This window comes from Streptomyces sp. NPDC054842 (assembly GCF_053611025.1).
Genome location: NZ_JBSGZN010000004.1, coordinates 170914 through 227075, shown reverse-complemented (window position 1 = coordinate 227075; position 56162 = coordinate 170914). Strand labels below are relative to the sequence as shown.

Annotated in this window: 53 protein-coding genes (2 of these 53 only partly in view); 22 read left to right on the top strand and 31 right to left on the bottom strand. The window is 72.4% G+C overall.

The window, feature by feature from the left end:
• Nucleotides 1-527: the 5' portion of a hypothetical protein gene (locus tag ACWGIS_RS05385; RefSeq protein ID WP_453361074.1), read on the bottom strand. The gene continues 277 nt to the left of window position 1, outside the view; only the first 527 of its 804 coding nucleotides appear in the window; its start codon is at nucleotides 525-527; its stop codon lies off the left edge, out of view.
• Between the two features lie 485 nt (nucleotides 528-1012).
• Between ACWGIS_RS05385 and ACWGIS_RS05380 the strand changes: the two genes are divergently transcribed.
• From ACWGIS_RS05380 to cseC, 5 genes are all read left to right on the top strand, one after another.
• On the top strand, nucleotides 1013-1945 hold the full coding sequence (locus tag ACWGIS_RS05380) for an A/G-specific adenine glycosylase (RefSeq protein WP_453361073.1): 933 nt from the start codon (nucleotides 1013-1015) through the stop codon (nucleotides 1943-1945).
• 260 nt (nucleotides 1946-2205) lie between these two features.
• On the top strand, nucleotides 2206-2754 hold the full coding sequence (locus tag ACWGIS_RS05375) for a SigE family RNA polymerase sigma factor (protein WP_355784780.1): 549 nt from the start codon (nucleotides 2206-2208) through the stop codon (nucleotides 2752-2754).
• Entirely contained in the window at nucleotides 2742-3392 is a 651-nt protein-coding gene (locus tag ACWGIS_RS05370) for a hypothetical protein (protein WP_453361072.1), read from the top strand. Before ACWGIS_RS05375 ends, ACWGIS_RS05370 begins: the two co-directional genes overlap by 13 nt.
• 10 nt (nucleotides 3393-3402) lie before the next feature.
• The gene (cseB, locus tag ACWGIS_RS05365; protein ID WP_453361071.1) at nucleotides 3403-4110 is read left to right on the top strand and encodes a two-component system response regulator CseB; all 708 of its coding nucleotides are present in this window, start codon (nucleotides 3403-3405) and stop codon (nucleotides 4108-4110) included.
• 8 nt (nucleotides 4111-4118) lie between these two features.
• On the top strand, nucleotides 4119-5489 hold the full coding sequence (gene cseC, locus ACWGIS_RS05360) for a two-component system sensor histidine kinase CseC (RefSeq protein ID WP_453361070.1): 1371 nt from the start codon (nucleotides 4119-4121) through the stop codon (nucleotides 5487-5489).
• Nucleotides 5490-5645: 156 nt separating this feature from the next.
• On the opposite strand, the gene ACWGIS_RS05355 is transcribed toward cseC, so the two are convergent.
• On the bottom strand, nucleotides 5646-7262 hold the full coding sequence (locus ACWGIS_RS05355; protein WP_453361069.1) for an MDR family MFS transporter: 1617 nt from the start codon (nucleotides 7260-7262) through the stop codon (nucleotides 5646-5648).
• Nucleotides 7263-7452: 190 nt separating this feature from the next.
• Here ACWGIS_RS05355 and ACWGIS_RS05350 point away from each other — a divergent pair, with 190 nt between their 5' ends.
• Complete coding sequence (locus ACWGIS_RS05350) at nucleotides 7453-8046, top strand: TetR/AcrR family transcriptional regulator (RefSeq protein WP_453361068.1); 594 nt, start codon at nucleotides 7453-7455, stop codon at nucleotides 8044-8046.
• Between the two features lie 51 nt (nucleotides 8047-8097).
• On the opposite strand, the gene ACWGIS_RS05345 is transcribed toward ACWGIS_RS05350, so the two are convergent.
• Together ACWGIS_RS05345 and ACWGIS_RS05340 are read right to left on the bottom strand one after the other, a co-directional pair.
• Nucleotides 8098-8811 carry a M23 family metallopeptidase gene (locus ACWGIS_RS05345; protein ID WP_453361067.1) on the bottom strand — a complete coding sequence of 238 codons (714 nt, stop codon included), beginning with the start codon at nucleotides 8809-8811 and terminating at the stop codon, nucleotides 8098-8100.
• A 976-nt stretch (nucleotides 8812-9787) separates the two neighbouring features.
• Complete coding sequence (locus tag ACWGIS_RS05340; protein ID WP_453361066.1) at nucleotides 9788-12313, bottom strand: ATP-dependent Clp protease ATP-binding subunit; 2526 nt, start codon at nucleotides 12311-12313, stop codon at nucleotides 9788-9790.
• A 431-nt stretch (nucleotides 12314-12744) separates the two neighbouring features.
• On the opposite strand from ACWGIS_RS05340, the gene ACWGIS_RS05335 reads away from it, so the two are divergent.
• Nucleotides 12745-13344 carry an SCO3374 family protein gene (locus ACWGIS_RS05335; RefSeq protein ID WP_453361065.1) on the top strand — a complete coding sequence of 200 codons (600 nt, stop codon included), beginning with the start codon at nucleotides 12745-12747 and terminating at the stop codon, nucleotides 13342-13344.
• Here the strand turns inward: ACWGIS_RS05335 and ACWGIS_RS05330 are convergent.
• The 10 genes from ACWGIS_RS05330 to ACWGIS_RS05285 all read right to left on the bottom strand — a co-directional run bounded on the left by ACWGIS_RS05330 (nucleotide 13323) and on the right by ACWGIS_RS05285 (nucleotide 21689).
• Nucleotides 13323-13658, bottom strand: a complete 336-nt coding sequence (locus ACWGIS_RS05330; protein WP_453361064.1) for a histone-like nucleoid-structuring protein Lsr2 — start codon at nucleotides 13656-13658, stop codon at nucleotides 13323-13325. The two genes, ACWGIS_RS05335 and ACWGIS_RS05330, sit on opposite strands and share 22 nt — an antisense overlap.
• 227 nt (nucleotides 13659-13885) lie before the next feature.
• Nucleotides 13886-14419, bottom strand: a complete 534-nt coding sequence (locus tag ACWGIS_RS05325; protein WP_453361063.1) for an amino-acid N-acetyltransferase — start codon at nucleotides 14417-14419, stop codon at nucleotides 13886-13888.
• Nucleotides 14420-14428: 9 nt separating this feature from the next.
• A complete protein-coding gene (locus tag ACWGIS_RS05320) occupies nucleotides 14429-14857 on the bottom strand; it encodes a BlaI/MecI/CopY family transcriptional regulator (RefSeq protein ID WP_453361062.1) in 429 nt (142 codons plus the stop codon).
• Nucleotides 14858-15044: 187 nt separating this feature from the next.
• On the bottom strand, nucleotides 15045-15224 hold the full coding sequence (locus tag ACWGIS_RS05315; protein ID WP_453361061.1) for a hypothetical protein: 180 nt from the start codon (nucleotides 15222-15224) through the stop codon (nucleotides 15045-15047).
• A gap of 13 nt (nucleotides 15225-15237) precedes the next feature.
• Nucleotides 15238-15873, bottom strand: a complete 636-nt coding sequence (locus ACWGIS_RS05310) for a hypothetical protein (protein ID WP_453361098.1) — start codon at nucleotides 15871-15873, stop codon at nucleotides 15238-15240.
• Between the two features lie 271 nt (nucleotides 15874-16144).
• Nucleotides 16145-16942 (bottom strand): type III pantothenate kinase, encoded by a 798-nt coding sequence (locus tag ACWGIS_RS05305; RefSeq protein ID WP_355784509.1) that lies wholly within the window; start codon nucleotides 16940-16942, stop codon nucleotides 16145-16147.
• A 5-nt stretch (nucleotides 16943-16947) separates the two neighbouring features.
• A complete protein-coding gene (gene nadC, locus ACWGIS_RS05300) occupies nucleotides 16948-17940 on the bottom strand; it encodes a carboxylating nicotinate-nucleotide diphosphorylase (protein WP_453361060.1) in 993 nt (330 codons plus the stop codon).
• A gap of 5 nt (nucleotides 17941-17945) precedes the next feature.
• Nucleotides 17946-19721 carry an L-aspartate oxidase gene (locus tag ACWGIS_RS05295; protein ID WP_453361059.1) on the bottom strand — a complete coding sequence of 592 codons (1776 nt, stop codon included), beginning with the start codon at nucleotides 19719-19721 and terminating at the stop codon, nucleotides 17946-17948.
• The gene (gene panC, locus ACWGIS_RS05290) at nucleotides 19718-20719 is read right to left on the bottom strand and encodes a pantoate--beta-alanine ligase (RefSeq protein WP_453361058.1); all 1002 of its coding nucleotides are present in this window, start codon (nucleotides 20717-20719) and stop codon (nucleotides 19718-19720) included. Before panC ends, ACWGIS_RS05295 begins: the two co-directional genes overlap by 4 nt.
• A 37-nt stretch (nucleotides 20720-20756) precedes the next feature.
• Nucleotides 20757-21689, bottom strand: a complete 933-nt coding sequence (locus tag ACWGIS_RS05285) for a Rossmann-like and DUF2520 domain-containing protein (RefSeq protein ID WP_356163850.1) — start codon at nucleotides 21687-21689, stop codon at nucleotides 20757-20759.
• Between the two features lie 172 nt (nucleotides 21690-21861).
• On the opposite strand from ACWGIS_RS05285, the gene ACWGIS_RS05280 reads away from it, so the two are divergent.
• Together ACWGIS_RS05280 and ACWGIS_RS05275 are read left to right on the top strand one after the other, a co-directional pair.
• Nucleotides 21862-23097: a threonine aldolase family protein gene (locus ACWGIS_RS05280; RefSeq protein ID WP_453361057.1), complete on the top strand. Its 1236-nt coding sequence runs from the start codon at nucleotides 21862-21864 to the stop codon at nucleotides 23095-23097.
• A gap of 487 nt (nucleotides 23098-23584) precedes the next feature.
• Nucleotides 23585-24691, top strand: a complete 1107-nt coding sequence (locus ACWGIS_RS05275; protein ID WP_453361056.1) for a DUF5937 family protein — start codon at nucleotides 23585-23587, stop codon at nucleotides 24689-24691.
• 257 nt (nucleotides 24692-24948) lie between these two features.
• Here the strand turns inward: ACWGIS_RS05275 and ACWGIS_RS05270 are convergent, their stop codons facing one another.
• The 3 genes from ACWGIS_RS05270 to ACWGIS_RS05260 form a co-directional block, all read right to left on the bottom strand.
• Nucleotides 24949-25581, bottom strand: coding sequence for an AAA family ATPase (locus tag ACWGIS_RS05270; protein ID WP_453361055.1), 633 nt, complete (start codon nucleotides 25579-25581; stop codon nucleotides 24949-24951).
• A gap of 46 nt (nucleotides 25582-25627) precedes the next feature.
• The gene (locus ACWGIS_RS05265) at nucleotides 25628-26299 is read right to left on the bottom strand and encodes a response regulator transcription factor (RefSeq protein ID WP_453361054.1); all 672 of its coding nucleotides are present in this window, start codon (nucleotides 26297-26299) and stop codon (nucleotides 25628-25630) included.
• A gap of 110 nt (nucleotides 26300-26409) precedes the next feature.
• On the bottom strand, nucleotides 26410-27615 hold the full coding sequence (locus tag ACWGIS_RS05260; protein WP_453361053.1) for a sensor histidine kinase: 1206 nt from the start codon (nucleotides 27613-27615) through the stop codon (nucleotides 26410-26412).
• A 164-nt stretch (nucleotides 27616-27779) separates the two neighbouring features.
• Here ACWGIS_RS05260 and ACWGIS_RS05255 point away from each other — a divergent pair, with 164 nt between their 5' ends.
• Nucleotides 27780-28817 (top strand): SAM-dependent methyltransferase, encoded by a 1038-nt coding sequence (locus ACWGIS_RS05255; protein ID WP_453361052.1) that lies wholly within the window; start codon nucleotides 27780-27782, stop codon nucleotides 28815-28817.
• Here ACWGIS_RS05255 and ACWGIS_RS05250 read toward each other — a convergent pair.
• A complete protein-coding gene (locus tag ACWGIS_RS05250) occupies nucleotides 28782-29933 on the bottom strand; it encodes an NADH-quinone oxidoreductase subunit D (protein WP_453361051.1) in 1152 nt (383 codons plus the stop codon). The two genes, ACWGIS_RS05255 and ACWGIS_RS05250, sit on opposite strands and share 36 nt — an antisense overlap.
• Before the next feature lie 31 nt (nucleotides 29934-29964).
• Here ACWGIS_RS05250 and ACWGIS_RS05245 point away from each other — a divergent pair, with 31 nt between their 5' ends.
• Nucleotides 29965-30459 (top strand): PH domain-containing protein, encoded by a 495-nt coding sequence (locus ACWGIS_RS05245; protein ID WP_453361050.1) that lies wholly within the window; start codon nucleotides 29965-29967, stop codon nucleotides 30457-30459.
• A gap of 203 nt (nucleotides 30460-30662) precedes the next feature.
• Complete coding sequence (locus tag ACWGIS_RS05240) at nucleotides 30663-31964, top strand: PH domain-containing protein (RefSeq protein ID WP_453361049.1); 1302 nt, start codon at nucleotides 30663-30665, stop codon at nucleotides 31962-31964.
• 183 nt (nucleotides 31965-32147) lie between these two features.
• On the opposite strand, the gene ACWGIS_RS05235 is transcribed toward ACWGIS_RS05240, so the two are convergent.
• The 4 genes from ACWGIS_RS05235 to ACWGIS_RS05220 all read right to left on the bottom strand — a co-directional run bounded on the left by ACWGIS_RS05235 (nucleotide 32148) and on the right by ACWGIS_RS05220 (nucleotide 36475).
• On the bottom strand, nucleotides 32148-33785 hold the full coding sequence (locus ACWGIS_RS05235; RefSeq protein WP_453361048.1) for a hypothetical protein: 1638 nt from the start codon (nucleotides 33783-33785) through the stop codon (nucleotides 32148-32150).
• 249 nt (nucleotides 33786-34034) lie between these two features.
• Nucleotides 34035-34997 (bottom strand): ABC transporter substrate-binding protein, encoded by a 963-nt coding sequence (locus tag ACWGIS_RS05230; RefSeq protein WP_453361047.1) that lies wholly within the window; start codon nucleotides 34995-34997, stop codon nucleotides 34035-34037.
• Nucleotides 34998-35075: 78 nt separating this feature from the next.
• Nucleotides 35076-35756 carry an ABC transporter permease gene (locus ACWGIS_RS05225; protein ID WP_453361046.1) on the bottom strand — a complete coding sequence of 227 codons (681 nt, stop codon included), beginning with the start codon at nucleotides 35754-35756 and terminating at the stop codon, nucleotides 35076-35078.
• Nucleotides 35753-36475, bottom strand: coding sequence for an ABC transporter permease (locus ACWGIS_RS05220; RefSeq protein ID WP_453361045.1), 723 nt, complete (start codon nucleotides 36473-36475; stop codon nucleotides 35753-35755). The genes ACWGIS_RS05225 and ACWGIS_RS05220 overlap by 4 nt, the downstream gene beginning before the upstream one ends.
• A gap of 174 nt (nucleotides 36476-36649) precedes the next feature.
• Between ACWGIS_RS05220 and ACWGIS_RS05215 the strand changes: the two genes are divergently transcribed.
• Nucleotides 36650-37798, top strand: coding sequence for an ABC transporter ATP-binding protein (locus tag ACWGIS_RS05215; protein ID WP_453361044.1), 1149 nt, complete (start codon nucleotides 36650-36652; stop codon nucleotides 37796-37798).
• A 46-nt stretch (nucleotides 37799-37844) separates the two neighbouring features.
• On the opposite strand, the gene ACWGIS_RS05210 is transcribed toward ACWGIS_RS05215, so the two are convergent.
• Nucleotides 37845-38972, bottom strand: coding sequence for an alpha/beta hydrolase (locus ACWGIS_RS05210; RefSeq protein WP_453361043.1), 1128 nt, complete (start codon nucleotides 38970-38972; stop codon nucleotides 37845-37847).
• A 228-nt stretch (nucleotides 38973-39200) separates the two neighbouring features.
• Between ACWGIS_RS05210 and ACWGIS_RS05205 the strand changes: the two genes are divergently transcribed.
• The 6 genes from ACWGIS_RS05205 (at nucleotide 39201) to ACWGIS_RS05180 (ending at nucleotide 44403) form a co-directional block, all read left to right on the top strand.
• Nucleotides 39201-41006, top strand: a complete 1806-nt coding sequence (locus tag ACWGIS_RS05205; RefSeq protein ID WP_453361042.1) for a phosphatidylglycerol lysyltransferase domain-containing protein — start codon at nucleotides 39201-39203, stop codon at nucleotides 41004-41006.
• 237 nt (nucleotides 41007-41243) lie between these two features.
• On the top strand, nucleotides 41244-42164 hold the full coding sequence (folP, locus tag ACWGIS_RS05200) for a dihydropteroate synthase (RefSeq protein ID WP_453361041.1): 921 nt from the start codon (nucleotides 41244-41246) through the stop codon (nucleotides 42162-42164).
• Nucleotides 42161-42664, top strand: coding sequence for a nuclear transport factor 2 family protein (locus ACWGIS_RS05195; protein WP_453361040.1), 504 nt, complete (start codon nucleotides 42161-42163; stop codon nucleotides 42662-42664). Before folP ends, ACWGIS_RS05195 begins: the two co-directional genes overlap by 4 nt.
• A 236-nt stretch (nucleotides 42665-42900) precedes the next feature.
• On the top strand, nucleotides 42901-43260 hold the full coding sequence (gene folB / locus ACWGIS_RS05190) for a dihydroneopterin aldolase (RefSeq protein WP_453361039.1): 360 nt from the start codon (nucleotides 42901-42903) through the stop codon (nucleotides 43258-43260).
• The gene (gene folK, locus ACWGIS_RS05185) at nucleotides 43257-43868 is read left to right on the top strand and encodes a 2-amino-4-hydroxy-6-hydroxymethyldihydropteridine diphosphokinase (RefSeq protein WP_453361038.1); all 612 of its coding nucleotides are present in this window, start codon (nucleotides 43257-43259) and stop codon (nucleotides 43866-43868) included. The genes folB and folK overlap by 4 nt, the downstream gene beginning before the upstream one ends.
• Nucleotides 43869-43917: 49 nt before the next feature.
• Nucleotides 43918-44403 carry a DUF3180 domain-containing protein gene (locus ACWGIS_RS05180; RefSeq protein ID WP_453361037.1) on the top strand — a complete coding sequence of 162 codons (486 nt, stop codon included), beginning with the start codon at nucleotides 43918-43920 and terminating at the stop codon, nucleotides 44401-44403.
• Between the two features lie 127 nt (nucleotides 44404-44530).
• Here the strand turns inward: ACWGIS_RS05180 and folE are convergent, their stop codons facing one another.
• From folE to dacB, 6 genes are all read right to left on the bottom strand, one after another.
• Nucleotides 44531-45136, bottom strand: coding sequence for a GTP cyclohydrolase I FolE (gene folE, locus ACWGIS_RS05175; RefSeq protein ID WP_453361036.1), 606 nt, complete (start codon nucleotides 45134-45136; stop codon nucleotides 44531-44533).
• Between the two features lie 143 nt (nucleotides 45137-45279).
• The gene (gene ftsH / locus ACWGIS_RS05170) at nucleotides 45280-47307 is read right to left on the bottom strand and encodes an ATP-dependent zinc metalloprotease FtsH (RefSeq protein WP_453361035.1); all 2028 of its coding nucleotides are present in this window, start codon (nucleotides 47305-47307) and stop codon (nucleotides 45280-45282) included.
• Between the two features lie 198 nt (nucleotides 47308-47505).
• A complete protein-coding gene (gene hpt / locus ACWGIS_RS05165; RefSeq protein ID WP_010986089.1) occupies nucleotides 47506-48066 on the bottom strand; it encodes a hypoxanthine phosphoribosyltransferase in 561 nt (186 codons plus the stop codon).
• Between the two features lie 99 nt (nucleotides 48067-48165).
• Complete coding sequence (gene tilS / locus ACWGIS_RS05160) at nucleotides 48166-49335, bottom strand: tRNA lysidine(34) synthetase TilS (protein WP_453361034.1); 1170 nt, start codon at nucleotides 49333-49335, stop codon at nucleotides 48166-48168.
• Nucleotides 49336-49527: 192 nt separating this feature from the next.
• Complete coding sequence (locus ACWGIS_RS05155) at nucleotides 49528-50652, bottom strand: zinc-dependent metalloprotease (RefSeq protein WP_453361033.1); 1125 nt, start codon at nucleotides 50650-50652, stop codon at nucleotides 49528-49530.
• Between the two features lie 184 nt (nucleotides 50653-50836).
• Nucleotides 50837-52402, bottom strand: coding sequence for a D-alanyl-D-alanine carboxypeptidase/D-alanyl-D-alanine endopeptidase (dacB, locus tag ACWGIS_RS05150; RefSeq protein ID WP_453361032.1), 1566 nt, complete (start codon nucleotides 52400-52402; stop codon nucleotides 50837-50839).
• Nucleotides 52403-52481: 79 nt separating this feature from the next.
• Between dacB and ACWGIS_RS05145 the strand changes: the two genes are divergently transcribed.
• Nucleotides 52482-52973 (top strand): inorganic diphosphatase, encoded by a 492-nt coding sequence (locus ACWGIS_RS05145; protein ID WP_385094531.1) that lies wholly within the window; start codon nucleotides 52482-52484, stop codon nucleotides 52971-52973.
• Nucleotides 52974-53134: 161 nt separating this feature from the next.
• Nucleotides 53135-54793 carry a threonine/serine ThrE exporter family protein gene (locus tag ACWGIS_RS05140; protein ID WP_453361031.1) on the top strand — a complete coding sequence of 553 codons (1659 nt, stop codon included), beginning with the start codon at nucleotides 53135-53137 and terminating at the stop codon, nucleotides 54791-54793.
• A gap of 46 nt (nucleotides 54794-54839) precedes the next feature.
• Here the strand turns inward: ACWGIS_RS05140 and ACWGIS_RS05135 are convergent, their stop codons facing one another.
• Complete coding sequence (locus ACWGIS_RS05135; protein WP_453361030.1) at nucleotides 54840-55532, bottom strand: DedA family protein; 693 nt, start codon at nucleotides 55530-55532, stop codon at nucleotides 54840-54842.
• A gap of 139 nt (nucleotides 55533-55671) precedes the next feature.
• Here ACWGIS_RS05135 and ACWGIS_RS05130 point away from each other — a divergent pair, with 139 nt between their 5' ends.
• Entirely contained in the window at nucleotides 55672-56040 is a 369-nt protein-coding gene (locus tag ACWGIS_RS05130; RefSeq protein WP_453361029.1) for a YbjQ family protein, read from the top strand.
• A gap of 15 nt (nucleotides 56041-56055) precedes the next feature.
• Here the strand turns inward: ACWGIS_RS05130 and ACWGIS_RS05125 are convergent, their stop codons facing one another.
• Nucleotides 56056-56162 carry the 3' end of a MerR family transcriptional regulator gene (locus tag ACWGIS_RS05125; RefSeq protein WP_453361028.1) on the bottom strand. 661 nt of this gene lie beyond the right edge of the window, so the window shows 107 of its 768 coding nt (coding positions 662-768); the start codon falls outside the window, past its right edge; the stop codon is at nucleotides 56056-56058.

Here is a 56162-nt window from a genome sequence, read left to right as displayed (position 1 = left end):
TCGACCTTGCAGTCACCGGTGGAGGTGTTCTTGGCGATCAGCTCGACGACGGGCTTGCGGCCGGGCGCGTAGGTGTTGTGGACGCTGCGCAGCGTCAACTTGACCGCCCCCGGGGTGCAGTTGGGGAGTCCGGAGCCGGCCGGGAGCTGTCCGCCCGAGCCGCCGCCGCCCTTGGACCCGTCGTCGGAGCCGCCGGCGGATCCCGCGGAACCCGTGCCGCCACCGGAGCCCGAGCCGCCGCCGTCCGCTCCGGAACCGTCGCCGCCGTCACCCGTGCCGCTCGACTCGTCGCGGCCGCCGGGGTGTTGGCTGATGGCGGGTCCGCCACTGGAGGGCCCCGGGGTGATCGAGGGCGCCGGGTTCTTGCCGTTGGAGCCGTCCCCGCTGCCGCCCCCGCCTCCGCCGCCGTTGGTCACCACCCACAGGACGAGCAGCGCCAACAGGCCGACCACGGACAGCAGAACGGCCCTCCGTCGCCAGTAGATGGAGGAGGGAAGCGGCCCGACCGGATTGCGCAGAGATCCCACGGCGCAAACTGTACGAGAGATCGCCGCCTTCCCCGGCCCCACATGCCGCCCGGCGCCGCAACTTTTACGGATCATCATTCCGGTGGGACGCCGTCCGCGCCGCGTCGCACCGGATCGGGGCGCCGATGATCGCGGGGAGTGACGAAGACGGGCCCGCGGACACGTTCCGTGATCTCGAACCCGGCGCGGTGACACGGGTGTCGGGGTGCCCTCGGATTCCGCGCGCGGTCCCCCGCCGACCGTGCCGAGCGGCCCGTCGCCGCCGGCCCGGCCGCGCCTCGGACGACGAAGGCCGGGGCACGTGGGGACCCCGTGCCGACGGACGCCCCGGGGCCGCCCCCGCCGACCCGCCCGCGTCGTCCCGGACCGGCCGCCGGCAGCACGGACGGGCCGGACGCGGACGCCTCTGCCGATCGTCAGGTCTTCCGACCCGCCCCGTGGCTGGCCGCGACCGGGCGCCCGCCCGTGGCAGGATCGGAGACGTCATGACTGCACCCACCTTGCCCACGCCCAGCACCCCGCCCGCCGCAGCGCCCGGCGCTCCCGGTGCATCCCTGCACGAGCCGGTCATCGACTGGTTCGACGAGCACGCCCGTGACCTGCCGTGGCGGCGCCCCGACGCCGGCCCCTGGGGCGTGATGGTCAGTGAGTTCATGTTGCAGCAGACGCCGGTGAACCGGGTGCTGCCCGTCTACGAGCAGTGGCTGGCCCGCTGGCCGCGCCCCGCCGACCTCGCCAAGGAGGCGCCCGGCGAGGCCGTCCGCGCCTGGGGCCGGCTCGGGTACCCCCGGCGCGCGCTGCGCCTGCACGGCGCCGCGGTCGCCATAACGGAACGGCACGGCGGCGACGTACCGGCGGAGCACGCCCAACTGCTGGCGCTGCCCGGCATCGGCGAGTACACGGCGGCGGCCGTGGCCTCGTTCGCGTACGGGCAGCGGCACGCCGTCCTGGACACGAACGTGCGGCGGGTCTTCGCCCGCGCGGTCACCGGCACCCAGTACCCGCCGAACGCCACGACCGCCGCCGAGCGCAAGCTCGCCCGCGCCCTGCTCCCCGAGGACGAGCGCACGGCCTCGCGCTGGGCCGCCGCCTCCATGGAGCTGGGCGCACTGGTGTGCACGGCGCGGAACGAGTCGTGCCACCGCTGCCCGATCGCCGCGCTGTGCGCCTGGCGGCTGGCCGGGAAGCCGGAGCACGAGGGACCGCCGCGCCGCGGTCAGACGTACGCGGGAACCGACCGTCAGGTCCGCGGGCGGCTGCTGGCCGTGCTGCGGGAGGCCCTGACCCCGGTGCCGCAGGCGGCGCTCGACCGGGTGTGGGAGGAGCCGGTGCAGCGCGCCCGCGCCCTGGACGGCCTCGTCGCCGACGGACTGGTCGAACCCCTGCCCGGCGGTCTCTACCGGCTGCCCCTCAGCTGACCGACAGCTCCCCCGCGGCCCCGTGACAGGCACCCGGCCGCCGAAATCACCCGCAACCCCGACAACTCGGCACCTCCGCTTACCCCTCTCCTACTTCCGTTACACAACCGACGTACAGCCGAGCGCTCGCCGCAGGCTGCCTCGGACAACCCCGTGACAACGCCTCCGTAGCTTCATTCCCGTACCGCGGGGACAGCGGCACACAGGCAACGGACAACCGGCAGCGGTTCGGGTCGGCAACGGGGATGGAGGCGGTCGGCATGGCGCAGGGAGAGGTGCTCGAGTTCGAGGAGTACGTCCGCACCCGGCAGGACGCGCTGCTGCGCAGTGCCCGCCGCCTGGTCCCCGACCCGGTCGACGCCCAGGACCTGCTCCAGACCGCGCTCGTGCGGACGTACGGCCGCTGGGACGGCATAGCGGACAAGCGGCTCGCCGACGCCTACCTGCGCCGCGTCATGATCAACACGCGTACCGAGTGGTGGCGGGCCCGCAAGCTCGAAGAGGTGCCGACCGAACAGCTTCCCGACGCGAGCGTGGACGACGCGACCGAGCAGCACGCGGACCGCGCCCTGCTGATGGACATCATGAAGGTGCTGGCTCCCAAGCAGCGCAGTGTCGTCGTGCTGCGACACTGGGAGCAGATGTCCACGGAGGAGACGGCCGCCGCGCTCGGCATGTCGGCCGGAACGGTCAAGAGCACGCTGCACCGGGCGCTGGCCCGGCTCCGTGAGGAGTTGGAGAGCCGGGACCGCGAGGAGCGCGGCGCCCGCGCGCTCGAACGTGAGGAGCGGGAGCGTTGCGCGGCCTAGGTTCAGGGGCCACCGGGCCCGGTGGGGCCCCCAAGGCGGTGATCACGGCGTCGGCCGTGTTCGCCGCCCTCGCCCTTTTCGCCTCGGCGTGCGCCACCGGAGGCACCGGCGCCCGGGACGAGGGTCCGGCGGGCTCCGACTCGGTGGCGAGCACCACCACCCCCGTCTCCACGCCGAGCAGGCGCAGCGGGCGCGTCGACGCGGTGCGGCTGGTGCGCGACGACCCGAAGGTCGCCGCCGCCGTCAAACGCGACCTGAAGCCGTGCGTCGCCGACGAGTACCCGGTCGACGTCTCCTACGGGAACCTGACCGGCGGATCCGCGGACGACATCGTGGTGAACGTGATGACCTGCGGCGACGCGGTCGGCATCGGCTCCTACGTGTACCGCGCGGAGGGCGGCGGCTACCGCAACGTCTTCCGCTCCGAGGAACCGCCGGTGTACGCCGAGATCGACCGGGGCGACCTGGTGGTCACCCAGCAGCTGTACGGGAAGGACGACCCGGTGTCGTACCCCTCCAGCGAAGAGGTGATCACCTACGGCTGGTCCGCAGGCCGTTTCGCCGTGGAGTCCCGGATCCACAACGACTACAGCAACGCGGTGGGCGGCGCCGACTCGCCCGCCCCCGACGCGAACTGAGAGCAGAGGGATGGCAGAGCAGACCCACGTCCTGTTCGTCGAGGACGACGACGTCATCCGCGAGGCCACGCAGCTCGCCCTGGAGCGCGACGGCTTCGCGGTCACCGCCATGCCCGACGGGCTCTCCGGACTGGAGGCCTTCCGCGCCGACCGGCCCGACATCGCGCTGCTCGACGTCATGGTGCCGGGTCTCGACGGGGTCAGCCTGTGCCGCCGTATCCGCGACGAGTCCACCGTGCCGGTGATCATGCTGTCGGCGCGGGCCGACTCGATCGACGTGGTGCTGGGCCTGGAGGCGGGCGCCGACGACTACGTCACCAAGCCCTTCGACGGTGCCGTCCTGGTGGCCCGGATCCGCGCGGTGCTGCGGCGCTTCGGGCACGCGAGCGGTCCCGCGGGGCCGGCCTCGGCCGAGCCGGGCCGGATCGACGGCGGGGTGCTGTCCTTCGGGGAGCTGGAGATCGACACCGAGGGCATGGAGGTGCGGCGGGACGGGCGGCCGGTGTCGCTCACCCCCACCGAGATGCGGCTGCTGCTGGAGTTCTCGGCGGCGCCCGGCACGGTCCTGTCCCGCGACAAGCTCCTGGAACGCGTGTGGGACTACGGATGGGGCGGTGACACGCGGGTGGTGGACGTCCACGTGCAGCGGCTGCGCGCGAAGATCGGCCAGGACCGGATCGAGACGGTCCGCGGCTTCGGCTACAAGTTGAAGGCCTGAGCAGCGGTATGCGGGGGACATGGCGACGCCTGGTCCGGGCCGGCACGGGGGCCGTCGGGAACAGGGACATCCGCACCGGCATCCGGTGGAAACTGAGCGCGGCGATCGCGCTGGTCGGCGCGCTGGTGGCGGTCGCGCTGAGCCTGGTCGTGCACAACGCGGCCCGCGTCTCGATGCTCGACAACTCGCGCGACCTCGCGGACGAGCGCATCCAGGTCGCGCAGCGCATGTACGAGTCGGGCCGCACCCAGTCCTTCGGCGTCGAGGTCGACGACCCGACCATCCCGCGGGATCTGCTGCTGAAGGTCGCCCAGGGGCGCCGCGCCACCTACGTGGCCGAGGGGCACAACGGCGTGCCGGACATCTGGGCGGCCGTACCGCTCAAGGACGGCCGGGTGCTGTCGCTGCACACGCGGTTCACCGACCGCAGCGCGACCGTGATGAAGGACCTCGACCAGGCGCTGCTCATCGGCTCCATCGCGGTGGTCTTCGGCGGCTGCGCCCTCGGTGTCCTCATCGGGGGCCAGCTCTCGCGCCGGCTGCGCAAGGCGGCGGCGGCCGCGAACCAGGTCGCCAGGGGGGACACGGACGTCCGGGTGCGGGACGCCATCGGCGGTGTCGTACGCGACGAGACCGACGATCTGGCGCGGGCGGTCGACGCCATGGCGGACGCGCTCCAGCAGCGCATCGAGGCCGAGCGCCGGGTGACCGCGGACATCGCGCACGAGCTGCGCACCCCGGTGACCGGGCTGCTGACGGCCGCCGAGCTGCTGCCCCCGGGCCGTCCCACGGAGCTGGTGCGGGACCGGGCGCAGGCCATGCGCACCCTGGTCGAGGACGTCCTGGAAGTCGCGCGGCTCGACGGGGCGTCGGAGCGGGCGGAGCTGCAGGACATCATGCTGGGCGAGTTCGTGTCCCGGCGGGTGGCCGCGAAGGACCCGGACATCGCGGTGCTCGTGGTGCACGAGTCGGTGGTGACCACCGATCCGCGGCGCCTGGAACGCGTGCTGTTCAACCTGCTGGCCAACGCGGCCCGGCACGGCAAGCCGCCGATCGAGGTGTCCGTCGAGGGGCGGGTCGTCCGCGTCCGCGACCACGGGCCCGGGTTCCCGGAGAAGCTCCTGCACGAGGGGCCGAGCCGCTTCCGCACCGGCAGCACCGACCGCGCGGGCCGCGGCCACGGTCTCGGCCTGACCATCGCCACCGGCCAGGCCCGGGTGCTCGGCGCCCGCCTGACCTTCCGCAACGTCCGCCCGGCCGGCGCCCCGCCCGAGGTGCCGGCCGAGGGCGCGGTGGCGGTCCTGTGGCTGCCGGAGCACGCGCCCACCAACACGGGCAGCTTCCCGATGCTGCCCATGCCGGGCGCCCGGGAGGGGTGACGGCCGGTCCGCCGACCATGCCGGGCGCCCCGGACGGGGGCCCGGTGTACGGACCTGCCGGGCGCCCGCGACGGTCGGGGGCCCGGTCCGCGGACAGGGAGAGGCCCCCGGGGCGGACAACGCCGGGGGCCTTCCCTGACCGGGGTGGACGTCGGCTCAGACGGCCTCTGCCACCGTCGGGGCCGCGCCGGCGGCATCCCCGTCCGCGTCCCCGGCCGGCTTCTGCGGCCCCGCCCCCTTGAGCGGGACCTCCTTCACGAACACCGCGGCGGCCAGCGCGACGATCGCCACGACCGAGCCGAGCAGGAACGCGGAATGCGTACCGGACGCCACCGCGTGCTGGTAGGCCTCGCGGGCGACGGCCGGCAGCTTGGCGAGGCTGGCCGCGTCCAGCTGGGCGGACTGCTCGGTCACCTTGGAGCCGATGGCACCGGCCCGCTCGCTCATCACGTCCTGCACCCGGTGGTTGAACAGCGCGCCCATGATCGCGACGCCGAACGACGAGCCGAGCGTACGGAACAGGGTGGTCGAGGAGGACGCGACGCCCATGTCCTTCATCTCGACGCTGTTCTGCGCGACCAGCATCGTGATCTGCATCAGGCAGCCCATGCCGGCGCCGAGGACCGCCATGTACAGACCGGAGGTCAGCCGGCTCGTGCCGGTGTCCATCTGCGCGAGCAGGAACAGCCCCACGGTCATCAGCACGCTGCCGACGATCGGGAAGACCTTGTACTTGCCGCTGTTGGTGGTGACCCGCCCGGCCACCATCGAGACGACGAGCATCGCGCCGAGCATGGGCAGGAGCAGCAGCCCCGAGTTGGTGGCGGAGGCGCCCTGCACCGACTGCTGGTAGAGCGGCAGGAAGAGCACGGCACCGAACATCACGAAGCCGGTGATGAAGCCGATGACCGACATCAGCGTGAAGTTGCGGCTGCGGAAGATGTGCAGGGGCACGATCGGCGCGGCGGCCTTGGTCTGCACGAACAGGAAGCCGACGAGCGCGGCGACACCGATCCCGATGAGCTCCATGATCCGGGCCGAGCCCCACGGGTACTCGCTGCCGCCCCAGGTGGTGACGAGCACGATGGCCGTGATGCCGAGCGCCAGCAGCCCGGCGCCCAGGTAGTCGATCCGGCTGTCGACCCGCTTCTTCGGCAGGTGCAGCACGGCGCTGACCGCGATCAGCGCGACGATGCCGAGCGGCAGGTTGATGTAGAAGGACCAGCGCCAGCCCCAGTGGTCGGTGATGGTGCCGCCGACGAGCGGTCCGGCGATCATGGCGAGCGCCATCACTCCGGCGATCATGCCCTGGTACTTGCCGCGCTCACGCGGCGGGATGAGGTCACCGATGATCGCCATGACGCCGACCATCAGGCCGCCGGCGCCGAGTCCCTGGATCGCCCGGAAGCCGATCAGCTGCCCCATGTCCTGGGCCATGCCGCTGAGCGCCGATCCGATCAGGAAGACCACGATCGAGGTCATGAAGACGCCCTTGCGCCCGTACATGTCGCCGAGCTTGCCCCAGATCGGGGTGGAGGCCGCGGTGGCGAGGGTGTAGCCGGTGACGACCCACGACAGGTGTTCGAGGCCGCCCAGCTCGCCCACGATCGTCGGCATGGCCGTGCCCACGATCATGTTGTCGAGCATCGCGAGCATCATCGCGATCAGCAGGGCGCCGAGGACGACCCGCACGCTGCGCGCCTGCGGGGCGTCCGGTGCCGCGTCCTGCGGTGGTTTTCCGGTCTGCACGACCGCTTCGGTGTTGTCCGCCATGGTGTCCACTCCCCTGAACCGGCCGTCCCCACGGTTTCGGCCGATCCCGCTCGATCTACTTACTTGCCGCCCGGCAAGTTCACTACACTGAGGAAAGTAGACCGCTAACTAGCCGGGCGTCAAGTAAGTTGGCAGTGGCTTTACCGGTCGGCCGTCGGTTAGGTTTTCGGGGAGCGCGAGGAGTACGAGGATGGGCGGCACCATGGACGGCACCAGGCGACGACGCCGCGGCGACACCCGCCAGCGCATCCAGGACGTGGCCCTCGAACTCTTCTCCGAGCAGGGCTACGAGAAGACGTCCCTGCGCGAGATCGCCGAGCACCTGGACGTCACCAAGGCGGCGCTCTACTACCACTTCAAGAGCAAGGAAGAGATCCTCATCAGCCTCTTCGAGGACCTGACGAGGCCCCTGGACGAGTTGATCGACTGGGGCAGGCAGCAGCCGCACTCGCTGGACACCAAGCAGGAGGTCCTGCGCCGTTACAGCCAGGCCCTCACCGGTGCCGCGCCGCTCTTCCGCTTCATGCAGGAGAACCAGGCGACGGTGCGCGAGCTGAGCATCGGCGAGACCTTCAAGGACCGGATGATGTCCATGCTCGACATCATCAAGGAGCCCGAGGCGGCGCTGCCCGACCAGGTCCGCTGCATCAGCGCGCTCTTCACGATGCACGCCGGGATGTTCGTCCTCAAGGACGTCGAAGGCGACCCCGAGGAGAAGCGCAAGGCCGTCCTCGAGGTCGCGATCGATCTGGTGACGCGGGCGCACGGCGCCGCCACGTCGTAGTCACGGGCGCCCCGGCACCTGTGGTGCCCCGGGCGCCCTCGACGGGCTCCGTCAGACGGTGACGCCCTTGCCGCGCAGGAAGCTGACCGGGTCGATGGCCGACCCGTAGTTCGCGGTCGTACGGATCTCGAAGTGCAGGTGGGGTCCGCTGGAGTTCCCGGTGTTGCCGGAGAGCGCTATGTGCTGACCGGTGGCGACGACCTGGCCGACCCGCACGTCGACGCGCGAGAGGTGCGCGTACTGCGAGTAGGTGCCGTTGCCGTGCCTGATGACGACGGCGTTGCCGTACGCGGGACCGTCGCCGGCGCCGTTGCCGCCGGTCTTGACGACGGTGCCGCCGTGAGCGGCGACGACCTCGGTGCCGGTCGGCACGGCGTAGTCCTGGCCGGAGTGCTTGTGCGACCACATGCCGCCGGCCTGGTTGAAGCTCGCGGAGAGCTTGTACTTCTTCACCGGGTCGACCCAGGACGCGGACTTCTTGGCGACGTTCTTCTTGGCGGCGGCCTTCTTGGCCGCGGCCGCCTTCTTGGTCTCCGCGGCCTTCTTGAACTTCGCGGCCGACTCGGCGGCGGCCTTGGCCTGGGCGGCGGCCTGGTTCTGCACCGCACTGGCCGTGGTGCCGGATGCGGCGGTGTCCAGCGTGGTGTCGGCGGCCGCGACCCCGGCGCCCAGAGCGACCGAGGCACCCAGCCCGACGGCCAGGGCGGCCGCCCGCATACGGAGCTGGGACGCACGGGAGTGACGGGGCGTGACGCGCTTCGACATGTAGACCTCTTCAAGACGGGGACGGGGCAGAAAAGAACACCCGGCGCACTGGCACCTGCCGGATGGACCACTCTTTGGTAACCCGCGCTCCCAGGAAGCCCCAAACCGCCCTTCTACGACCCAAGGCCGTAGTTCGCCTCAAAACTTTCAACTTCTTGACAGACCGTTCGCGGCCCTAAGAATCCGGTGCATTCCGGTCATGCGAGGAGGTTTATGCCCACTTCGCGGGCCCTGCGCCTCAGGAAACGCCGCCCGCACCGCCCCGCCCGACCACCCGGGGGTCGACCGTCCACCCCCATGGGCCAAAGGTCCCTTTTGCCCCTCCCGAGGCATCCACTAATCCGCCTAGTACCGGACATTTCGCCTGTGCGTCATGTCACCGGGGGGCAGGATCCGGACCCAGCCGAATGTGACGGGGGCTACGCCGCAGACCCGGGCGGAAGCGGGGTCCAGTGCCCTTCTCGGGGGGCGTGAGGGGGTGCGGGACTCCCCCGTCAGGCACCCGAAAACTACTATGTGCACGCGGGCGGGCGCGGTCCGTGGAGAGCCGGGCGTGGAAAGCCGGGCCGGCCAGGTGCCCGGACCGGTGGGGCGCAGACCGGCAGGCGCGCGGACCCGCAGGAGGCGAGTGAACCCCGCCGGAGCCATCCACGGACGCAAGGCCCCGTAAGCGCAGCCCCGCGGAGGCAGAGACCCGCTGGCTCAGGCCTGCCGGCCCGTAGGCGCAGCCCCTTGGACGCACAGACTCCGGACGCCTGGAGCCCCGGGACCAGGGACCCGTGGGCGTATGGCGCCGTGGGCGTACGACGCCGCGGACGATGAACCGAACCGCGGACAGCCAGCTGTCCAGTCGCCCTCCCCTCAGGCGCGCGGAACGCGGGCCGCCGGCGCGCGCATAGCCGTCGCGGGCGCACGAAAAGGGGCTGCCCCGGGACCGGAGTCCCGGGGCAGCCCCTTGGTGCGGCGAACCCGGAGGTTACGCGTCCTTGCTCAGGTTCGGACCGGCTCCGCCGGCGGCCTGCTCGATCGGCGGGACGTCGGGGAGCGCCGACTTCTCCTCACCCCGGAAGGTGAAGGTCTTGGCGTCGCCCTCGCCCTCCGTGTCCACGACCACGATGTGGCCCGGACGCAGCTCGCCGAAGAGGATCTTCTCGGACAGCGTGTCCTCGACCTCGCGCTGGATCGTGCGACGCAGCGGACGCGCGCCCAGCACCGGGTCGTAACCCTTCTTGGCGAGGAGCTCCTTCGCGGACTGGGAGAGCTCGATGCCCATGTCCCGGTCCTTGAGGCGCTCGTCCACCTTGCTGACCATCAGGTCGACGATCTGGAGGATGTCGCCCTGGGTGAGCTGCGGGAAGACGACGACGTCGTCGACACGGTTGAGGAACTCGGGCCGGAAGTGCTGCTTGAGCTCGTCCGAGACCTTGTTCTTCATGCGCTCGTAGTTGGTCTTCGTGTCACCCTGCGCCGCGAAGCCCAGGTTGAAGCCCTTCGAGATGTCCCGCGTGCCGAGGTTGGTCGTCATGATGATGACCGTGTTCTTGAAGTCCACGACCCGGCCCTGGGAGTCGGTCAGGCGACCGTCCTCCAGGATCTGCAGCAGCGAGTTGAAGATGTCCGGGTGGGCCTTCTCCACCTCGTCGAAGAGGACGACGGAGAACGGCTTGCGGCGGACCTTCTCGGTCAGCTGGCCGCCCTCTTCGTAGCCCACGTAGCCGGGGGGCGAACCGAAGAGACGCGAGACCGTGTGCTTCTCGCTGAACTCCGACATGTCGAGGGAGATCAGCGCGTCCTCGTCACCGAAGAGAAACTCGGCGAGCGCCTTGGACAGCTCCGTCTTACCGACACCGGACGGACCGGCGAAGATGAACGAACCACCCGGACGCTTCGGGTCCTTCAGACCGGCACGCGTACGGCGGATCGCCTTCGAGAGCGCCTTGACGGCGTCCTTCTGGCCGATGACCCGCTTGTGGAGCTCGTCCTCCATGCGCAGCAGACGCGAGGACTCCTCCTCGGTCAGCTTGAAGACCGGGATGCCGGTGGCGGTCGCGAGGACCTCGGCGATCAGCTCGCCGTCGACCTCGGCCACGACGTCCATGTCGCCGGCCTTCCACTCCTTCTCGCGCTTGGCCTTCGCCGCGAGGAGCTGCTTCTCCTTGTCCCGCAGGGAAGCGGCCTTCTCGAAGTCCTGCGAGTCGATCGCGGACTCCTTGTCCCGGCGGACGCCGGCGATCTTCTCGTCGAACTCGCGGAGGTCCGGCGGCGCCGTCATCCGACGGATGCGCATCCGGGAGCCCGCCTCGTCGATCAGGTCGATCGCCTTGTCGGGGAGGAACCGGTCCGAGATGTAGCGGTCCGCGAGCGTCGCGGCCTGGACCAGCGCCTCGTCCGTGATCGAGACGCGGTGGTGCGCCTCGTAGCGGTCGCGCAGGCCCTTGAGGATCTCGATGGTGTGCGGGAGGGAAGGCTCCGCCACCTGGATCGGCTGGAAGCGGCGCTCGAGGGCCGCGTCCTTCTCGAGGTGCTTGCGGTACTCGTCCAGGGTCGTGGCACCGATGGTCTGGAGCTCACCGCGGGCCAGCATCGGCTTCAGGATCGAGGCCGCGTCGATGGCGCCCTCGGCGGCACCCGCTCCGACGAGCGTGTGCAGCTCGTCGATGAACAGGATGATGTCGCCGCGGGTGCGGATCTCCTTGAGAACCTTCTTCAGGCGCTCCTCGAAGTCACCGCGGTAGCGGGAACCGGCGACCAGCGCGCCCAGGTCGAGGGTGTAGAGGTGCTTGTCCTTGAGGGTCTCGGGCACCTCGCCCTTGACGATGGCCTGCGCCAGCCCTTCGACGACGGCGGTCTTGCCGACGCCGGGCTCGCCGATGAGGACCGGGTTGTTCTTCGTACGGCGGGACAGCACCTGCATGACCCGCTCGATCTCCTTCTCGCGCCCGATGACCGGGTCGAGCTTGGACTCACGAGCGGCCTGGGTGAGGTTCCGGCCGAACTGGTCGAGGACCAGGGACGTGGAGGGCGTGCCCTCGGCAGGACCGCCGGCGGTGGCGGTCTCCTTGCCCTGGTAACCGGAGAGCAGCTGGATCACCTGCTGCCGCACCCGGTTGAGGTCTGCGCCCAGCTTGACCAGGACCTGGGCGGCGACGCCCTCGCCCTCACGGATCAGGCCGAGCAGGATGTGCTCCGTGCCGATGTAGTTGTGGCCCAGCTGAAGGGCCTCGCGGAGCGACAGCTCCAGGACCTTCTTGGCACGGGGGGTGAAGGGGATGTGCCCGGACGGGGCCTGCTGACCCTGCCCGATGATCTCCTCCACCTGCTGGCGGACCGCCTCGAGCGAAATCCCGAGGCTCTCCAGGGCCTTAGCGGCGACACCCTCACCCTCGTGGATCAGGCCCAGGAGGATGTGCTCGGTGCCGATGTAGTTGTGGTTGAGCATCCGGGCTTCTTCCTGAGCCAGGACGACAACCCGCCGCGCGCGGTCGGTGAACCTCTCGAACATCGTTAATCGCTCCTCAGAGCGGTCAGGCAGTAAGGGGACGCTCCCCTCCCTGTCCTTCCGCAGCTTAGTCCCGCAAGCGGGGACCGCTCATTCCAACTGCCGACACCGTCCTTGGCCTCCTGACCCCGAACGCCGACATCTGCCTCAACCCGATGGTGCGAGACGATGTTCCCGCAGGCCAGGCAGTTACCCCCACCATCAGTACGCCGATGGCGAACGTGAGACCGCCTTTCCTTGCGTGTCGCCCCCTCCCACTAGGGATGTCTTACCCGTACGCACGGACACTCCATGCCGCGCGCACCGGTTCCCTCCGCTATGGGCGAACACCCGCGCGCCGGTGGGGACCGACGCGCGCCCCCACTCCCGGCACCCTTCGCGTTCGCCCAAACACCCAGCGTAACTCCGGGGCTCTCCGAACGGTTGCTCCTGACATGGCTCCCACCGTTCCCCCTCCTCGCCGGCCGCCCGGGTCCGGCCGCGCCGGTGACCTCGCCGACCCGCTACGGCACTGGTACGAGAACGAACTGGGCTGGCGGACCGTGCCCGGACCGCCGACGGGACTGGTCACGGGGGTGCGCTTCGACGTCCTTGAGGTGCCGGCGGAGGCCGGGGCCGCGGCGCTGCGGCATCTGCGGCCGACGTCTCCGGTGGCCCTTCAGGGGGACCGGATGCGGCTGCTGGTGGCCGAGGGCAGCGCGGACGAGCTGCCGGGGCTGCTGGACTGGCTGGAGTGGGGCGCTCTGACGCTGGATCTCACAGCGATCGGCGCGGGCGGGCGCGTCGAGGCGCCGGTGCCGCCGGGAGGGGCCGGCGGCCGTCCGCCGGTCGGCGGGGGCGGTCCGCAGGGGGCCGCCGTGTGGCTGCGGCCCCCCGAGCCGGGGTGCGAGGTCGAACCCTCACTGCCGACACTGTCGGCCGTGGGGGGCGGTGGGGGCGCCCCCGATCTCGTACGAGTCGTGGACACGATGGCAACCCACTGCCACCGTGTCCGGCTGCGGCGCTCGCGCGCTCAGCCGTTGGCCTTCTCGTAGGCCTCGCGAATGGCTGCGGGAACTCGGCCACGGTCGTTGACGTCGTGCCCGTTCTCCTTCGCCCACGCGCGAATCTGCGCGGTGTCCTGGCTGCCGCCGGAAGTGGCGCGCGCCTTTCCGCGTCCGCCGGAAGTGCGGCCTCCGGTGCGACGGCCCCCCTTCACGTAGGGCTCGAGAAGGTCGCGAAGCTTGTCCGCATTGGCAGTCGTGAGATCGATCTCGTACGTCTTGCCGTCCAGCGCGAACGTCACGGTCTCGTCCGCCTCGCCACCGTCGAGGTCGTCGACAAGAAGGACCTGAACCTTCTGTGCCACCGGATTTCCTTTCATCGATAACCATGGGGCGGAGGGCCTGCGGCGTGCGCCGCTGTTTCGCGTCCCCTGTTATATGCAGTACTGCAGTACGTCGGAAAGCAAACCGCTTTTGCCGGAAAAACACAAACCCCTGGCGAGGACTCACAGCCCTGGGGTAGACCGGAAACGTGCGCGTTTCGGACATAGGGAACCCGGGCATGCCTGCCCGCCGGAATAGTCGGCGGCGATCACAGATGCAGAAGCATCCGGCTGTTGCCCAAGGTGTTCGGTTTCACTCGTTCGAGACCGAGGAACTCCGCCACGCCCTCGTCATAGGAACGCAGCAGCTCCGCGTAGACATCGGTGTCGACGGGCGTCTCACCGATCTCGGTGAAGCCGTGCTTGGCGAAGAAGTCGACTTCGAAGGTCAGACAGAAAACCCGGCGAACGCCGAGCCAGCGGGCGGTCTGCAGCAACTTCCCGAGCAGCTGATGACCCACGCCAAGCCCTCTGACCGTCGGGTTCACCGCGAGGGTGCGGACTTCCGCGAGGTCTTCCCACATCACGTGCAGCGCCCCGCAGCCCACCACCTCGGCGTTGTCATCGCGTTCCGCGACCCAGAACTCCTGGATGTCCTCGTAAAGCGTCACCGTCGCTTTGTCGAGCAGGATGCGGCGCTCCACGTACGAGTCGAGGAGGCTGCGCACCGCCTGGACATCGCTGGTCCTGGCCCGGCGGACGGTGATGGCTTTTGCGGTGGGTTCGGGATGCTCTGCTGGCATGGGCGGACGCTATCGCCCGGTGTCGTCCTGAGGCGCGGCGGGGTTCTCGTCCGGGCGCGCGGGGGTTTCCTCCGGCGTTTCGGCCGTTTCCGGGCCCTGGACGATCGCCACCGCGTTGCGCAGGGCGAGACGCTGTTCCTCGCTCATCATCCCGAAGAACGCCACGAGAGCGGCTGCCGGGTTGTCGCTCTGCGACCACGCGTCGTTCATCAGCGCCGCCGCGTAGGCGGCCCGTGTGGAGACGGCCTCATATCGATAGGCCCGGCCTTCGGCCTCGCGGCGCACCCAGCCCTTCTGATGGAGATTGTCCAAAACGGTCATCACCGTGGTGTACGCGATGGACCGTTCCTGCTGAAGGTCTTCCAGGACTTCTCGAACGGTCACCGGGCGGTTCCACTTCCACACCCGCGTCATGACCGCGTCTTCGAGTTCTCCCAATGGGCGAGGCACAGCCAGAACAATAGTGGGAGAAGTCGCCGATGGCCTGCCGGACGTGCGTCTTCTTCCGTAAACGGCAACAAAAAGGGCGTACGACTCGAAAATCACACGAGTCGTACGCCCTGGAGCGGGTGCGGTACGGGTGGTGTCTGAGGGGAGGCGGTGCCGGGACAGGAGGCCCGGCGGCTCAGGCCTCGAGGTCCCGGGAGGTCTGGCGGGCGCCCTCGGCGCGGGCGAGCGCCGCGTCGACCACGGCGTCCTCCTTGGCCTTGTTGGCCCCACCCTGGGTCTTCACGATCGTCACGATCAGCCCGATGAAGAACACGGCCATCACGACGGGGGGCACGAGCGCGGAGACGTAGTCCATGCCTCCAGAGTAGCTAGCCCGCCGCCAGTTCCTGCTGCGGGTCGGCCGTCGGCGGACCCGGTTTGCGCTTCGGCGGGAAGACCTCGCCGGGCGTGGGGATGGGGCGGTCGGGGCGCGGGCTCTTCACCGGGGTCTGCGGCCTGGGCTCCGCCGGTCTGCCGACCGGCTTCTTGGCGGGCTGTCCGGCGGCCTCGCGGGTGCGCCCGGTCCTCTGGGCGGCGAGGCCGCCCGGGAGGGCCAGGAGATGGCTGCGGGAGGCCGGCACGGTGGGCACGGTGCGGCCCGCGAGGCGGGCGCGCACGTCCTGCTCGGCGAGGACGCGGCAGCGGTCCAGGAGGACGGCGGCGGCCGGGGTGCCGCGGAGGGCGCGCAGAGCGGCCAGGTCGTCCGGGACCGGGCGGTAGCCGGCACCGAGGACGTCCTCCAGGAGGGCGAGGTAGCCGGTGGCGGTGCCGGGCAGGGCGGCCCGGTAACGGGCCAGGTCGGCCAGCAGGAAGGCCCGGAGCCTCTCCCCCTCGCGGGTCGCCTCGTCGAGCGACTCGGCGAGACGGAGACAGTCCTGGACGTCCTCGGCCGAGGCCGGACCGGGGTGGAGGGCGAGGGCGAGAGCACGGCGGAGCACACGCAGCTCCTCCGTACCGAACGCCATGCCGCCTCGGGATCCATATGGCGTGGGCATGCGGCGACGATACGCGCTAATCAGACAAAATTCGCATACCGGGCGTTTGTGGCGTGGGGCTTTCGGGTGGTCCGGCGGGCGTCGGGACGCCGTCCGGTCCCGGGCGTCGGGCGCTGCCCTGTCCGGTGGGCGGCGGGGGCTGTCCGCCGGTGGGTGGGGCGGGCCGGCGTGCGGTGACGGGTGCGCCCGCCCGGGCTGTGCTCCTGGGCGGGCGCCACGCATGTCGAGCGTCCCGGGTGGTTCAGGTGCGGGAGACGTTTCTTTCGTAGACCAGGCGGAGGCCGATCAGCGTGAGCCAGGGCTCGTGCTCGTCGATGACCGAGGACTCCCCGAGGACCATCGGCGCCAGCCCGCCCGTCGCGATGACGGTGACGTCGTCCGGGTCGTCGGCCAGCTCCCGTGCCATCCGGCTGACGACCCCGTCGACCTGGCCGGCGAAGCCGTAGATGATGCCGGACTGCATCGCCTCGACCGTGTTCTTGCCGATCACCGCGCGCGGCCGGGCCACCTCGATCTTGCGGAGCTGCGCGCCCTTGACGCCGAGGGCGTCGACGGAGATCTCGATGCCGGGGGCGATGACACCGCCCACGTACTCCCCGCGCGCACTGACCGCGTCGAACGTCGTCGCCGTGCCGAAGTCGACGACGATCGCCGGGCCGCCGTAGAGCTCGACGGCCGCGACCGAGTTGATGATGCGGTCCGCGCCGACCTCCTTGGGGTGGTCGGTCAGGATCGGCACGCCGGTCTTGACGCCGGGCTCCACGAGGACCGCGGGGACGTCGCCGTAGTACCGGCGGGTCACCTCGCGCAGCTCGTGCAGGACCGACGGGACGGTGGCGCAGATCGCGATGCCGTCGATGCCGTCGCCGAGCTCCTCTCCGAGCAGCGGGTGCATGCCCATCAGCCCCTGGAGGAGCACGGCCAGCTCGTCGGCGGTGCGGCGGGCGTCCGTCGAGATGCGCCAGTGCTCGACGATCTCCTCGCCGTCGAAGAGGCCGAGGACGGTGTGGGTGTTGCCGACGTCGATCGTCAGGAGCATCGGTCCTACTCCGCCTCGTCCGTCGACGCCTCGCGCAGGTCGAGGCCGATGTCCAGGATGGGCGCGGAGTGGGTGAGGGCGCCCACCGCCAGGTAGTCGACGCCCGTCTTGGCGTAGACCTCCGCGTTGCCGAGGGTGAGGCGGCCGGACGCCTCCAGGAGCGCGCGGCCCTTGACGAGCGTCACGGCCTCCTCGCATTCGGCGGGCGTGAAGTTGTCCAGGAGGATCAGGTCCGCGCCCGCGTCCACCACCTCGCGCAGCTGGTGCAGGGTGTCCACCTCGACCTCGATCGGCAGCTCCGGGAACGCCTCGCGGACGGCCTCGAAGGCCTGCGCCACGCCGCCCGCGGCGACCACGTGGTTGTCCTTGACGAGGGCCGCGTCGGAGAGCGACATGCGGTGGTTGACACCGCCGCCCATCCGTACGGCGAACTTCTCCAGGGAGCGCAGTCCCGGCGTCGTCTTGCGGGTGTCGCGCACGCGCGTGCCGGTGCCCTCCAGGGCGTCGGCCCACGCGCGCGTGGCGGTCGCGATGCCGGACAGCCGGCACAGCAGGTTGAGCGCGCTGCGCTCGGCCGTGAGGATGTCGCGGGTGCGGGTGGTGACGCTGAGGAGCTTCTGGCCGGCCTCGACGCGGTCGCCGTCCAGGACGTGCCGCTCGACCTCGAACTCGTCGGTGCAGACGACCGAGACGACGGCCTCGGCGACCCGCAGGCCCGCCACGACGCCGGCCTCCCGGGCGGTGAAGTCGGCGGTGGAGACCGCGTCCTCGGGGATGGTCGCGACGGTCGTCACGTCCACGCCGTGGTCGAGGTCCTCCTCGATGGCCAGGTGCGCGATGTCCTCGACCTCCACGGGGTCGAGCCCCGCGTCGGCCAGGAGCTGGGCGAGGGCGGGGTCGAGCCCGCACTCCAGGTACTCCTCGTCCGTGTCGGCGGCGCAGCCGCAGCCGTCGCCGCAGCCGCCGCTCCGGGCGAGGGGAAGGTCGGGGGTGCTCACTTCGGTCACTGCTCCTGGGGACGGGGCGACGGCTGGGGCGTGGAGGTTCCCGTGGTCCGGGCGGGGCCGGAGTCCTCGGGGAGGGTCGGGGGGAAGTCTGCGGTGTCGGTGGTGCGCACGGCGAGTGTCCGGTCGGGATTCAGCCGTACGACGATGTGGCGCCGCCAGTCCGTGTCGTCCCGGTCGGCGTGGTCCTCGCGCCAGTGGCAGCCGCGGGTCTCCTCGCGCTGGAGGGCGGCGGCGACCAGCACCCGGGCGACGCACAGGAGGTTGGTGGACTCCCAGGTGTCGACGCCCGGCTCGGACGTCTTGCCGTTCTCGTCGAGTGCGTCGCGGGCGTCCGCGTGCAGGCGCTGGAGGCGGTCGGCCGCGCCGGCCAGGGAAGCGGCGGAGCGCAGGACGCCCGCGCCGTCGGTCATGATCCGCTGGATGGCGAAGCGGGCCTCGGGGGCGAGCAGCGGGTGCGCGGGCTTCTCGGGGTGCGGGACGGGCGCCGGCACGCGCGCGTGGAGGTGCTCCTGCGCGTGCCGCGCGGCGATGTCGGCCGCGATCCGCTCGGCGTAGACCAGGCCCTCCAGCAGGGAGTTGGAGGCGAGCCGGTTGGCGCCGTGGACGCCGGTGCAGGCGACCTCGCCGCACGCGTACAGCCCGGGGACGGTCGTACGGCCGTGGTGGTCGGTGCGGACGCCTCCGGACGCGTAGTGCGCGGCCGGGGCGACGGGGACGGGCTCGGTGACCGGGTCGATGCCGTGGGCGCGGCAGGCGGCCAGGATGGTCGGGAAGCGGTGCTCCCACATGTCGGCGCCGAAGTGTCGGGCGTCGAGGTACATGTGCTCGGCGTCCTGCTCCAGCATGCGGCGCATGATGCCCTTGGCGACGATGTCCCGGGGTGCCAGCTCGGCCAGCTCGTGCTGCCCGACCATGAAGCGCACCCCGTCGGCGTCGACCAGGTGGGCGCCCTCGCCGCGGACCGCCTCGGAGACCAGCGGCTGCTGGCCCTCCGCGTCCGGGCCGAGGAAGAGCACGGTCGGGTGGAACTGGACGAATTCGAGATCGCTGACCTCGGCGCCCGCGCGCAGGGCGAGCGCCACCCCGTCGCCCGTGGACACGGAGGGGTTGGTGGTGGCCGAGAAGACCTGCCCCATGCCGCCGGTCGCGAGGACCACGGCGGGGGCGTGGACGGCGCCCACGCCGTCGTGCTGGCCCTCTCCCATGACGTGCAGGGTGACGCCGGCGGTACGGCCGTCGGCGTCCGTGAGCAGGTCCAGGACCAGCGCGTTCTCCACGGTGCGCAGGCCACGCGCGCGGACGGCGTCGACGAGGGCGCGGGAGATCTCGGCGCCGGTGGCGTCGCCTCCCGCGTGCGCGATGCGGCGCCGGTGGTGGCCGCCCTCGCGGGTCAGCTCCAGGGCGCCCTCGGCGGACTCGTCGAAGTGCGCGCCGGTCGCGATCAGCCGGCGTACGGCGTCGGGGCCCTCCGTGACGAGGATGCGCACGGCTTCCTCGTCGCACAGGCCGGCGCCCGCCACGAGCGTGTCGTCCAGGTGCTGTTCGGGGGTGTCGCCCTCGCCGAGGGCCGCGGCGATGCCGCCCTGCGCCCAGCGGGTGGAGCCGTCGTCCAGGCGGGCCTTGGTGACGACGACCGTGCGCAGGCCCGCGGCCTCGCAGCGGAGGGCCGCGGTGAGTCCCGCGACGCCGGAGCCGACCACGACGACGTCGGCGTCGACGGACCAGCCGGGGGCGGGGGCGTGCAGGCGTATGCCAGTACCTGTGCCGGTCACGAGGCGGCTCCGAAGGTGAGGGGGATGTTGTCGATCAGCCGGGTCGTCCCGACCCGGGCGGCGACGGCGAGGACCGCCTCGCCGGTGAAGTCGTCCGCGATCTCGGTGAAGTCCGACGGATCGACCAGTGCCAGGTAGTCCAGGGCGAGCGGCGGATCCAGGCGGGCGGCGTCGTCCAGGACGAGACGGGCGGCGGCGCGCACGGCGGCCGGGCCCGAGACGCCCGCGGGGGCGGCCTTGGCGACGGCGTGCGCGTCGGCGGCGGCGCGGGACTCCCCGAGGGCGCTGAGGGCCTCGGCACGCGCACGCGTGGCGGGCACCTCCCGGGCCCTGGCCCGCAGTGCCTCCTGGGCGGCGTGCCGGTCGCGGCCCGCGAACAGGGCCTGGGACAGCGCGAGCGCCGTGCGGCGTTCGTCGGCGGAGAGGTAGCGGTTGCGGCTGGAGAGGGCGAGCCCGTCCTCCTCGCGCACGGTGGGCACGCCGACGATCTCCACGCCGAAGTTCAGGTCGCGCACCATGCGGCGGATCAGGGCGAGCTGCTGGGCGTCCTTCTGCCCGTAGAGCGCCACGTCGGGCCGGGTCAGGTGCAGCAGCTTGGCGACGACGGTGAGCATGCCGTCGAAGTGCCCGGGCCGTACGGCGCCCTCCAGGAGGCCGCCCATGGGGCCGGCGCTGACGCGGACCTGGGGTTCGCCGCCCGGGTAGACCTCGTCCACGGAGGGGGCGAACACGACGTCCGCGCCCGCCAGCCCGGCGATCTTGACGTCGGCGTCGAGGGTGCGCGGGTAGCGGTCGAGGTCCTCGCCGGCGCCGAACTGGAGCGGGTTCACGAAGACCGTCACGACCACCTCGCCCCGGTCGCCCGCGAGCTCCCGGGCGGCGCGGACCAGCGTGGCGTGGCCCTCGTGCAGGGCGCCCATGGTCATCACGACGGCGCGCCGGCCGTCGCGGGCACGCGCGTGCAGCTCGTCCGCGGTGCGCAGCAGGGCGGGGGTCATCGGGTGCTCCCGTCGGTGCGCGGGACAACAGGCGTGGTCATCGGTCGCTCCCGTCGTCGGGCAGGGTCGCACCGTCGGCGAGTACCCCGAGAAGGTCCTCGGCGAGTTCCGGCTTCAGCAGTCCGTGGGCGAGGGCGCGGTCGGCGGTCGCGCGGGCCATCGCCAGATAGCCGGCGACGGTCTGCGGGGCGTGCCTGCGCAACTCGGCGACGTGCGCCGCGACGGTGCCCGCGTCGCCGCGCGCCACCGGGCCGGTGAGGGCCGCGTCGCCGGACCTGAGGGCGTTGTCCAGCGCGGCGCCGAGCAGCGGGCCGAGCATGCGGTCGGGGGCCTCGACGCCCGCCGTGCGCAGCAGCTCCATGGACTCGGCGACCAGCGTCACCAGGTGGTTCGCGCCGAGGGCGAGGGCCGCGTGGTAGAGCGGCCGGCTCTCCTCGGCGATCCATTCCGGCTCGCCGCCCATCTCGATCACCAGCGCCTCGGCCGCCAGGCGCAGCTCCTCGGGCGCGGTCACGCCGAAGGAGCAGCCGGCCAGCCGCTGGACGTCCACGGGGGTGCCGGTGAACGTCATCGCGGGGTGCAGCGCGAGGGGCAGCGCGCCCGCGCGCAGCGCCGGGTCAAGCACCCGTGCGCCGTACCGCCCGGAGGTGTGGACGAGGAGCTGGCCGGGGCGGACGGCCCCGGTCTCGGCGAGTCCCTCGACGAGGCCGGGCAGGGCGTCGTCCGGGACGGTCAGCAGGACCAGGTCGGCGCGCTCCATGACCTGGGCCGGCGTCACCAGGGGCACGTCGGGCAGCATCCTGGCGGCGCGCCGTACGGAGGCGTCGGACACCCCGGAGACGGCCACCGGGCGGTGTCCGGCGAGCTGGAGGGACGCGGCCAGCGCGGGACCGACGCGACCGGCGCCGACGACGCCGACGGTGAGCCGCGCGGGGCGGTCCTTCGGCTCTGGCTGTTGGAATGTACTCACTCGACGGCGGCCTTCCCGTTCCAGTCCGCTCGGGGTACCGGACGATTTCTCGTCATGTTAACGCGATTGGTTCGAGGCCCGTTCGGTTGTCCACAGGCTGTGGGTTTCCGCGGGCCCCTGGCGGCGTAAAACCCGTGTGCCCGTACCGGCCGCCCCGGGAGATGATCCGGGGATGAGCGACACGGCGGAGCACGGCGAGGAGCGGGACGGCGCGCGGGCGGCGGAGCAGGGCCCCGGGGCGGCGCGGGAGCACGGCCCGGAGTCCGGGGCGGCCGCGGCGGAGCGGCGGCGCGAGCGGCGGACGGCCGCCTACCGGGGCGCCCGGCGCCTGCTGGCCCGTTCCGGCCACCGGGCGACGCTGCGGGAGCGGCTGGCGGTCCTGGACGGCGCGGCGGACCTGTACGACCTGGACGCCCCGGTGGACGTCTACGGGAACGGCATCGTGGAGGCCCTGGAGGAGCGGGTCGCCGGCCTGCTCGGCACGGAGACCGCCGCCTACTTCCCCACCGGCACGATGGCGCAGCAGGTGGCGCTGCGCTGCTGGGCCGCCCGCACCGGGAACCCGGTCGTCGCCCTGCACCCGCTGTCCCATCCCGAGGTGCACGAGCGGAACGCGTTCAGCGCGGTCAGCGGGCTGCGCACGGTGCGCGTCACGGACGAGCCACGGCTGCCGACCGCCGAGGAGATCCGCGACTTCGAGGAGCCCTTCGGAGCGCTGATGCTCGAACTGCCCCTCCGGGACGCCGGTTTCGTCCTGCCCACCTGGGAGGAGCTCTCCGAGGTGGTGGAGGCGGCGCGGGAACGGGACGCGGTGGTCCACTTCGACGGGGCGCGGCTGTGGGAGTGCACCCCGCACTTCGGGCGCCCCCTGGCCGAGATCGCGGGCCTCGCGGACAGCGTCTACGTGTCGTTCTACAAGTCGCTCGACGGGTACAGCGGCGCGGCGCTGGCCGGCCCGCGCTCCCTGGTCGACGAGGCGAGGACCTGGCGCCACCGCTACGGCGGCATGGTCGTCCAGCAGTTCCCCGCGGTGCTGTCCGCGCTCGCCGGGCTGGAGCGCGAGCTGCCCCGGCTGCCGGAGTACGTGGCCCACGCGCGCGTGATCGCCGCCGCCCTGCGCGAGGGGTTCGCGGCGGCCGGGATGCCGTGGGCGCGCGTCCACCCCGAGGTGCCGCACACCCACGACTTCCAGGTCTGGCTGCCGTACGACCCGGACGTGCTGGAGGACACGGCCGCCGCACAGGCCGAGGAGACGGGCACCTACCTGTTCGTCAGCCCGTGGGCCCGCGGCGGGCCGGGGGTGTCATACACCGAGGTGGCCGTACGGTCCTCGGGGCTCGACTGGACGGCCGACGAGGCCCGGAAGGCCGCCGGGGACTTCGCGGCACGGCTGCCGGACCTCCGGTAGGGGGCCCGCCGCCCGGTCCCGCCGGCGCCGTCCGCGCCCCGGTCCCACGTCAGCGGCCGGGGAGCGGTCCGCCCCGGAACCACCGGCGCACGGCCTCCCGCGGCCGGCCCCGCGCGGGGCGCCCCGCCACGACGGCGCGGAACCGCCGCAGGTCGCGCAGCTCCCGCACGGTCCGCCGGTCGTTCGCACCGGGTGCGGGCGGGCCGGGCTCGCCGTGCTGCCGGGCCCGCCAGGTGTCTGGGTGACGCTCATGGCGGATCGCCTCCTCGGGGCGGACGGGGAGCGGAGGAGAACGGGCGGGCCGCGAGCCCAGGGTGACCCCGGCACCTCCGTGAACCGGTGTTCCGGCGCTCCGGGTACTCCGGTCCTCCGGCGCCCTCGTGGACCGGTGCTCCCAGCGTGCGCCCGCTTCCGGCGCCTGTCCCCCGATTGACGGCCGGCGTCGACCGGGAACGGCGTTGTCAGTGGCGCGGTGCACCATGAGGGCATGAGCGTGAGCATCGAGGTCAGCGGGCTGCGGCGGGAGCGGGTCGCCTTCGTGCCGTCCCCGCTGGCCGAGCTCGGGATGGCGCTGCACGCCCTGTCCGAGCCCGGTCACCACCCGGGGCTTCAGGCCTGGGCGACCACCGTGACCGCGGGCCTCGACCCGCACCTCGCCGACCGCATGTGCGAGGCCGACTTCCTGTGGCGTACGACGTTCTCGGACCTCTTCCTGCCCTCGGCCGGCATCCCCGGCGGTTTCACGCTGCCCGGGGCCACGCTCGCCGAGGACCTGGACCTGCTGGACAAGCTGGACGACGAGCAGTTCGTGGCCGCCGCGCTGGAGTTCACCGGTGCCCTGGCGTACGACGCTCCCGGGCCCGGCACGCTCTCGGACCCCGGGCTGCGCGCGCGTGCCCTGGACCTGGCCGCGTCCCGCGGGCCGCGCCAGGTGCGGTTCGCCCGGCGGCTGCTGGAGGACCCGCCGGGCGTGCGCACCTGGCTGCGGCAGTTCCTGGAGGACTGCGACGAGGCGTTCTTCGCCGAGGCGTGGTCGCGGCTGCGCCACCAGCTCGCGGTGGACGCCCGGCACAAGACGGACCTGTTCCGGCGCAGGGGCCTGGCCGAGGCGCTCGCCTCGGTCTCCTCCGCCGTGACTTTGGACGAGTCCGCCGGGCGGATCGTCGTGGACAAGCTGGCCGACGGTCACACGGCCACGGCCGACAGCGGCCTGCTGCTCGTGCCCACCACCCTCGGCTGGCCGCACCTGATGGTCCTGCACCGCTACGGCTGGCAGCCGGTGCTGCACTACCCGGTCGGCTCCGCCGAGCTGGCCGCCCCGCCCTCGGTCGAGCAGCTGACCCTGCGGATGACGGCCCTGTCCCACCCGGTCCGGATGCGGATCTGCCGTCACCTGGCCCGCAGCGCCTACACCACGGGCGAGCTGGCGCAGGTGCACGGCATGACGGCCCCCGAGATATCCCGGCACCTCGGTGTCCTCAAGAAGGCCGGCCTGCTCACCACGCGCCGCCGCGGCCGGTACGTCCTGCACCAGCTGGACGTCACGGCGGTCGCGCGCTTGGGAAGCGACTTCCTGGAGGGCATCCTGCGCTAGCCCCTACAGCGCGTCCTGGGCTGGTCCCCGAGCGTCCTGCGCGTCCTGCGTCAGCCCCTGCGCGTCCCGGGCTGGTCCCGACGCGCTTACCGGGCTGGTCGCGGCGCGCGTTGCCGGGCTGGTCCCGACGCGCTGCCCCGGGCTGGTCCCCGCGCGCGTCCCCGGCCCGGGCGCATCCGGCGGCGCCTGTCGTCCGGCGCACGCCGAACCGCCTCCGCCCGCCCGGACCGGGCGCCCGCCGAACCACCGCCGCGGCCTCAGTCGAAGCGGATGTGCCTCACGCCGGTCCACGCCCGGCGCAGCCGCCCCCGCAGCGCGCCGTCCCGGTTCGGCGCGAGGGTCAGCCCGGCCAGCACGGCGATGCGCTCGGCGGTCCTCACGACCGTCGTGTGGTCGGTCCACAGGTGCTCGGCGAACTCCGGCTCACGCAGCCGCTCCAGGCAGTGGTCGAGCCGCTCCACCGCCCAGCTCTCCCGGCGCAGCGGGGCGTCCTTCCCGGCCACGTACCGGAGCAGGCGGCCGAAGCCGCGCTCGCGCAGTCGCGCCAGTACGGTCTCCCGCTCGGCGAGGAGGGTGAAGTGCCGTACGTCGTGGCCCAGTTCGCGCAGCCGCCCGACGGTCTCGTCGAAGAAGCGGGGCTCGGTGACCGTCATGGGGGCGATCACGACACCGTCGTGCCCGGTCAGGGCGAGGTCGAGCACCTCGACCACCCCCTGCCGCCACGACGTCAACTCCTGGAAGTCACCGCGGAGTTCGGGCGGGAGCATCCGGCGCAGACCGAAGCCGGCGTGTTCCGGGTCGCAGATGACGGAGCCGGGCAGCCGCCGCCGGATCTCGTGTGCGGTCTGTGTCTTGCCGCCCCCGAAAGGGCCGTTGATCCACAGGAGCATGCGCAGACCCTAGTGGCCGCCGGTCACACGCCGGTCACGCCCCCGGTCAGCCGTGCCCGCCCGCCCGTACGAGCCCCGTCTCGTAGGCGAGGACGACGACCTGCACGCGGTCGCGCAGCCCCAACTTGGTGAGGATGCGCCCCACATGCGTCTTGACGGTCGCCTCGGACAGGACGAGCCGGGCGGCGATCTCGCCGTTCGACAGTCCCTGCGCGACCAGCACCATCACCTCGCGCTCGCGGTCGGTGAGCCGCTCCAGCTCCTTGTGCTGGGGCTGCTTGCCGGCGTGGGGCAGCATCGGCGCGAACCGGTCGAGCAGGCGCCGGGTGGTCGAGGGGGCGACCACGGCGTCTCCGCTGTGCACGGAGCGGATGGCGGTCAGCAGCTCGCCCGGCGGCACGTCCTTGAGCATGAAGCCGGAGGCGCCCGCCTTCAGCCCGGAGAACGCGTACTCGTCGAGGTCGAAGGTGGTCAGGATCAGCACCTTCGGCGGCTCGGCCTGGGAGCAGATGCGGCGGGTCGTCTCGACGCCGTCCAGCTTCGGCATGCGCACGTCCATCAGCACCACGTCGACCTCGGTGCCGCGCAGCACCTCCAGGGCCTCGACGCCGTCGCCCGCCTCGGCCACGACCTCCATGTCCGGCTGGGCGGCGAGCACCATCCGGAAGCCGGTGCGCAGCAGCACCTGGTCGTCGACGAGCATCACGCGGATCGCCATCGGGGGTCCCTTTCAGAGTCGTACAGGGGGTGCGGGAGTCGGCGGGCCGGGCGGCCACGGACCGCGGGGTCGGACGCGTACCAGTGTCTCGGTGAGCGTGCGTACAGGTGTCAGTGGGCCGCCTTGAGCGGCAGCAGGGCGCTGATGCGGAAGCCGCCGCCGGGGCGCGGTCCCGCGTCCAGGGTGCCGCCCACCATGCCCACGCGCTCGCGCATGCCGATGAGGCCGTGCCCCCTGCCGTCGGCGCCGCCCTCCTCGTACAGCTCGTGCGGGGCGCCCTTGCCGTCGTCCTCGACGAGCAGTCCGAGGCCGTCGTCGAAGTACACCAGGCGCACGCTCGCACCGGCGTTCGGGCCGCCGTGCTTGCGGGTGTTGGTGAGGGCCTCCTGCACGATGCGGTACGCGGTCAGCTCGACGCCGCTGGGCAGCGGGCGCGGGGTGCCCTCCACCTTGTAGTCGACGGGCAGGCCCGCGGTGCGCACCTGCTCGATGAGGTCGTCGAGCTGCTCGACGTCGGGCTGCGGCACGTACTCGCCGCCCTCCTGGTGCTCGCCGGTGCGCAGCACGCCCAGCAGGCGGCGCATCTCGGCGAGGGCCTGCCGGCCGGTGCCCGAGATGGTCTCCAGCGCCTTCCTGGCCTGGTCGGGCGCGGCGTCGAGGACGTAGGCGGCGCCGTCGGCCTGGACGACCATGACGGACACGTTGTGCGCGACGACGTCGTGCAGTTCCCGGGCGATGCGGGCGCGCTCGGCGGCGACCGCGACCTTGGACTGCGCCTCGCGCTCCTTCTCCAGGCGGGCGGCGCGCTCCTCCAGCTGGGCGAGGTAGGCGCGGCGGGTGCGGATGGAGTCGCCCAGCACCCAGGCCAGCGCGAAGGGCACCGTCTGGAAGACCGCTATCAGGACGACGCCCGGGGTGCCCGTCCCCTCCTGCGGCCAGCGCAGCTGGGAGAGGGCCGCCGCGCAGAGGCCGCCGACCAGGGCGAATCTGGAGGCCCAGCGGGCGCCGTCCGCCGCGACGGTGTAGATGATCACCAGCATCGCGAAGTCCGCGGGCGACACCCCCACGTCCAGGACGAGCTGCGCGACACCGGTGGCCGCCGCCAGCACGAGCATCTTCTCGGGCATCCGGCGGCGCAGCGCGATGACCAGACACAGGACGACGGCGACCGGGACGGCCGCGGCGAGCGGCCCCCGGTGCTCGGACGCCCCGCTGACACTGCTGAGGCTCACGCCGGTGATCCCGAGCAGGACGGCGGCCCAGAAGCCGTCGACCCACGTCGGGTACCTGCGGAGAAAGTCGTAGAGGCGCTGCACGTAACCCAGAGTAGGGAAGCGTGGTGTGTGCAGGGGTCAACCGGAGGACCGATCCGGAACCCGCACGCGTACTCCCCAAGGTGGAGGGCCTCCAGTCCTCCGCGCCCACGGGAACCGGCCGACCAGGGTCGGGCCGGCCGCGGGGAGGGCCCTAGCCTGGCCCGATGACGGACACGACGGCGGACGGCGCGCGCGGCTGGCGGGCGGCGGCCGAGGAGGCGCTGTACGGGCCCGCGGGGTTCTACCGGCGTCCGGAAGGACCCGCGGGTCACTTCCGGACGTCCGTCCACGCCTCCCCGCTCTTCGCGCGGGCCGTGGCGCGTCTGCTGTGCCGCGTGGACGAGGCGCTGGGGCGCCCGGCCGCGCTCGCCTTCGTCGACATGGCGGCGGGCCGGGGCGAACTCGCGGCGGGGGTCCTCGCCACGCTGCCGGCGGACGTCGCCTCCCGTACGCGCCCGTACGCGGTCGAGCGGGCCGCGCGCCCCGGGGGCCTCGATCACCGGATCGAGTGGCTGCCCGAGCCGCCGCGGGGGGTCACCGGGCTGCTGTTCGCCAACGAGTGGCTGGACAACGTCCCCGTGGACGTGGCCGAGACGGACGCGGACGGCGTGGCCCGGCTGGTGCTCGTGCGGGAGGACGGGACGGAACGGCTCGGTCCGCCGGTCGCGGGTGCCGCCGCCGAGTGGCTCGCCCGCTGGTGGCCGATCCCGTCGGAGGGCATGCGGGCCGAGATCGGCCTCCCCCGGGACGCCGCCTGGGCCGGCGCGGTCGCCGCCCTGGACCGCGGTCTGGCCGTCGCCGCCGACTACGCGCACTCCGCGGGCGCCCGGCCGCCCTTCGGGACGCTCACCGGCTTCCGCGCGGGCCGCGAGACGGTGCCCGTGCCCGACGGGTCGTGCGACATCACGGCGCATGTGGCCCTGGACGCCTGTGCGCTGCCCGGGGCGTGCCTGACGACCCAGCGGGCGGCCCTCGGGGCGCTCGGGGTGCGCGGCGGGCGCCCGCCGCTGTCGCTGGCCTCCACGGACCCGGCCGGCTACGTGCGGGCCCTCGCGGAGGCGGGCGACGCCGCCGAGCTCACCGCGACGGGCGGACTCGGCGATTTCGGCTGGCTGCTCCAGCCCGTCGGCGGCCTGCGGATCGGCCTGCCGGCGGACGCGGCGGAGCTACTTGTCGATGTCCCCGACCACGAAGAACAGTGAGCCGAGGATCGCCACCATGTCCGCCACCAGCGTGCCCGGCAGCAGCTCGGTGAGCGCCTGGATGTTGTTGTACGAGGCCGAGCGCAGCTTCAGCCGGTACGGGGTCTTCTCGCCCTTGCTGACCAGGTAGTAGCCGTTGATGCCCAGCGGGTTCTCGGTCCACGCGTACGTGTGCCCCTCGGGGGCCTTCAGGACCTTGGGGAGCCGCTGGTTGACCGGGCCGGGCGGGAGTTCGGCGAGCCGGTCCAGGCAGGCGTCGGCGAGCGCCAGGGCGACGTGCGTCTGCTCCAGGAGGCACTCGAAGCGGGCGAGGCAGTCGCCCTCCTGGCGGGTGACCACCTTCAGCGTGTCCTGGAGCTCCGGGTAGGCGAGGTACGGCTCGTCCCGGCGCAGGTCGAAGTCCACCCCGGAGGCGCGCGCGATCGGCCCGCTCACCCCGTAGGCGTGCACCGCCTCGGGCGACAGCACGCCGACCCCGCGCGTGCGGCCCCGGAAGATCTCGTTGCCGAGGACCAGGTCGTCGTAGACGTGCATCCGCGAGCGCACGGAGGCGACGGTCTCCCGCGCGCGGGTGGTCCAGCCGGCCGGCAGGTCCTCCTTGAGGCCGCCGACGCGGTTGAACATGTAGTGCACGCGGCCGCCGGAGATCTCCTCCATGACGTTCTGGAGTTCCTCGCGCTCCCGGAAGGCGTAGAACACCGGGGTGATCCCGCCGAGCTCCAGGGGGTACGACCCCAGGAACATCAGGTGGTTGAGGACGCGGTTCAGCTCCGCGAGGAGCGTGCGCATCCACACCGCGCGCTGAGGGACCTCCATGCCGAGCATCCGCTCCACGGCGAGGACGACACCCAGCTCGTTGGAGAAGGCGGAGAGCCAGTCGTGGCGGTTGGCGAGCATGATGATCTGGCGGTAGTCGCGGGCCTCGAAGAGCTTCTCCGCGCCGCGGTGCATGTAGCCGATGACCGGCTCCGCGTGCTGGATGCGCTCGCCGTCGAGGACGAGCCGCAGCCTGAGCACGCCGTGCGTGGACGGGTGCTGAGGCCCGATGTTGAGCACCATGTCGGTGCTCTCCGCGGCGCCGCCGATACCGACCATGGTCTCCGTCGTGGGAGTCATGGGGACAGTCTCTCGTACGTACCCTTGCGGCATGGAGACGGGGACCACACGGAACGCGGCGGGCGAGCCCGTCTGGACCGGCCTGCCGCCGGGCCTGCTACGGATGCGCCGGCTGTTGCTGGTGGTGTGGGCGGGTCTGCTGGCGATCGCCGCGGCCGTCGGGCTCTGGCTGCTCGCCGGACCCGGCTGGGCGGCCTTCGCACTGCTGCCCCTCGGCGTGATCCTGTGGGGCTGGGCGATGCTGGGGCGCAACTGGCGCTCCTGGCGGTACGCCGAGCGTGCGGACGACCTGCTGATCAGCCGGGGCGTGCTGTGGCGCGAGCAGACCGTCGTGCCGTACGGGCGGATGCAGCTGGTCGAGGTCACCTCGGGGCCCGTGGAGCGGTACTTCGGGCTGGCGAGCGTGCAGCTGCACACGGCCGCGGCGGCGACCGACGCCCGGATCCCCGGCCTCGACCCCGAGGAGGCCGAGCGGCTGCGGGACCGGCTGACGGAACTCGGCGAAGCCCGATCGGCGGGCCTGTGACGCCGCCGGGCCCGGCGGATCCGGCCGCCGCGGACACCCCCCTGCCGGAACCCTCCGGCGCTCCGGGGACGCCGCTCGCACCCGGCCCGGCGGGGCTCCCGGTCGCCGGCACCGACGCGCTCTCTCACGGATCGCCGGGCGCCCCCGGCTCTCCGGGACCCACCGCCGCGCCGGGGACGTCCCCGGCGGGCGCCGGGGCCGGCGTGGCGGAGGCGCGGCCGCTCGTGGAGCAGCGCCTGCACCCGGTGACCCCGCTGCGGCGCGCCTGGGCGCCGGTCGCCGTGCTCGCCGGCTGGGCGGTGCACGACCCCGGCCAGGCACAGGCCCAGCTCACCCGGCTGACGACGACCACCCTGCTCGTCGGGCTCGCCGTCTTCGTCCCGGCCGCCGCCCTGTACGGCTTCCTGACCTGGTGGTTCACCCACTACGCGGTGACGGGGACCGATCTGCGCATCCGCACCGGACTGGTGTTCCGCCGTACCGCGCACATCCGTCTCGACCGGCTCCAGGCCGTCGACGTCACCCAGCCCCTGCTGGCCCGCGTCGCCGGCGTCGCCAAGCTGAAACTCGACGTCATAGGGACCGACAAGAAGGACGAGCTCGCCTACCTCGGCGAGGACGAGGCCCGCGCCCTGCGCGCCGAACTCCTCGCCCGCGCCGCCGGATTCGCCCCCGACACCGCGCACGAGGTCGGCGAGGCCCCGGCCCGGCGGCTCCTCCACGTGCCCGCGGGTGTCCTCGCCGTCTCCCTCGTGCTCACCGGCGCCACCTGGGGGTCCCTGGTCGCGGCGCTCGTCGTGCCGTCGCTGCTCTGGCTCGCCACCCACAGCCTGTGGACGGTCCTCGCGACCGGGCTGCCGCTGCTGGGCGCGGCGGGCGCGAGCAGCGTGGGCCGCTTCGTCGGGGAGTACGACTGGACAGTGGGCGAGTCCCCGGACGGCCTGCGCATCGACCACGGCCTCCTCGACCGTACGCACGAGACCGTGCCGCCCGGCCGGGTGCAGACCGTACGGATCGTCGAGCCCCTGCTGTGGCGGCGGCGCGGCTGGGTCCGCGTCGAGCTGGACGTGGCCGGGTCGTCCAACTCCGTGCTCGTGCCGGTGGCCCCGCGCGCGATCGCGGACGAGGTGATCGCCCGGGTGCTGCCCGGTGTGGTCGTGCCGGGGGTCCTCTCACGGCCGCCGCGCCGGGCCGGCTGGTGCCTCCCGTTCTGGTGGCGGGGCTACGGCCTCGCCGTCACCGACACCGCCTTCGTCGCCCGGCACGGGCTGCTGCGCCGCAGCCTCGCCCTGGTCCCGCACGCGAAGGTGCAGAGCGTACGGCTGGAGCAGGGGCCCTGGTCGCGCCTCAAGGGCCTCGCGGACGTCCACGTGGACACCGGGGCGAACAAGACCGTCACGGCGCGGCTGCGGGACGCGGGCGAGGCGGCGGACCTCCTGCAGTCCCAGGCCGACCGCTCCCGCACGGGCCGCCGTCAGGCCCGCCCCGACCGGTGGATGGCCTGAACGCGAACCCGGAACCCCTCACGGCGTGAGGGCATTGGCAGACACGGGGCCCTCACGACGTGAAGGCACCGCCAGCCCCGGACCCGCCACACCGTGAAAGCACCGCCAGCCCCGGAACCGCCAAAGCCCGAGGGCACCGGCGCTGTCGCCGGTGCCCTCGGGTGAACTCGTGGACCCGCGTGGTCAGGAGACCGCGCTCCGCAGCTCCGCCACGTCGATCTGCTCCGTCTCGTCGTGCGCCGTCAGGTCGATGACCTGGCCGATTCCGCGGGACTCGTCCGCCGGCTTGAACTGCACGGCCTCGGACTCGGCCTTGTGCAGCGCGAGCGCCTCCTGGCCGACCACGTCGGCGAGGTCCTCGTTCTGCACGGCCTCCAGCGCGTCCGGGGAGGTCCCCTTCTGCGTGCCGAAGAAGTCGAACCCGCCCTCGACCGCCTGGCGCCGCCGGGGCGCGGTCGGTACGACGGCCACCGCGGTCGGCACCGTGAAGTGCCCCGACGGCCGGACGGACTTGACGGGCTTCGTCGGCTTCACGGGCGTGAGGGCCGAGGCGGCGGACGCCTCGGACACGTCGTCGGCCGCGTCCCGCGAGGTGGCGGGGGACTCCGCCACGGGCGCCGCTCCCGCGGCGGGGCGGCCGGTCGACGGGCGGGCGGAGGCGGTGGCCTCGTCTGCGGGCACGGCGGCCGCGCGCTGGTGCCCGTCGACCGCCCCCGGCTTCCCCTCGGCCTCGTCCTCCTGGGTGTGCGCCTGTCCGGCGCCGTCCCGCGCGGAGGAGTCCTTCGCCGGGCCGTCCTGCGCGGAGTTCTCCTTCGCCGGGCCGTCCTCCCGCGCGGAGGAGTCCTTCGCCGGGCCGTCCTGCGCGGAGTTCTCCTTCGCCGGGCCGTCCTGGGCGGGGAGCTCGGCCGTCGGCGCCGGTGCTCCTGAATCACCCTTGCCCGAGGGGCCCTTGGCGGGGGCGCCGGGGCCGGGGTCGTCGGTGCCGGGCTCGGGCCGCGCGGCCCGTTCGCCCACGATGCGGTCCAGCGCGGAGTTGGCGCGCAGGAAGAGCGAGGACCCCGTCGGGGAGAACGCCTCGCCCGGGCCGGAATCCGGCTCGGCGTCCTCGGGCGCGCTCGCGGTCTCCGTGTCCTCGGGCGCGCTCGCGGTCTCCTTCGCTGCGTCCGGACCCGACGCGTCCTGGGGACCGGCGGCGCGCTCGGCGGCGGGAGCGGGCGCCGGTGCCGGGACGGTACGCGCGGTCTCCGCGGCGGGCGCGGACTCGGCGTCCGCCGACGGGACGGGGGCCGCTCCCGGAGAGGCCACGGCCCCGGGCGTGCGGGCGGCCGTGCCGGACGGGGACGCGGGCAGCGCCCGGGCGGGCACCGAGCTCTCTATCGCGAGCAGGCGCCGCCCCTCCAGGGCGGTCGCGCGCTCCGTCTCCGCCGTGGCGTACCGCCGCAGCAGCGCCGCGTGCTCGTTGCGCAGGTTCGCCAGTTCCGTCCGCTTGGCACGCAGCCGCTGCTCCAGCTTGGCGCGCAGCTCGCGCGACTCCTCAAGATCGGTCTCCAGTTCGGCGACCCGCTCCTCGTGGCGCCACTCGTCACTCGCCCGCGCGCGCGTGAGTTCGGCGACGCGCTTGCCCGCCGCCGTGTCCCAGCGGCGCATGACGACGGAGCCGAGGACGGTCGTCAGCGCGGCCCCCGCGGCCAGCGCGCGGAGCACCGCGGGCTCCGTGAACAGCCAGGGACCGACGGCGTAGACGAGCGCGACGCCGGCGATCGCCGAAGGGGGCAGCAGCCTGTGCAGAGGCGGGGAATGGCGGTGACGTCCACGTGGCATGGCCAGAAACTTACCGCGCGTAGGCGAATCTTGGAGCCCCGCGAGGTAAAAACACAGCCACCCCGCAGCCTTCTCACGCCCCGGGCACCGACAACGGCCCCACGGCGACTGCGCGAAGGCCGTGACGGCGTCCCTGCGAAGCCCCTCCCGCGCCTTCGCGAGAACGCCGCAGGGGCTGTCGGTTCATCTCCGCCGTGAGCCGGTCACGCACTCACGAGAAGGCCGCATTCCGCCCGAGAGGCGGCACGGTCACTTCTTGATCAATCCCTTCGACTCCAGATAGGCCTTGGCCACATCGGCTTCCTTCTGGCGCTCCTCGTCGACCTTGCGGTTGAGTTCCACGAGATCGTCCGTGGTGAGCGTCTGGGTCAACTTCCCCAGGGCGTCGGCTATCTCCTTGTCGCCCGCGTCCTTCGCGTTCACGACCGGGAGGACGTTGTCCGCGTTCTGCAGCTTCTTGTCGTCCTCCAGGAGCACGAGGTCGAAGTTCTTCAGCGTCGCGTCCGTGGTCGTGGTGAGCACCAGCTGGTCCTCACCGCGCTTGACCGCCTCCTTGGCCTGGGTGGTCCCGACGCCCTTGGGGTCGATTCCGGAGACGTCGATGCCGTACGTCTTCTCCAGACCCGGTGCGCAGAAGGGCCGCGTCTCGCATTCGTCGCCCGCCGCGATCTTGACCTTGACGCCCGACTTCCCCAAGTCCGAAAGCGTCTTCAGCTTGTGCTTCCCGGCGAATTCGCTGCTGACCGCGAACGCGTTCTGGTCGACCGCCTCGCCGGCCGGCAGCACCTTGAGGCCCTTCGGTTCGGCGAGCTCGCGCAGTGCGGCGACGGTGGCGTCGACATCGCTGGAGGCGACGGGCTTCGCCTTCGCGCCGTTCTGCTTCAGGTTGAGGAATTCCGCGAGCGTCGCCGCGTATTCGGGGACGATGTCGATCGCCCCCTTCTCCAACTGGGGTTCATAGATCTCGCGGTTCTCGACCGTCTTGACCGAGACGCTGTATCCGGCATTGGCGAGCACCTGCTTGTAGAGCTCGCCGAGGACCTTCGCCTCGGTGAACCCGGCGGCGCCGATCACGAGCTCGCCCTTGCCGCCGCCCGACGCCTTTCCGGAGCCGTCGTCCTCCAGGCTGTCGCCGCCGCACGCGGTGAGCCCCGCGGTCAGCGCGCCGACGGCCACCGCCGCGACCGCCATCCGACGCGTTCTGCTGTTCATCGTTACCCCTATCGAGAAGTCGTACGTCGCGGTGCCCCGACAGGCGGAGTCACCGCGTACCCAAGAGAAAATCCGGCGTCACCGCGACGCGGCCCGGCGTCCGCGCATCGGGTCGAAGACCCGTCCGGCCAGCACCAGCACGCCTTCGAGCAGCAGCGCGAGCGCCGCCACCAGGAAGGCTCCGGCGACCACCTGCGGTGTGTTCTGGAGGCTGAACCCGGCGGTGATGATCCGGCCGAGCCCGCCTTCGCCCGCCGCCGCGGCGAGCGTGGCCGTGGCGATGATCTGCACCGTCGCGGACCGCACCCCGGTCATGATCAGCGGGTACGCCAGCGGCAGCTCGACCTGGCGGAACACCTGACCGCCGCTCATCCCCATCCCCCGCGCCGCCTCCACGACGGACCGGTCGACCCCGCTCATCCCGATGTACGCGTTCGTCAGCAGCGGCGGGACGGCGAACAGGACCAGCGCGATGAGTGTCGGCAGGTCCCCGTGCCGGCCGAGCGGGGTGAGGGTGAGCAGCACGAGCACCGCCAGCGTGGGCACCGCCCGTCCCACGTTGGAGAGGTTCACGGCGAGCGCTCCCCCCTTGCCGATGTGCCCGAGCCACAGGGCGAGCGGCAGTGCGAGCAGGCAGGACACGGCGAGCGTGACCCCGCTGAAGTACAGGTGCTCGGCGAGCCGGTGCCAGACCCCCTTCTCGCCCTGCCAGTTCGCCCCGGCCGTCAGCCAGTCGTAGGCGCCCGATATCGCGTTCACGCCGCCTCAGCCACCTTCGCCGGGGCCGGACGCCGCCGTATTCGGGGGGCGCGGGTCGCCCGCGTCCAGGGGGTCAGCAGTCGCTGGAGGCCGAGCAGCAGCAGGTCGGCCACCAGGGCGAGCAGCACGCAGAGCACGGACGCGGTGAGCACCTGCGCCTTGAAGTCGCTGCGCAGCCCGCTGACGATCAGCGTGCCGAGGCCGCCGTAGTCGACGATGTACCCCACGGTCGTCAGGGCCACGGTGGAGACGGTGGCGATGCGCACGCCGGCCAGCACCGAGGGCAGCGCCAGCGGCAGTTCGACCTCCCACAGCAGCCGCCCGGAGCCGTAGCCCAGCCCGCGGGCGGCCTCGCGGGCCTCCTCGGGGACGGACTGGAGCCCCGCGAGGATGTTCCGCACGAGGATCGTGAGCGAGTACAGGACGAGTCCGGTGACGACCAGGGCGGCCGAGAGCCCGAACAGGGGCAGCAGCAGGGAGAACATCGCGAGCGAGGGCACCGAGTACAGGACGGTCGTCAGACCGAGGATCGGGCCGGCGAGGGCGCCGAACCGCCGGGCCAGCAGCGCCAGCGGGAAGGCCACGAGGACACCGATCACCACCGAGGCCACCGTGATCCACACGTGCTGCACCGTGGCGTCGATCAGCTCCTGGCCGCGGGAGCGGACGTACTCCCCGCAGATCCAGTCGTTCGCCACCAGGCAGTTCTGTTCGCTCACCCCGCCCCACCTCCCCCGCAATCACCGAACGTATGTCAGTGGACCGCACACCCGCACATCGTTTTGACTTGCTCGCGACCCTAACGCCCACCACCGACAATGGCCGAGAGTCGCCGTACGAGCGAAACACTGCCTTCACACAACACCCGCCGTCCGCGGCCACAATGGGGAGCCATGATCCGGTTCGAGAACGTCACCAAGCGGTACGCGGACGGCACCACCGCCGTCGACGACCTGTCCTTCGAGGTCGCCGAGGGTGAACTGGTCACGCTGGTCGGCCCCTCGGGCTGCGGCAAGACCACCACCATGAAGATGGTGAACCGCCTCATCGAGCCGTCGGACGGGCGGATATTCCTGGACGGCGAGGACATAGCCGGCATCGACCCGGTCCAGCTCCGCCGCCGTATCGGCTACGTCATCCAGCAGGTCGGCCTCTTCCCGCACAAGACGGTCCTCGACAACACGGCGACGGTCCCGCACCTGCTCGGCGTCAAGCGCGCCAAGGCACGCGAGCGCGCGGCCGAACTGCTCGACCTGGTCGGCCTCGACCCCGCCGTCTACGGCGACCGCTACCCCGAGCAGCTGTCCGGCGGCCAGCGCCAGCGCGTGGGCGTCGCCCGGGCCCTGGCCGCGGACCCGCCGGTGCTGCTCATGGACGAGCCGTTCGGCGCGGTCGACCCGGTGGTGCGCGAGCGCCTTCAGAACGAGTTCCTGAGGCTCCAGCAGTCCGTGCGCAAGACCGTGCTGTTCGTCACGCACGACATCGAGGAGGCCGTGCGCCTCGGCGACCGCATCGCCGTCTACGGCGCCGGCCGCATCGAGCAGTTCGACACCCCGTCCGCCGTCCTGGGCGCCCCGGCGACCCCGTACGTGGCCGACTTCGTAGGCGCCGACCGCGGCCTCAAGCGGCTGTCCGTCACGCCCATCGAGGAGAGCGACCTCGAACAGCCGCCCGTGGTGCGCCTCGACGACCCGCTGCCGAGGAAGCTCGACGCGCGCTGGGCGGTCGTCCTGGACGCGCGCGGGGACCTGCACGGCTGGATCTCCGCCGAGCACGCGAGCGGGCGGACCGGCACGGTCCGGGAGCACGCCCGCCGGATGGAGGCGTGGCTGCCGGTGGGCGCCTCCCTGAAGCAGGCGTTCTCGACGATGCTCCAGCACGACGCCGGCTGGATCGCCGTCATCGACGGGAACAGCGAGGGCCGGTTCCTCGGCGTCCTCACCCCGGCCCGCCTGCACGAGGCGCTGCGCCGCTCCACGGCGGCGGACGCCCAGGACATCGCCCGCGCGGACGTCGACCTGGAGACGGTCAGCGGTTCCTAGAGGCGTACGGGCACGAGACGTGGGCCGCCGGGGGACTGACGCGGGTTCAGCGGTCGCTCAGCCGTCCGCTGAGCCACTGGAGCGTGCCGGGGATCTCGCGCCGCCAGGTGTTGAAGTTGTGGCCGCCGCTGTCGAGGATGACCGACGAGATCCGGGTCGGCCGCCTCGACTTCACCAGCTCTATGAACCTCAGCGTGTCCCGGTAGTTGGTCTCCCCCTGCCTGCTGCTGGTGACGAGCAGTGAGGTGTCGGGCGCGGGACGGTGCTTGAGGTACCACCACAGGTCGGCGTGGTCGCGCAGCGCCTCGTCTCCGTGGAAGAGGTCGCCGGTGGTGGCGTCGGTCGGCGCCGTGTAGTACGGCGACAGGCCCGCCCCGGCGGCGTAGGTCCCGGGGTGGTGGACGGCGAGTTTCAGCGCGCAGTACCCGCCCGTGGAGTCGCCGACGACACCCCAGCTGCCCGGTTTCCTGCCCACCCTGTAGTGCGCCGCCACGGCCTCCGGGAGGTCCCTGGCGAAGAAGGACTCGGTCTGCGGGCCGCCGGGGACGTCCACGCACTCGGTGTCCCGGGGCGGCGCCACGGTGGGCCGCAGCATGACCAGGATCATCGGCTGGATCTTCCCGTCCTTGGCCAGCGCGTGTGCCGTCTGCGGGTAGTGCAGGCCCTTGATGAGCGCCTCGGCGGTGCCCGGGTAGCCGGTGAGGACCGTGACCGCCGGGAACGTACGGGTGCGGTACTGCGGCTGGAAGTACTCCGGCGGCAGGTAGACGTACGCGGGTGTGGCGATGTGCGTCGTCCGGCCGACGAGGGCCACCTTCTGGATCTGGCCGCCGACCTGCGGGCGCGCCCCGCCGGACACGTTCACCTGCTGGGTGCCGGTGACCCTGAGGGGTCCGCCGCCGGCCCCGCCGGTGCCGTGGTCGACGACGACGCCCTGTCCGCTCTCCCGGCCGAACAGATCCGCCCAACTGGCGTAGAAGCCGAAGGCCTGGTTGGCGCTGAGACCGATCGAGGCGAGGACCGCGACCTGGGTGGCCAGCAGCAGCCCGACCCGGCCGCCGACGGCCCGCCAGGTGCGGCGCGCCAGCCGCGGCCACAGCCACACCGTGCCGACGAACAGCAGCACGGCGGACGACACCGCCAGCACCAGCACCTTGTTGCTCGTGAGACCCATGGGCTCTTCCTGCCTGCGCTTTCCAATCCCGGGCTCGCGCGTCGCTCCTTCGCGGACGCTTGCCCGGGACTTTCCCTGCCTTTTGAAACGGCTTTCCGGAAGGGAGTGAACCTCTCTTCCCACGACACCGTCCTAGAGGGCGCAATGTCGCCGGATGCCGGATTGGCACCGGATTCACGGTCTCTCGCGGAACTACGGGATGCGATGTCTGTCAGGATAGATGGGGAATTGTCGGGTGAGGTTCCGGACCGACCGGGCCGGACACGGCGTCTGCTCCGCGGCCCGAGCCCCGAGGCGGCCCCCGCGCTGGTCGCCCGAGCCTGCACCCTCGTGGGACTCCTGGACGTCTGCGCCGGTGTGTTCCCGCGCTTCCGGCACAGCCGCATGCACACCGTCGCCGAGGTACTGCCGGGCGCCCTCGGCCCGTTCGCCGCCGCGCTGTCCCTCAGCGCCGGCGTCCTCCTGCTGCTCCTCGCGCACGGCCTGCGCCGTCACAAGCGCCGGGCGTGGCGGGCCGCCGTCGTCCTTCTGCCGGCCGGCGCCCTCGCCCAGTTCGCCTACCGGCACTCCCTGCTCGGCGTCGCCCTCTCCCTCGCCCTGCTCGCCCCGCTGCTGCGCCACCGCGGGGAGTTCGCCGCCCTGCCCGACCCGCGCAGCCGCTGGCGCGCCCTGGCCAACTTCGTGCTCATGGGGGCCGGTTCGCTGGTCCTCGGCCTGGTCATCGTGAGCGTCCACGCCGACCGGCTGACCGGCGACCCCAGCCTCGCCGACCGCATCCAGCACGTGCTCTACGGCCTGTTCGGCTTCTCCGGCCCCGTCGACTACACCGGACCCACCTCCTGGACGGTCGCCTTCTCCCTCGGCGCCCTCGGCCTGCTGACCGCCGTCACCACGATCCACCTGGCCTTCCGCCCCGAACACCCGGCCGCGCGGCTGACCCCCGACGACGAGAGCCGGCTGCGCGCCCTGCTGGAGAGGCACGGCGGCCGGGACTCGCTCGGCCACTTCGCGCTCCGCCGCGACAAGGCCGTCGTCTTCTCCCCCAGCGGCAAGGCGGCGGTCACCTACCGCGTCGTCTCGGGCGTGATGCTCGCGAGCGGCGACCCGATCGGCGACGTCGAGGCCTGGCCCGGCGCCATCGAACGCTTCATGGACGAGGCGAAGGCCCACTCCTGGACGCCGGCCGTCATGGGCTGCTCGGAGACGGGCGGCGAGGTGTGGACGCGCGAGACCGGCCTCGACGCCCTCGAACTGGGGGACGAGGCGGTGGTGGACGTGGCGGATTTCAGCCTCGGCGGGCGCCCGATGCGCAATGTGCGCCAGATGGTGAAGCGCATCGAGCGGGCCGGTTACGAGACCCGGGTACGGCGCGTGCGTGACCTCGGCGAGGGCGAACTCGACCGGATACGGCGCGCGGCCGAGGACTGGCGCGGCACCGACACCGAACGCGGCTTCTCGATGGCGCTCGGCCGCATCGGCGACCCCGCCGACGGGGACTGTCTCATCGCCACCGCCCACCGGGCGGACGCCGAGCCGGGCCCGTACGGCGATCTGAAGGCCGTCCTGCACTTCGTCCCGTGGGGCGCCGACGGCGTCTCCCTCGACCTCATGCGGCGCGACCGCTCGGCCGACCCCGGCATGAACGAACTCCTCATCGTGGCCGCCCTCCAGGCCGCTCCCCGGCTGGGGGTCGCGCGGGTGTCGCTGAACTTCGCGATGTTCCGCTCCGCCCTCGCCCGCGGCGAGAGGATCGGGGCCGGTCCCGTGCTGCGGGCCTGGCGCGGCCTGCTGGTCTTCCTCTCCCGCTGGTTCCAGATCGAGTCCCTGTACAAGTTCAACGCGAAGTTCCGTCCCCGCTGGGAACCCCGCTTCGTCGTCTACCGCTCCTCCGGGGAGCTGCCGCGGATCGGGCTCGCCGCCATGCAGGCGGAGGGCTTCGTGCAGCTCGCCCTGCCCCGGCTGCTGCGCCGCCGCCCGGCGGCCCCCCGCCCCTGCCCGCACGGCGTCGCCGAACGGGAGATCAGCACGGCCTGATCCCCGGCCCCGGGCCCGCCCCGGGGGCGCTTCGCCGGCCACCGGGCCGCCCCGGCCGGGCCGAGGGGTGTCGGGTGGGTCACTCCGGACCGGGCCACCGCGCCCGGCGGGGTGCGGCCCGGGCGGGGCACGGACCCGCGTACCGGGCGCATTCGGGGCCTGCCGCACCCCCACGGGGTGCATTGCCCGGCGTCCCGGGCCAGGGGGGATCCGAACGGCACCCCCTAGGCTGGACGCATGAGCACGAAGAGCGGGCGCGGCGAAGTGGCGGGACTGCCGGCATGGGACCGCTGCGCGGTGATGGGGGTCGTCAACGTGACGCCCGACTCCTTCTCCGACGGAGGCCGCTGGTTCGATACGACGGCCGCCGTCAAGCACGGCCTCGGCCTGGTCGCCGAGGGCGCCGACCTGGTGGACGTCGGCGGTGAGTCCACCCGCCCCGGCGCCACCCGCGTCGACGAGGCGGAGGAACTGCGGCGCGTCATCCCGGTCGTCCGCGGGCTGGCGTCCGAGGGGGTCACCGTCTCCGTCGACACCATGCGCGCCTCCGTCGCCGAGCAGTCCCTCGCCGCCGGGGCCGCCCTCGTGAACGACGTCAGCGGCGGCCTCGCCGACCCCGCGATGATCCCGGTCGTCGCCGCCGCGGGCGCCCCCTTCGTGGTGATGCACTGGCGCGGCTTCCTGGCGGGCGGCAACGTCAAGGGCTCCTACACGGACGTCGTCTCCGAAGTCGTCGACGAGCTGCACGCACGCGTGGAGGCCGTCCTGGCGGGCGGCATCGCGCCCGACCGGATCGTCGTCGACCCCGGCCTCGGCTTCTCCAAGGAGGCGGAGCACGACCTGACCCTCCTGGCCCACCTCGACCGGCTGCGCGCCCTCGGCCACCCGCTGCTCGTCGCCGCCTCCCGCAAACGCTTCCTCGGCCGGGTCCTCGCGGGCCCCGAGGGCGCCCCGCCGCCCGCCCGGGAACGGGACGCCGCCACCGCGGCGGTCTCCGCCCTCGCCGCCCAGCAGGGCGCCTGGGCGGTACGCGTGCACCAGGTGCGGGCGACCGCCGACGCGGTCCGGGTGGCCCGTGCCGTCGAGGGCGCCCGTGCCGCGAACATCGCCGGGCCCCAGGTCGCCGGCGCCCGCGAGCTGGGCGGGGAAGGCCGGTGAACGCCCCCCACATCGACGTCGAGCAGGTCGAGCTCGCCAACACCGCGTACTACGAGGCGATGGAGCGGGGCGACTTCGAGGAGCTGTCCTCGCTGTGGGTCACGCCGGCCGACCTCGGCATCGACGAGGAGGTCCACGACCCGGCGGACGCCGCGGTCATCTCCTGCGTGCATCCCGGCTGGCCCGTGCTCTTCGGCCGCGGCGAGGTCCTCAGGTCGTATGCGCTGATCATGGCGAACACCGAGTACATCCAGTTCTTCCTCACCGACGTGCACGTCTCGGTGACCGGCGACACGGCCCTGGTGACCTGCACCGAGAACATCCTCAGCGGCGGCCCGCCGCCGGAGGACAGCGACGAGCTGGGCCCGCTGGTGGGTCAGCTCGTCGTCGCCACCAACGTGTTCCAGCGCACACCCGACGGCTGGAAGCTCTGGTCGCACCACGCCTCGCCCGTCCTGGCCGAATCCGATGACGACGAGGGTGAGGACACACCCGGTTGAGTGGGTAGGCGCGGTGCAGCGGTTGGTTCCACCGGGCCCTGGGTAGGGGCGGCTACCAACCCGTGAGCCGCCGTGTTCCCCATGGGAAACATCCGGTGAAGGCCTGACGGCCCCGCACCGGTGCCGCCCCCGTGGCCGAGCGCTGTCGGTGCCCGCAGGTAGATTCACCTGAGGCTGGCGTGCCGACCGCACTCGGTACGCACCCGCCGCTACCGACGATTGCAGGAGTGATTCGCGTGGATCGTGTCGCGCTGCGCGGCCTGAAGGCCCGTGGGAACCACGGCGTCTTCCCCAGGGAGCGCGAAGAGGGCCAGACGTTCATCGTGGACCTGACGCTCGGCCTGGACACCCGACCGGCCGCGGCCGACGACGACCTGACCAAGACCGTGCACTACGGCATCGTCGCGGAGGAGGTCGTCGCCGTGGTCGAGGGCGAGCCCGTCGACCTCATCGAGACGCTCGCCGAGCGCATCGCCGAGACGTGTCTGAAGCACGAGGCGGTCCAGGAGGTCGAGGTCTGCGTCCACAAGCCGGACGCGCCGATCACCGTCCCCTTCGACGACGTGACCGTCACCATCACCCGGAGCCGAGTATGACCGCCTTCTTCGCCGGGGGTCAGAGCGACCCGACCGTCCAGCCGGTGCCGGCCTCCGTCGTCGAGCGGGTGGACGCCGCCGACACGACCCTGAGCAACCCCAAGCGCGCGGTGATCTCGCTCGGCGCGAACCTGGGCAACCGCCTGGAGACCCTCCAGGGAGCCGTCGACGCCCTGGAGGACACCCCGGGCGTCCGCGTCAAGGCGGTGTCCCCCGTCTACGAGACCGAGCCCTGGGGCGTGGCCCCGGACAGCCAGCCCAGCTACTTCAACGCGGTCGTGGTCCTCAAGACGACCCTGCCGCCGTCGTCCCTGCTGGAGCGCGCGCACGCGGTGGAGGAGGCCTTCAACCGCGTCCGCGACGAGCGCTGGGGGCCGCGCACGATCGACGTCGACATCATCGCCTACGACGGCGTCGTCTCCGACGACCCGGTCCTGACGCTCCCCCACGCGCGGGCCCACGAACGCGCGTTCGTCCTCGCTCCGTGGCACGACGTGGACCCCGAGGCCCAGTTGCCCGGTCACGGCCCGGTGGCCGGACTCCTCGACACCGTCACCCGAGACGGTGTGACGCCCCGCGCCGACCTGGAACTCCGGCTGCCCGAGTAGTCGTTAAGGTCAGGACGACCGACCAAGGCCGGCTTACCGAAGGGGCAACGTGAAACAGCTGCGCATCAGGACGCTGGCCGCCGTGTTCGTCGTGGCCGGCGTCCTGTCCTGGGCGGGCGCCCGCCTGTGGAACGCGGTGGGCACCCTCCCCCGGGTCCCGCTGGCCGCCCCCGTCGTCCTCGCCCTGATCGCCGTCGTCCTGCTGGCCACGGCGCTCTCGCTGCGGGGCCGTCTCAAGGCCCAGCGCGAGCGCCGGCCCGGCGCCAAGGGCGTCGACCCGCTGATGGCGGCCCGCGCGGTCGTCTTCGGCCAGGCGAGCGCCCTGGTGGCCGCCCTGGTCTCCGGGATGTACGGGGGCACGGGCGCCTTCCTGCTCGAATCCCTGGAGGTCCCCGCCCGCCGCGACCAGGCCATCTACGCGGGCTTCTCGGTCGTCGCCGGGATCGGCGTGATAGCGGCCGCCTTCTTCCTGGAGCGCGTCTGCAAGCTCCCGGAGGACGACGACGAGAACGGCGGCACGGCCGCGGCGGCGTAGGGCCTGCCGTCCGGGTCGGACCGCCGCCCGTCCGGGCCACGGACCGGACGGACGCCGGACAGACGGCGGCGGCCAGGACCCACGTGTACTGGTCCCGACCGCCGCCGACCGCCCGCTGTCGCTACGCCTAGCGGGCCATGATCAGGCTCATCGCCTCGTTGCGGGTGGCCGGGTCACGGAGCTGCCCCCGCACCGCCGACGTGATGGTCTTGGCCCCCGGCTTGCGCACACCCCGCATGGACATGCACATGTGCTCGCACTCCATGACGACGATCACTCCGCGCGGTTCCAGGATCGACATCAGCGACTCCGCGACCTGCGTCGTCAGCCGCTCCTGCACCTGCGGGCGGCGGGCGTAGACGTCCACCAGGCGGGCCAGCTTCGACAGGCCCGTGATCTTGCCGTCCGCGGACGGGATGTAGCCGACGTGGGCCACCCCGACGAACGGCACGAGGTGGTGCTCGCAGGAGCTGAGGACCTCGATGTCCTTCACCAGGACCATCTCGTCGTGCCCCAGGTCGAACGTCGTCGTCAGGACGTCCTCGGGCTTCTGCCACAGTCCCGCGAATATCTCCCGGTAGGCCCGGGCGACCCGCCCCGGCGTCTCGCGCAGGCCCTCGCGGTCCGGGTCCTCGCCGACCGCGATCAGCAGCTCGCGCACGGCGTTCTCGGCGCGCTTCTCGTCGAACACGCCGATGGGGCCCTCGCCGTCCAGCGTCACGGGGTCGGTCATCTGTTCCTCGTTCCTTGGCCTCTCACGCGTGATCAGTCGACGCGTCGGACATCCGGCATGGGAAATGCCGTACCCCCCAGGCTAGAACCAGGGGGGCACGGCATCCATTCCGGGCCTGGTGAGAGCTCCGGGAGCCGGAACGATCAGCTCTCGGGGCGCTCCTCCGGGGCGGGCTCCGTCACGGGGACGGACTCCGTCGCACCGGCGATCGCGGCCGAGGCGCCGTTCGCCCCGTTCGTCAGCGACAGCTCCTTGGGGGAGAGCACCGGCGGGCGGGTGGACGGCGTGCGCCGGGAGGAACCGGTCCACGCGGGGCGGGCCGGACGCTTGACGATGGGAGCGAAGACCTCGGCGATCTGCTCCTTGCCCAGCGTCTCCTTCTCCAGCAGCTGAAGCACCAGGTTGTCGAGGACGTCGCGGTTCTCGACCAGGATCTCCCAGGCCTCGTTGTGCGCGTTCTCGATGAGCTTCTTGACCTCTTCGTCGACGAGCGCGGCGACCTCTTCCGAGTAGTCGCGCTGGTGCGCCATCTCCCGGCCGAGGAACGGCTCGGTGTTGTCGCCGCCGAACTTGATCGCGCCCAGACGCTCGGTCATGCCGTACTGCGTGACCATCGCGCGGGCCGTCGCGGTGGCCTTCTCGATGTCGTTCGCCGCGCCCGTGGTCGGGTCGTGGAAGACGAGCTCCTCCGCCGCGCGGCCGCCCAGCATGTACGCGAGCTGGTCGAGCATCTCGTTGCGCGTGGTGGAGTACTTGTCCTCGTCCGGCAGGACCATCGTGTAACCGAGGGCCCGGCCGCGCGACAGGATGGTGATCTTGTGCACCGGGTCGGAGTTCGGAGACGCCGCGGCGACCAGGGCGTGACCGCCCTCGTGGTACGCGGTGATCTTCTTCTCCTTGTCCGACATGATCCGGGTCCGCTTCTGCGGGCCCGCGACCACACGGTCGATCGCCTCGTCGAGCATGTTGTTGTCGATGAGCTTCTGGTTGCTGCGCGCGGTGAGGAGCGCGGCCTCGTTCAGCACGTTCGCCAGGTCCGCACCGGTGAAGCCCGGGGTGCGGCGCGCGACGGCGCCCAGATCGACGTCCGGGGCGACCGGCTTGCCCTTCTGGTGGACCTTGAGGATCTCCAGACGGCCCTGCATGTCCGGGCGGTCGACCGCGATCTGGCGGTCGAAACGGCCGGGACGCAGCAGCGCCGGGTCGAGGATGTCGGGCCGGTTCGTCGCGGCGATGAGGATCACGCCGCCCTTGACGTCGAAGCCGTCCATCTCGACGAGCAGCTGGTTCAGCGTCTGCTCGCGCTCGTCGTGACCGCCGCCGAGGCCGGCGCCGCGGTGGCGGCCGACCGCGTCGATCTCGTCGACGAAGACGATCGCCGGGGCGTTCGCCTTCGCCTGCTCGAACAGGTCACGGACCCGGGAGGCACCGACACCGACGAACATCTCGACGAAGTCGGAACCGGAGATCGAGTAGAAGGGCACGCCCGCCTCACCCGCGACGGCGCGGGCGAGCAGCGTCTTGCCGGTGCCGGGAGGCCCGTACAGGAGAACGCCCTTGGGGATCTTGGCGCCGACGGCCTGGAACTTCGCCGGCTCCTGGAGGAACTCCTTGATCTCGTGGAGTTCCTCGACCGCCTCGTCCGAGCCCGCGACGTCAGAGAACGTCGTCTTCGGGGTGTCCTTGGTGATGAGCTTCGCCTTGGACTTCCCGAAGTTCATGACCCGGGAGCCGCCGCCCTGCATCTGGTTCATCAGGAACAGGAAGACGACGACGATGAGTACGAAGGGAAGCAGAGACAGCAGGATGCCGACGAACGGGTTCTGCTTGGACGGCGAGACGGTGTAGCCGTCCGGAATCTGCTTGTTCTGGTATTTGTCCTGAAGGGTGCCGGCGAGGGTCACGCCCTGGTCGCCGATGTAGCTCGCCTGGATCTTCGAGCTGCCGTCGACCTTTTCGCCGTCCTTGAGCGAGACCTTGATGACCTGCTCGTCGCCGGTGGTGATCTTGGCCGACTCGACCTTGTTCTCATTGATCGCTCGGACGACCTGGCCGGTGTCCACTGTCTTGTAGCCGCCGGACGAGCCGACGACCTGCATCAACACGACCACGGCAAGGACGGCCAGCACGATCCACATGACCGGCCCACGGAAGTATCGCTTCACGTCCATCCATACGGAGCGGAGCCGCCCCGTCCCTCCTGCCATAGTGAGTTTGACAAAGACTTGTAAAGACTGTTCTTCGGACGGTACCCCAGCATTGTCACCCGAAGCCGCAGGGGACGACTGACAATCCCGCCCACGCATGCTCCAACGGCGCGAAACCCGCTGGGGTTCCCGATCGTCCGACGAAGACCGGGAACGGCTCGCTCAGCCGCCGTAGACGTGAGGCGCGAGCGTACCGACGAAGGGCAGATTGCGGTACTTCTCGGCATAGTCCAGCCCGTAGCCGATGACGAACTCGTTCGGGATGTCGAAGCCGACCCACTCCACGTCGATCGCGACCTTGGCCGCCTCCGGCTTGCGCAGCAGCGTGCACACCTTGAGGGACGCCGGCTCGCGGGAGCCGAGGTTGGAGATCAGCCAGGACAGGGTCAGTCCCGAGTCGATGATGTCCTCGACGATCAGGACGTGCTTGCCCTTGATGTCGGTGTCGAGGTCCTTGAGGATCCGCACCACACCGGAGGACTGGGTGCCCGCGCCGTACGAGGACACGGCCATCCAGTCCATCGTGACGGGGGTGGACAGCGCACGTGCCAGGTCCGCCATGACCATCACCGCGCCCTTGAGCACTCCGACGATCAGGAGGTCCTTGCCCGCGTACTCCGCGTCGATCTTCGCGGCCAGCTCGGCCAGCTTCGCGTCGATCTCTTCCTTGGTGATGAGCACCGACTTGAGGTCGGTGCCCATGTCTTTCGCGTCCACCCGCATCACTTTCGGTCGTCCGTCCCAACGGCCGCTCGGACCGCCCACACCCCGCGTAAGCGGTCCCCGGGAGCCGCGTGAGCGGCCCCGGCGGAGGGTCCGGTTTCAGCCTTGCCGGATCACCAGTCTGCCACCCTGCCGCCGGGCGACGACTTTGCCCGGGAGATTGATGGCCCCCTGACCGCGCCATCCGGTGATCAGCCGGTCCATCTCCTCGACGTGACGGGCGAACAGGGAACCGGCGGGCGCGCCCGCCTCGATGGCGGCACGGCGCAGGATGCGGCGGCGTACGGCGGGCGGCAGGGCGTAGAGCTTGGCGCACTCCAGGAGGCCGGAGGCGTCGCGTACGGAGGCCTCCGCCTGGCGGGCCCAGGAGTCGAGGGCGTCGGCGTCGTCGCGCGAGAGCTGGGCCGTACGGGCGAGCGCCTCGACGACCCCTTTGCCGAGCGCCTTCTCCAGCGCGGGCAGGCCCTCGTGGCGCAGCCGGGAGCGCGTGTAGGCCGGGTCGGCGTTGTGCGGGTCGTCCCAGACCGGGAGCGACTGGACCATGCAGGCCTTGCGGGCGGTCTGCCGGTCGAGGTGCAGGAAGGGGCGCCGGTAACGGCCGTCGGCCCCCGAGACCGCGGCCATTCCGGACAGGGAGCGGATGCCGGAGCCGCGGGCGAGGCCCAGCAGGACGGTCTCGGCTTGGTCGTCGCGGGTGTGGCCGAGCAGGACCGCGGCGGCCCCGTGGCGCTCGGCGGCGGCGTCCAGGGCGGCGTACCGGGCGTCGCGGGCGGCCGCTTCGGGCCCGCCCTCGCGGCCGACGGTGACGGCGACGGACTCGGCGGGGCCGAGACCGAGCTCGGTCAGGCGCAGGACGACCTCGTCGGCGCGCAGGGCGGAGCCGGGCTGCAGTCCGTGGTCGACGGTGATGCCGCCGGCGCGGACGCCGAGTCTGGGGGCCTCGAAGGCGAGGGCGGAGGCGAGCGCCATGGAGTCGGCGCCGCCGGAGCACGCGACGAGCACGAGGGGCGGCGGCTGTTCGTGCGGTGTGTCCGGGGAGGCGCCGGTGGTGCGCCCGCGGCGGCCGGGGGCCGGTACGCGCTCGCCGGCGGCGGCCGGGCGTACGGCGGTGGCGGCGGGCGCGCACCCGGCGCAGGAGGCGGGCGTGCGCCCGGCTCCCGGGGAGGGCGTGTGCTCGGCGCCCGGGGAGGGCGTGTGCTCGGTGAGGATGTCGTGGAGTACGCGGCGAACCGCCAGGCGTATCGCCGCGACCGCAGGATGGGGACCCATGTCCGGTTCCCTTCATGAAGTTTTCGGGGGGTGAACCCGGTGTCGGTCACTCAGAGTGTGTAGATGGTGACAGAACCGGGCCGTTCCCCGAGCATTGCACGCCTACTCCTGCCCCACGGTCCCTCGGACGGGTGATTGAAGGGGCGTTCACCTGCCGTCGGCCGGATTCGTCTCACGACCCCGCGGGTCGCTTCACGCCTCCGGTTTGCGGTGCACCCGAGTGACCCAGTCCGCCGGTTTGGCGATCTCCGCCTTGGTCGGCAGGGTGTTCGGGGAGGTCCACACGCGGTTGAAGCCGTCCATGCCCACCTCGTCGACCACCGCGCGCACGAACCGCTCGCCGTCCCGGTACTGCCGGAGTTTGGCGTCCAGGCCGAGCAGCTTGCGCAGGGCCAGGTCCAGGCGGGAGGCGCCCTTGGCGCGGCGCTGCTGGAACTTCTCGCGGATCTCGGCGACGGACGGGACGACGGCGGGGCCGACGCCGTCCATGACGAAGTCGGCGTGGCCTTCGAGCAGGGACATCACGGCGGTGAGGCGGCCGAGGATCTCGCGCTGGGCCGGCGTCTGCACCAGTTCCACGAGGGACCGGCCGTCCTCGCCCTCCTCGCCCTCGGGGCGTCCGCCCGCGAGGGACTGGGCGGCCTCCCTGATCCGCTCCAGGACGGTCATGGGGTCGACCTCGGTCTCCGCGAGGAAAGACTGGATTTCGCCCTCGAGGTGGTCGCGCAGCCAGGGCACGGCCGTGAACTGGGTGCGGTGGGTCTCCTCGTGCAGGCAGACCCACAGGCGGAAGTCGTGGGGCTGCACGTCGAGTTCGCGCTCGACGTGCACGATGTTGGGGGCGACCAGCAGGAGCCTGCCGCCGCCGTTCTCCCCGGCCGGGAGGTCGCGCGTCGCCGGGGCGAAGGTCTCGTACTGACCGAGGACCCGCGAGGACAGGAACGACAGGAGCATGCCCAGCTCGACGCCGGTCACCTTGCCGCCGACGGCGCCGAAGACTGCTCCGCCGGGCGAACTCCCGCGCCGCTCCTGCATCTTCTCGAGAAGCGGCTTGAGGAGCTCCCGGAACCCGGCGACGTTCGCCCGGACCCAGCCGGGGCGGTCGACGACCAGGACGGGGGTGTCGTGCACTCCGTCCTCACCCAGACGAGTGAATCCCCGGACGTGCTCCTCGGAGGCCTTAGCGTGCCGCCGCAGCTCCGCGACGACGGCCCTGGCCTCGTCGCGGCTCACCTCGGGGCCCGGCCTCACGAGGCGGGTCGCGGTCGCCACCGCGAGATTCCAGTCGACCATCTCGGCACCACCGATGCTCGTCATGCGTCAACCGTACGTGAGGGCGTCCGGCTGCGGTGAGGGATGCGGCGCCGGGTGTGCGTCCCGCGGGGGACGGGCGGGGCCGCCGGTGCCCCCGGGACGGCAGGGGCGAGGCGGCTTCCGGACACCCCATGGCGCCCGCCCGGCACGGCCGTTGCGGCTGTTCGCGGGCGGTGCCGGACCCGCCTCAGCGGCAGCCGCACGCCGCGAGGGCGGAGGCGGTGCGGTCCAGGGCCGTCTGGGCGGTGGTGCGGTCGGTGGTGCCGTCGGCGAGGAACGCGAAGGCCAGCAGCCTGCCGTCGGCGTCGACCACCGTGCCGGCCAGCGCGTTGACGCCCGTCAGCGTGCCGGTCTTGGCGCGTACGACCCCGGTGGCCGGCCGGGCCGCGCCGTCGGCGTAGCGCTGGCTGAGGGTGCCCGTGAACCCGGCGACCGGAAGTCCGGTGAGGACGGGGCGCAGTTCGGGGTGGGCGGGGTCGCCGGCCTTGGCGAGGAGGGCGGTCAGCAGGTCGGCCGACAGCTTGTCCGAACGATTCAGGCCACTTCCGTCCGCGAAGACGGCGCCCGTCAGCGGAATGTCCAGTTTCTTCAGCTGGGCGCGGACCGCGGTCGCGCCGCCCGCAAAGCTCGCCGGTTCGCCCGCGGCGAGGGCCGTCTGCCGCGCGAGGGCCTCGGCGATGTCGTTGTCGCTGGTGGTGAGCATCCGCTCGACGAGGGCGGACAGCGGCGGGGACTGGACCTCGGCGAGGGGCTTCGAGCGGCCGGTGGCCTTGGAGGGGCCCGGGGACGTCGTCTTGATCCCCTCGTCCTCGAGGAGTCCGGCGAACTTCCGGGCCGCGTCGGCGGCCGGGTCGGGGCTGCGTCCGGCGGCGCCGCCGGTGGAGTCGTCGAGACGGCCCTCGTCGACCATCAGCGGGGTGACCTGCGCGAGGTTGTCCTCCACTCCGGCGGGCGGCTGCCCGGAGCCCGCGTACAGCGAGGTGTCGTAGGAGAGCGTGACCTCGTCCAGCTTGCGCGCCTCCAGGGCGCGGGCCGTACGGGCGGCCAGGGTGCGCAGGCTCGCCCAGTCCGCTTCGTCGCCGTCGCGCTTCTTCCGGGCGGTGAGGGTCGGGTCGCCGCCGCCCACCAGGACGACCTCGTTGGTGTCCGGCTCCAGGGCGGCGCGGGTGGTGATGCGGTGGTCGGCGCCGGCCGCGGTGAGCGCGGCGACGGCGGTGGCGATCTTCGTGGTGGAGGCCGGGGTCAGCGCCTCGCCGGAGCCCGTGCCGTACAGCCGCCTGCCGGTCGCGACGTCCACGACGGCGGCCGAGTGCCGCGAGCCGAGCGACGGATCCTTCAGGAGGGGGTCCAGGACGCCGGCGAGGGCCTTCCCGGCGGGCGCGGGCGCGGGGACCGTGGCGCCGCCGAGACCCGCCAGGACGGCCGCGGCGCTGGGCGCGGGCCGGGGTCCGCCCGCCGCCGCTCCCGGGCGGCCGCCGTGATCTGCGCCACCCTGTCCGGCCCGCGATGCGGCCCAGTCGTGCTCCGCCGTACGCTGACCCGAGGAGTCCCAGGGTCCGGCGGCGGTCGCCACCGCGGCCGCGAGCGCCAGGCCCACGGTGGCGGAGACGGCTGTGAGCTGCGCAGTCGTCACCTTCACGGGGCGCGGCCGGACGGCTCGGGTGACCCGCACGACGTGCGGTTTCACGGTCCGCGCGACCCGCACCACGTGCGGTCTCGCGGCCCGCCAGACCCTCAGCTCTGGCACGACCACCAGCCCCTTTCGCGATCACACACCTGCGTGAGGGACACTTAACCACCAGAACTATGTGCTGATCATGGAGGAGCCACCGGTGGAGTTCGACGTCACGATCGAGATTCCGAAGGGTTCGCGGAACAAGTACGAGGTGGACCACGAGACCGGTCGGATCCGCCTGGACCGTCGACTCTTCACCTCGACCAGCTACCCGGCCGACTACGGCTTCGTCGAGAACACCCTCGGCGAGGACGGCGACCCGCTGGACGCGCTGGTCATCCTGGACGAGCCGACCTTCCCCGGCTGCCTCATCCAGTGCCGCACGATCGGCATGTTCCGCATGACCGACGAGGCCGGCGGCGACGACAAGCTGCTGTGCGTCCCGGCGCACGACCCGCGCGTGGAGCACCTGCGGGACATCCACCACGTGTCGGAGTTCGACCGCCTGGAGATCCAGCACTTCTTCGAGGTCTACAAGGACCTGGAGCCCGGCAAGTCCGTCGAGGGCGCCAACTGGGTCGGCCGCACCGAGGCCGAGGCCGAGATCGAGCGTTCCTACAAGCGCTTCAAGGAGACCGGCGGTCACTGACCTGCCCCTTCTCACCGTCCGGGCCGTGCGACCCTCTTCAGGGCCGCACGGCCCGTTCGCGTATCCGTACGCATACTGAGGCCTACAGCAGGTACGCGTGAGACGTACGGGGCGTACGCACACGACGTACGCGCACGGCACGGAAGGCAAGGCGGCAGTTGGTGGCGGACCCGGAGGCGGAAGACCGCAAACCGCAGTCGGACGAGGCGAGGAGCGCGTTCGCCCCGCCGGCCGGGGTGGTGGCGCCGCAGGCCCCGGTGGTCGAGGACGAGTCGTCGACCACCTCCGAGTTCGCCCTCCCCAAGGGCCTGGACGTCCCGCACACGGTCCCCGGCGACGCCGAGGGTTCGGCGTTCAGCACCCCGCGCACCTACAGCGCGAAGCACGCGCCGCCCGCCTTCACGCCGCCGAGCGGGATGCCGGTGGTCCGGCTGACCAAGGACGCGCCCTGGCAGGACCGGATGCGCACGATGCTGCGCATGCCGGTGACCGAGCGTCCGGCGCCCGACCCGGTGCGCAAGGAGGACGAGGCCGGTCCGGCCGTCCCGCGCGTGCTCGACCTGACGCTGCGTATCGGGGAGCTGCTGCTGGCGGGCGGCGAGGGCGCCGAGGACGTGGAGGCGGCGATGTTCGCCGTGTGCCGCTCCTACGGCCTGGACCGGTGCGAACCGAACGTCACCTTCACCCTGCTGTCGATCTCTCACCAGCCGTCCCTGGTGGACGACCCCGTGACGGCCTCCCGGACGGTACGGCGCCGGGGCACCGACTACACGCGTCTCGCGGCCGTCTACGGGCTCGTCGACGACCTCAGCGACGCGGAGACCGCGATCTCGCTGGAGGAGGCCTACCGGCGCCTGGTGGAGATCCGCCGCAACCGCCACCCGTACCCGGGCTGGGTGCTGACCGCGGCCGGCGGGCTGCTCGCGGGCGCGGCCTCGGTGCTCGTCGGCGGTGACGTCTTCGTGTTCGTCGCGGCGGCGCTCGGCGCGATGCTGGGCGACCGGCTGGCGTGGCTGTGCGCGGGGCGCGGACTGCCGGAGTTCTACCAGTTCACGGTGGCCGCGATGCCGCCGGCCGCGATCGGCGTGGCACTGCAGCTGTCGGGGGCCGGGGTGAAGGCGTCCGCGGTGATCACCGGTGGGCTGTTCGCCCTGCTGCCGGGAAGAGCGCTGGTCGCCGGCGTCCAGGACGGTCTGACCGGCTTCTACATCACGGCGTCGGCGCGTCTGCTGGAGGTCATGTACTTCTTCGTCGGCATCGTCACCGGCGTCCTGCTGATCCTGTATTTCGGGGTGAAGCTGGGCGCCGAACTGAACCCGGACCAGGCCCTCGGTGTCTCCGAGCGGCCGGTGCTCCAGCTGGTGGCGTCGATGCTGCTGTCGCTCACCTTCGCGGTGCTGCTCCAGCAGGAGCGCTCCACCGTGCTGGCGGTGACCCTCAACGGGGGCGTGGCCTGGTCGGTGTACGGGGCGATGCGCTACGCCGGCGACATCTCGCCGGTCGCCTCCACCGCCGTCGCGGCCGGTCTGGTCGGCCTGTTCGGGCAGCTGCTGTCCCGCTACCGGTTCGCCTCGGCGCTGCCGTACACGACGGCCGCGATCGGGCCGCTGCTGCCCGGTTCGGCCACGTACTTCGGGCTGCTGGCCATCGCGCAGAACGACGTCGACAAGGGGCTGGTGTCCCTGACCAAGGCGGCGGCGCTGGCGATGGCCATCGCCATCGGGGTGAACCTGGGCTCCGAGATCTCCCGGCTGTTCCTGCGGATGCCGGGCGGGGACGCGGCGGGCCGCCGCGCGGCCAAGCGGACACGCGGCTTCTGACGGCTTCAGCGCACGGGGGCGGACGCGTCCGCCCCCTCGCCGGCGACTAGCGCTTGGCGTGGCGCCCGCGCTGGCCGGGCGGGGTCGGGGCCGACGCGGGCGAGGCGGCGGCCGCCTTCTTGCTCTTGCCGCGGGCGCGCAGGTACTCGACGGCGATCGGGACCACCGAGACGAGGACGATCAGGATCAGGATCGCCTCGATGTTCTTGTGCACGAACTCGATGTTGCCGAGCCAGGAGCCGAGCAGCGTGACGCCCGCGCCCCAGAGCACGCCGCCGATGACGTTGTACGTGATGAACGAGCGGTACCGCATGCCGCTGACGCCGGCGATGATCGGCGTGAACGTGCGCACGATGGGCACGAAGCGGGCCAGGACCAGGGACTTGGGGCCGTACTTCTCGAAGAACTCGTGGGCCTTGGCCACGTTCTCCTGCTTGAAGAGGCGGGAGTCCGGGCGGGTGAAGAGCGAGGGGCCGACCTTCTTGCCGAACAGGTAGCCCGCCTGGTCGCCGGCGATCGCGGCGACGCAGATCAGCACGACGGCCAGCCACAGGGGGAAGTCCAGCTGGTGCGAGGCGATCAGCAGGCCGCAGGTGAACAGCAGCGAGTCGCCCGGCAGGAAGAAGCCGATGAGCAGGCCCGACTCGGCGAAGACGATGAGCAGCAGGCCCCAGATGCCGAAATTGTCCAGGAGCGTGTTCGGATCCAGCCAGCTTGGTCCAAGGGCAAGCGTCGTCACGGTTCCGGGCTCCTGGGGGTGAAGGAAGGGTTCGGCTGCGGGGTCGGCCGACCCAAAGCTATCAACGTCGCGTGTCCACGCCAGGTTCCACCGGGGTCCCCGGGATGCACTGTGCCCCGACTGGGACAAAGCTGGGGCCATGGGTATCGAAGACTACGGCGGCGGCACCGGGCCCCGGCCCGACGTGCTGGTCGTCACGACGAACGACGTCCCGGGTCATCGCGTCGAGCGGGTCGTCGGGGAGGTGTTCGGTCTCACCGTGCGCTCCCGGCACCTGGGCAGCCAGATCGGCGCGGGCCTGAAGTCGATGATCGGCGGTGAGCTCAAGGGGCTCACCAAGACGCTGGTGGAGACCCGCAACCAGGCCATGGAGCGGCTCGTCGAGCAGGCCCGCGCGCGGGGCGCCAACGGCGTGCTCATGTTCCGCTTCGACGTCTCGGAGGCCGCCGACGTCGGAACCGAGGTGTGCGCCTACGGGACGGCGGTGGTCCTGGCCCGGGACGAGTGACCCCGGGCCAGGCGCTCAGGAGTTCCGCTCGGCGTTCGCCGCGATCGCGTCCCTCAGGTGCTCGGCGAGGCCCGGCCGCATGGAGTCGTAGAACTCCTTGAACCGCTCGTCGGACACGTACA

Coding starts and splice junctions, on each gene's coding strand:
- ACWGIS_RS05380 (WP_453361073.1), top strand. CDS start 1,013: ATGACTGCACCCACCTTGCCCACGCCCAGCACCCCGCCCGCCGCAGCG.
- ACWGIS_RS05375 (WP_355784780.1), top strand. CDS start 2,206: ATGGCGCAGGGAGAGGTGCTCGAGTTCGAGGAGTACGTCCGCACCCGG.
- cseB (WP_453361071.1), top strand. CDS start 3,403: ATGGCAGAGCAGACCCACGTCCTGTTCGTCGAGGACGACGACGTCATC.
- cseC (WP_453361070.1), top strand. CDS start 4,119: ATGCGGGGGACATGGCGACGCCTGGTCCGGGCCGGCACGGGGGCCGTC.
- ACWGIS_RS05355 (WP_453361069.1), bottom strand. CDS start 7,262: ATGGCGGACAACACCGAAGCGGTCGTGCAGACCGGAAAACCACCGCAG.
- ACWGIS_RS05350 (WP_453361068.1), top strand. CDS start 7,453: ATGGGCGGCACCATGGACGGCACCAGGCGACGACGCCGCGGCGACACC.
- ACWGIS_RS05345 (WP_453361067.1), bottom strand. CDS start 8,811: ATGTCGAAGCGCGTCACGCCCCGTCACTCCCGTGCGTCCCAGCTCCGT.
- ACWGIS_RS05340 (WP_453361066.1), bottom strand. CDS start 12,313: ATGTTCGAGAGGTTCACCGACCGCGCGCGGCGGGTTGTCGTCCTGGCT.
- ACWGIS_RS05335 (WP_453361065.1), top strand. CDS start 12,745: ATGGCTCCCACCGTTCCCCCTCCTCGCCGGCCGCCCGGGTCCGGCCGC.
- ACWGIS_RS05325 (WP_453361063.1), bottom strand. CDS start 14,419: ATGCCAGCAGAGCATCCCGAACCCACCGCAAAAGCCATCACCGTCCGC.
- ACWGIS_RS05315 (WP_453361061.1), bottom strand. CDS start 15,224: ATGGACTACGTCTCCGCGCTCGTGCCCCCCGTCGTGATGGCCGTGTTC.
- ACWGIS_RS05310 (WP_453361098.1), bottom strand. CDS start 15,873: ATGGCGTTCGGTACGGAGGAGCTGCGTGTGCTCCGCCGTGCTCTCGCC.
- ACWGIS_RS05305 (WP_355784509.1), bottom strand. CDS start 16,942: ATGCTCCTGACGATCGACGTCGGCAACACCCACACCGTCCTCGGCCTC.
- panC (WP_453361058.1), bottom strand. CDS start 20,719: ATGACCCCCGCCCTGCTGCGCACCGCGGACGAGCTGCACGCGCGTGCC.
- ACWGIS_RS05280 (WP_453361057.1), top strand. CDS start 21,862: ATGAGCGACACGGCGGAGCACGGCGAGGAGCGGGACGGCGCGCGGGCG.
- ACWGIS_RS05275 (WP_453361056.1), top strand. CDS start 23,585: ATGAGCGTGAGCATCGAGGTCAGCGGGCTGCGGCGGGAGCGGGTCGCC.
- ACWGIS_RS05270 (WP_453361055.1), bottom strand. CDS start 25,581: ATGCTCCTGTGGATCAACGGCCCTTTCGGGGGCGGCAAGACACAGACC.
- ACWGIS_RS05265 (WP_453361054.1), bottom strand. CDS start 26,299: ATGGCGATCCGCGTGATGCTCGTCGACGACCAGGTGCTGCTGCGCACC.
- ACWGIS_RS05255 (WP_453361052.1), top strand. CDS start 27,780: ATGACGGACACGACGGCGGACGGCGCGCGCGGCTGGCGGGCGGCGGCC.
- ACWGIS_RS05250 (WP_453361051.1), bottom strand. CDS start 29,933: ATGACTCCCACGACGGAGACCATGGTCGGTATCGGCGGCGCCGCGGAG.
- ACWGIS_RS05245 (WP_453361050.1), top strand. CDS start 29,965: ATGGAGACGGGGACCACACGGAACGCGGCGGGCGAGCCCGTCTGGACC.
- ACWGIS_RS05235 (WP_453361048.1), bottom strand. CDS start 33,785: ATGCCACGTGGACGTCACCGCCATTCCCCGCCTCTGCACAGGCTGCTG.
- ACWGIS_RS05230 (WP_453361047.1), bottom strand. CDS start 34,997: ATGAACAGCAGAACGCGTCGGATGGCGGTCGCGGCGGTGGCCGTCGGC.
- ACWGIS_RS05215 (WP_453361044.1), top strand. CDS start 36,650: ATGATCCGGTTCGAGAACGTCACCAAGCGGTACGCGGACGGCACCACC.
- ACWGIS_RS05210 (WP_453361043.1), bottom strand. CDS start 38,972: ATGGGTCTCACGAGCAACAAGGTGCTGGTGCTGGCGGTGTCGTCCGCC.
- folP (WP_453361041.1), top strand. CDS start 41,244: ATGAGCACGAAGAGCGGGCGCGGCGAAGTGGCGGGACTGCCGGCATGG.
- folK (WP_453361038.1), top strand. CDS start 43,257: ATGACCGCCTTCTTCGCCGGGGGTCAGAGCGACCCGACCGTCCAGCCG.
- folE (WP_453361036.1), bottom strand. CDS start 45,136: ATGACCGACCCCGTGACGCTGGACGGCGAGGGCCCCATCGGCGTGTTC.
- ftsH (WP_453361035.1), bottom strand. CDS start 47,307: ATGGACGTGAAGCGATACTTCCGTGGGCCGGTCATGTGGATCGTGCTG.
- hpt (WP_010986089.1), bottom strand. CDS start 48,066: ATGCGGGTGGACGCGAAAGACATGGGCACCGACCTCAAGTCGGTGCTC.
- tilS (WP_453361034.1), bottom strand. CDS start 49,335: ATGGGTCCCCATCCTGCGGTCGCGGCGATACGCCTGGCGGTTCGCCGC.
- ACWGIS_RS05155 (WP_453361033.1), bottom strand. CDS start 50,652: ATGACGAGCATCGGTGGTGCCGAGATGGTCGACTGGAATCTCGCGGTG.
- ACWGIS_RS05130 (WP_453361029.1), top strand. CDS start 55,672: ATGGGTATCGAAGACTACGGCGGCGGCACCGGGCCCCGGCCCGACGTG.